Genomic DNA, 55,749 nt, shown 5'->3' on the forward strand with positions numbered 1-55,749 from the left:
ACCCAGCCAGACCCGATCGGACTTGCGGGCGGGATCAACCCGTATCAGTACGCGCCTAATGCGCTGAGCTGGATTGATCCGTTGGGGTTATTTGGTTGTGACCCAAAAGCACAAAAACATATTCTTCATGGCGACGGCCCCGGTAGTGGTGGTCATATGTGGCCAGGCCAACCAGGTAAAACAACGTTCCCCCAGTCTTGGAATTCCAAAAAAATCATTTCCGAGGTTGATGATATTGTAAATTCACCATCAACTAAGTGGTATGCTCAACAAGGAACGGGAGGCGCATTAACCAGATCAGGAAAAGCTGCTACTTGGGTAGCATGGGAAGTTAAGGATGGGGTGCAAATTAGGGTTGTTTATCAGCCAGCAAAAGGAAGAATAGTAACTGCATTCCCTAATAGCGGCCCTGTTCCACATTTACCGGGAGAAAAATGATGGCTACATCTACTGGTTCTAAGTTGAAGATTTTCGTAAAGGAATTTAACGATAGGATTTCCGAAGGCAAGTTGAATTACGCGTTGAGTTATATCGACTTTGGGGAGGAACCATTAGCATTTGAGACGTTATACGATTATATCTGTGAAGATGATATTGTCATAACCAGGAGTGAATATGAGCAGATTTGTATATTTAATTCATTATTTAACCACACTTTAGAGAAAGGTGATTTTATTTACCTGAAAACTCTAATTAAATAATTTTAACAATCCGGGGGAGAAATTGAATATTCCCGGTTTTTTTACTATTTCTCTCTCGTTTGATACTGTGCAGAAAGGGATAGTCACTGCGAGGCAGTAGTGTGCGGGCCAAAGGTGTACGTCGGGTCATCGGGTAAAATCCGGGCCGCAACCGGCAGGTATGACGTCAGAAAGTCACTTTACATCAGTATGTTAAATAGCCTAAAAAGTATGGCCGCACCGTAGTCGTCCCGATGACCCGATCGGCCTTGCGGGCAGGATCAACCCCTACCAGTACGCGCCTAATGCGCTGGGGTGGATCGATCCGCTGGGGTTAAAGTGCAGTGGCCCTGCTGTAAAGTTAAACAGAAAATTAAGTGCGTTGGAAAAAGCTCAAAAGAGCGCGGTGAGTACCCGAGTTTTACCAGACGGTCGCATCCGATATTACAATCAAGAAGCTCTAGCTCGTACGCCAGGACCAACACGGGGACGTTCTCATGTAACAGAATGGAATCCCACAAACGGAGATGTGAGAATTTGGGAAGAGACCTATAATCACTCTGGGCAGGTCAACAGAGTGCATCCCAAAATGAAAAATGGTGAGTTATTAGATTTGCCACACTATCCACCAACAAAAGCAGATATTGATGCAGGCATAGCTACTCCGTCAGGACGAGCAATCTCGTTTAATTTATGAGGTTCATTATGAATGAAATGACTCTAGAGTTTATACGGAACATAAACTTCCTCCTTGAAAAGGAATATAATCCGCGAGATGTCGCAAGATACTCATTTTCATTCTCTTTGGATCATAAAATTGAAGACAGGAAGTTAGAATATGCTGTTGATTACATTGGTGGGATGGATGCCGGGCCAGAGTTTGAATTAACTAAAGAGGAGTTGATAGAGTTTATAAATACAAATCTTTTATAAAAACATCGGGTAAGAATTAAACCTTCCCGGTTTTTTATCATTTAACCTCGATTTAGTATACTAAACACCCCGAATAAATTCCCCATAACTATCGGGGTCAATAAAATACTGAAGAGAAATATCATATTGGTAGAAGGCGTGACTATGCAGAAAAAGATGTGCATACGCATCAAGTTGAATGGATTACTGATCCGATCTATTCCACTCAGGAACTGACTGCTACATCCTGTTCCGCTAGTACGAACTGCAGGTCGGTCGCTTCACGACGCAGGATTCGATAGGCCTGGCAGGCTAAATTACCCCAGAAAATACGCATCAGTGTCGATAATCGCTCCAGTAAAGCGAACTCGCCCTGGTGGCATAATCCCACCATCGGTAAACAAAATGTTAAATAACTTCCGCTCAGACATTGACGGTAAACACCTGGCAGTGCTTATACTCATTTTCTGCCCAGCGCTAACGCTATGATTTAGCGCTGATAATTTTCTATCACGCACGCTGTGAGGTGAGTATGAAAGTCGGAATCGTCGGATATGGTACAGGTGGGCAACATTTTCATGCCCCTTTTATTGTTGCCACCGAGGGGCTGGAGCTGGCTGGGATTGTCGCCCGGGCGCCTGAGACTGTGGCAAAAGCCAGGGCAGATTTCCCGCATGTGGCTATTTATCCCAGCCTGACGGCGATGCTCGCTGCGGGGGTAGATATCGTCACCATTACCACGCCGCCACACACCCGGCGTGAGCTGGTGCTGGAAGCGATTGAAGCCGGTGTTGCCGTTATTGCCGATAAGCCTTTCGCCCCCGATGCCGCTGGTGCACGTGAGCTAGAGGCGGCTGCGGCTGCCAAAGGCGTGCTGCTAGGGGCTTACCACAATCGCCGCTTTGATTCCGATCTCCAGACGCTGCGTCTGCTGCTGGAACAACAGCGCTTAGGCAAACTGTGGCGTTTGCATAACCGTATGGACTTTAACGATCCGAACACGCTGGAAGGCGGTGAATCCGGTGGTTTGCTGCGCGATTTGGGCAGTCACCTGGTGGATCAGGCTGTCTGGTTGCTGGGCCCGGTACAGGCGGTTCAGGCGCAACTGGATGAGATTGATCATCCTGCCGGTCCCACGAATGCCAGTTTTCTGCTCACCTTAACCCACTGCTCTGGGGTGACGAGCTATCTATCGGCCACCAAACTGAATGGCCTGCATCAGCGTGAACTGCGCGCCTACGGCGAGAAAGGCAGCTATGTTGCCAGCAGCTGTGATATTCAGGCACGGCAGATATTTGCGGGCAAACGCCCGGCGGACGATCTCACCGGTTGGGGCTATGAACCCGAGCAGCACTGGGGCACCTTTTACAGTCCGGGGCAGCAGGAAAAAATCCCGGCACAGCAGGGCAATTACCATGACTACTACGCGGCTTTTGCGCATGCGCTGCGCAATGGAACCGAGCCACCGGTAACGGCCCAACAGGCGGTGCACGTGTTGGAAATTTTAGACGCCGCGCGGGTGAGCGCGCAAACGGGAACCCGCGTAGCGATTGAGCCCTAAAGGGTTTAACGCAACCTTTACCTTCCGGGAAGCCGCACTGGCTGGTCAGTTGCATGGCCTGCGGTTAAAATAGCCGCAGTTCATTATGAGAATATGTTGTGATTCGTCTATTAAATATTACGTTACTGCTTGCGGCTGTGACGCTGGTCAGCGGGTGTGGCAGTATAATTAGCCGTACTGTGCCCGGCCAGGGGCACGGCAATCAATATTATCCTGGGGTACGTTGGGATGTTCGCGATGGTCCTTGGCGTGCACTGACAATTATCGATCTTCCGTTATCAGCGGTGATGGATACCCTGTTGTTGCCAGTCGATATCCATCACGGGCCTTATGATTAACGGTTAAAAGCGTTCGGATTCGCTGTTGTCGTCATCCCACTCTTCGGCAGCAGCTTCTCCCTCTTCCGTGTCCGTTGGCGGTTCTAGCTGGAATTCGCCCTCGTCCCACTCATGCAGGGTATTTTGCTCCTGCCACTCCTGACGTAGCTCTATCTCATCAAAGTCGCCGTCGAAAATCGCCTGAGCGGCTTCACCCACGCTGATGACCAGGCCTTCGCCTTCTTCTCGCTCGTCGGCAAAAAACTCAGCCTGCCACATGATATCGCCATCCTGCATTACATACTTTTGCAGGGAAAACTGGTTGATATCCGCATCGTCTTCATTGAGCTCTGGATTGTCAGCCAGGAACTCTTCGCGTGCGGCATCTATGGCTTCTTCCAGCGTACTGTATAAATCCATGGAGGTTCTCCATTGTGGTTGCGAAAGGGATGAGAGAAGAATAGCTGAAAATTTACGACGTGCTGACTCACTCAGACGGAGTGGAGTCACTCCGTCTGAGTAGGGGTTATTGGCGATTAACGCGGAAAGTGGCGCACCGGTTGGACGTTGGCTGACATCCTGGTGGCGGAGTAACGAATACAACATTTAATACAGGGCTTTACCTTTTTAAAATTCATTCTGGCGATAGTGAGCCCCTGATTTAACGTATAAAGGGTGCCAATAAACAGCGCATCCTTTTTATCTGGCATATGTTTACATCCTTGACGATGTAAAAAATGGTAGCCGTTATCATCTGCAGCGGTATCAACATAAAAATAGATGCCTTTAGTCATTTATTATTCCTGGCATAGTTTATTAGCGTGAAAATAGATGTGGGAAGAGTAGGTAATCCCGGAGTTGAAAGTAGTTAGAGTCCTAACGTTATGCAAATGACGAAAAGGAATGAAATTGCTGATTTGCGGTCACAAAAGTAATATCTAAGGACTTAACGACAGTAATGGCCTGTAAGTTAAGTTAATTTTTTTTCACACTTCAGTGGCGGTGTACTGTAAAGGGGTTTAAATAGGATATTTCCTGGTAGATGCTGGTATGCATTAATAAAATTAAATAATGCGTTTTGTTTTCAGAGGAATAATAAAGCAGGGTTGAAGAATGGCGGGATGCGTTTAACATCCCGTCAGACATTAATAGAGGGAAGGTTGCCCTTCCGGGCGGGTTTTAAAGCGGCGATGCAGCCACATATACTGCTCTGGTGCTAGCAGAATGCACTCTTCAACCACTTTATTCATGCGCGTGGCTGTAGCAAGCTCGCTGTCCAGTGGCATATCCGGTCCAACGTCTGGCAGCATCATAAGTTCGTATCCCTTACCATTAGGCAGACGGCGCGGGACAAATGGCACCACGGCCGGACGCGCTGTGCGAATTAATACATAACTTCCCGCCGTAGTGGCGGCATCTTGCACCGCAAACAGTGGAGCGAACACACTACTGCGTGGACCGTAGTCGTGATCGGGTGCATACCAGAGAATATCGTTGTTTTTAAGCGCACGGATCATGCCTTTGAGATCTTTACGATCCAGCATGCTTTTATTGGAACGCATTCTGCCCCAGGTTTGCAGCCAGTCGAGCAGGGCATTGTCGTTGGGACGATAAACGCCAATACCCGGGTTATAGATACCAAAAATACGTGCACCCAACTCCAGCGTCAGAAAGTGCAGGCCAACCAACAGCACGCCTTTTTTTTGTTCCAGTGCGTTGCTGATGTGTTCCAGTCCGCTGGTTTTTACCCACTTCTGCATGCGCCAGTCTGGCCAGAACCACGCCATACCGGTCTCAATAAAGCCCATACCCACGGATTCAAAATTGCGTTTAATCACTGCTTCGCGTTCGCTTTCTGGCATTTGTGGGAAGCAGAGTTCAAGGTTACGGCGCGCAATGTTGGCGCGACGGTTCATAAACCGTAATGCAGTACGGCCCAATGCACAGCCAATGGCGTATAAAACCGGGTAAGGCAGTAGCACCAGCGTATAGAGAAAGCCAATGCCAATCCAGGTGATCCAGTAGCGGGGGTGAAGTAACTGTCGTGAAAACTGAGGTAACTGAGTCATAAAAAGTCGCGCATCCAGGTGACAATATGTCATTGAAATTAGACCATTATGCCATTTTTTGCCTCTCGCCGGAATAAACAGGCGGCAATGAGACCCAGGAAGAGCAAAAAATGCAAAAAATGCTCTATAAAAGGTAATGATTTGATCTGAACCCCCTAGGCATTTCACGAGATTCGGGTATGATGTGCGCGCTAAAAATTTACCTCATTGCCACAGGAACGAACACCATGCCAGTGTTACATAACCTCGTAAACAATAATGAGCTGCGTGAACGTATGCTTGCTGAAACAGAGCCGCGTACCACCGTCTCTTTCTACAAATATTTTCAGATCGCCGATCCACAAGCTTTCCGTGATGCGCTGTACATTGCCCTGCGCGAACTGAAAGTGTTTGGCCGCATTTACGTCGCCAAAGAGGGCATTAATGCGCAGATCAGCGTTCCCGCCAGCAACTTTGAGGCGCTGAAAACCTTCCTGTATGGCTTTGATGCCGCGCTGAATAATCTGCGCCTCAACATTGCCCTGGATGATGACGGTAAATCTTTCTGGGTACTGCGCCTGAAAGTGCGTGACCGCATTGTGGCGGATGGGATTGAAGATGAGACCTTTGATGCCAGCGATGTCGGTAAGTATCTGAAAGCGGCGGAAGTGAACGCCATGCTGGACGATCCCGATGCGGTGTTTGTCGATATGCGCAACCATTATGAATACGAAGTAGGACGTTTCGATCAGGCGATGGAGATCCCGGCGGATACCTTCCGCGATCAGCTGCCGATGGCAGTGGATATGCTGCAAGAGCAGAAAGATAAAAAAATTGTCATGTACTGCACCGGCGGTATTCGCTGTGAGAAAGCCAGCGCATGGATGAAGCACAACGGCTTTGAAGATATCTACCATATTGAAGGTGGTATTATCGAATATACGCGTCGTGCTCGTGAGCAGGGTTTGCCGGTGCGTTTCAAAGGCAAAAACTTTGTTTTTGATGAGCGTATGGGTGAGCGTATTTCTGATGATGTGCTGTCCCAGTGTCACCAGTGTGGCGAACCTTGTGACACGCATGTGAACTGCGTCAATGACGGCTGCCATTTGCTGTTTATTCAGTGCTCAAGCTGTGCAGAGAAGTATGAGAAGTGCTGTAGCCCACTGTGTATGGAAGAGGCAAAACTCTCACCCGAAGAGCAGCGTACGCGCCGTGCGGGTCGTGAGAACGGCAATAAAATCTTTAATAAATCCCGTGGTCGTTTAAATATGACGCTGGCGATCCCGCTGCCGGATAGCGAGAAATAAATCCCGACCGTAGAGATAAAAAACCCATGCTGAGTCATGGGTTTTTTTATGGTGATGCGCTTAAGGTTTGAAGCGGTTGAGTGAAAATGCCGAGACATCCAGGGAGAACGGACGGTCTTGCGCAAATTCACTGCCCAGCTCCCCCAGCACGCTGGCAAACTTGAAGCCATGGCCGCTGAGACCGGTGATGATCATACGGTTAGCATCATCCGGCAGCGTGTCGATGATAAAGTCTTCATCGGGGGAGATGTCATAACTACAGGCTTCGCCGTGCAGGCACACGCCTACACCCGGCAAGAGCTGGCGCAGGAAGCTGAAGCAGTCACTGCCATCGGCGGCATAGCTGCCGAAAGGTTTACGGTCTGCGGCCGTCTGCATCACTTGGCCACCGTCATGGCGACCGACTTTCAGCGCATTATTATCCGCCGGGAAGCCGTAGAACTGGCTGCCGTCTGTCATTTCAACGGTAAAACCGGGGAATTTGTTATTTTCACTGTAACGGCCATCAGCCTGATACCACGCAAACACTTTGCGGGTTGGCGTTAAGGGCAGCCCAGGTACCAGGTCACCGACCCAGGTGCCTGCGGTGATCAGCAGTTTGCGTGCCTGATAGGTGCCATCAATAGTGGTGACCTGCTGGAGATCGCCAACGCGTTCAATAGCCGTAACCGGGCAATTAAATAACTGCGCGCACCCCGCTTCCTGGGCTAAGCGCACCCAGCTACGCACGGCGACTTCGGATTTTAAATAACCGGATTGCGGTTCGAAAACGCCAATATGACCATCCGGTACGTTAATTTGCGGCCAGCGCTGACGAACCTCTTCAGCGGTTAATATTTCAACATCCAGTTTGAAGTTCTGGGCGCTGTGAATGACGTTCTGAATAAATTCGGAGTTTTGCGGGGCGAGGTTGATGATGCCGCTGCGATGCATAACGCGTTCACCGCAGAGGGTTTCCAGCTCATCCCACAGTTGCTGTGCGCGTAATACCATGCGGACGTAATGTTCACCTTCGCCGTAGGCGTGGCGGATCAGTCGTGTTTCGCCGTGATGTGCGCCCTGGCTGTGTGGAGGGTGGTTGCTGTCAGTCATCAACACCGAGAGTCCAGCCTGGGTGGCATAGTAGCCCGCTGCTGCGCCCACTGAGCCGCTACCGACAATAATCAGATCATAAATCATTACGTCACCATGAGTGATAAATCAGAACTATCAGTAGCATATCAGATGGGACAGAGATGAAAAAGGCACCCGGTGGGGTGCCTCGTTGGCGGAAGGATTTAATGTTTTGACTGGTTTCTTTCGTAAATCTCTGCCGACTCTATTTTGGCAATCCCCGCTTCGAGAATGGAGATAAATTGCCGCGCAACATCGGTGGTGATCCAGTAAGTAGGTCCGACATCCGCTTCTTCTTCTTTCTGTTCCTGCGACGATATCGAGTGCAGGCGGAGCATCATGGCATCATAGCTGTCAACGGTACTGATATCCCAGCCCACCAGGGGATGGGTATGAATAACATTTTTGTTTCTATCCATTATAACCTCCTTATTACTCGTTAAACGAAGTGCTCGGTGAGGTTCAATGCAGCTTATTATCCACTAGCGAAATAATTATAACAGGAATCCAGCTTTAGATTACTAAAAATGTGCGCTGGTTATTTTATCAACAGTGTAAGTTTGCTCGTGGTCGCATTTAATCACCACGAGCAGGGTAACTTTTTATAACGTGGGTACATCCGGGGCTGGGTGATGACGTTTTTCCAGCTCTGTTACCAACAGGGCGAACTGGTGCTGGAGTGCGGCATCATGTTTTTGGCTGGTGGATTCCAACGTCAGTTGGTGGATGAGCAGTTGGCTGGCGCGTTCATCAAGGCACCAGGCCAGACTAGAGAAGGCCGTTTCCATGACGGTTATTCTTCTTTGCTGATCGCTGATTAATGCCAGCAGCTCGCCAAAGGTCATTACTTCTTCTGCTTTTTCTGTTGTCATGATCGTCTCCTGTGCAACATGACCTGAGCGCGCAATCGTGCATGTTAAGCGTAGAAGGAGTTAGCTGCTCTGGCGAGCCGTTTAGAATAAAAAACCGGGCGGCGACGCCCGGAAAAACACGCAGTGGCGGTTAATCGGGGGCGAACCAGTCATCAGCACTTTCCCAGGTTTCCTGGAGCAGGTCGCTGACGTGTTCACGATCTTCTTTGCTGGCACCAAGGACGCTAAGTTGGTTGCTGCTGGCGTAACGGACAGAGACGCGATGGTCGCTTTCAGGGAACTGACGCAGCAAACGGCGTTCGAGTTCCTGGCTGAGTGCTTCCAGGGCTCCGGGGGGAAGAGGTTGGGTTTTGGCAACAGTAATTTCAACACGCATGTGGACTGCCTCCGTAAATGATGCTGTATATATTTACAGTATAAGATTTACGGAGGCAAGAGGGATTACGCTTTAATCTGCCAGTTCATGGTTTCACCGGCGAGGAATGGCACCACGGTTTCGTTACCGACGATAATGCTTTCCTGTACGATCCATGGCTCACGCACCAGGGTGATGGTGCCTTCATTGAGCGGCAGTCCGTAGAAGCGCGGGCCGTTTTCAGAGCAGAACGCTTCAAAATGCTGGAGTGCATTCAGCTCTTCAAATACCGTGGCATACGCCGGCAGTGAGTTGAGTGCGCTGAATACCCCCGCACAGCCGCAGCCAGACTCTTTGGCGTGACGCAGGTGTGGCGCGGTATCGGTACCGAGGAAGAAGCGTGGATTGCCGCTGGCAACCACATCACGCAGGGCTTCCTGATGGACATTGCGTTTGAGGATTGGCAGGCAGTAGAGGTGTGGACGAATGCCACCGACCAGCATGTGGTTGCGGTTGAACATCAGGTGCTGTGGTGTGATGGTCGCACCGAGTTTTTCATTCCCTTCCGCAACGTACTGGGCCGCTTCTTTGGTGGTGATGTGTTCCATCACAACTTTCAGCTGTGGGAACTGGCGACGCAGCGGTTCCATGACCGTTTCAATGAAGCGGGCTTCACGGTCAAAGATGTCGATGTGTGCATCGGTGACTTCGCCATGCGTCAGTAATGGCATGCCAATTTGCTGCATCCGGTCCAGGACTTTGGCAATCGAGGCGATGTTGGTGACGCCGTGGCTGGAGTTGGTGGTGGCGTGAGCAGGGTAGAGTTTCGCCGCAGTAAATACGCCTTCTTTGAAGCCGCGTTCAATTTCGTCCGGGTCCAGTGAGTCTGTCAGGTAGCAGGTCATCAGTGGGGTGAAGCTGTGGCCTGCAGGCAGTGCGGCAAGGATGCGATCGCGGTAGGCGATAGCGGCTGCAACACTGGAGACAGGAGGCACGAGGTTGGGCATAACGATAGCACGACCGTTTACCGCGCTGGTGTAAGGCAGAACAGCTTGCAGCATTTCACCATCACGCAGGTGAATGTGCCAGTCGTCAGGGCGGCGAATTGTGAGTTTTTGGGGTTGTGCTGTCATTGCAGAGTGCTCCGGCATTAAGGTAAACGTAAGGGGCGTTTTGGCCGGGTACAAAGAATAAGGAATCAGGCAACCGTTTGCACCTGGTTTTTGCGTTTATGCAGCGAATGATGGGAATTTAGGCGCTGAGATGGTAAGCCGCTGTGGACTCGGGTGGCAGGTCAGACAATGGGGGGTATGACTGCAAAGGAATCCGTATCCCTACGATCCGCTGGCACATCCATGTGCCAGAGGCATTTGCTGTCATACCCCCCATCATCTTCCCAGAAGCAGCAGTGCGGCTGTTAGCAGCCCCAGCCCTTGGTGAGTTTCAGTGCTTAACTTCCAAACGGCCTATGTTCAGGCAACAGAGTCGTATGGATTTCGGAGGGCAGGGTGATCGGAGCGAGCCACGTCGCAGCCCGATTCCCCTGACAGGCCGAGGTATCTCGATTTCACAGACGATTGTCCAGACCTTGACCTTGACCTTGACCTTGACCTTGACCTTGATCTTGACATACGCCTACACCACAACCCCGCTTAATCCGTCAGCGGAATAATCAGCTCGCCAGGCTTCACTTCCAGACCCTTCACCAGCTTCTTCGCCAGGGCTTCTTTCACGCCGCGATCGGCGCTTAACACATAAGCCGGCTTCTTATTGAAGTAATCTTTTAACGACTTCTCCAGGTACGGCGTCAGCGCCTGTAATGCACCCGACATCTTCTCTGGCTGCACCTGAGCGTCAACAATCGTCATATCATGCAGGAAAATGGCACTCTGCTGCTGATCAAACACCGGCTGCGCTTTCAGCTTCAACTGCATGACGGCCTGCTGTGGGCCGAACAGGGAGGTCAGATTAATGGTCGCTTTGCCGGACACTGTCACGCGGTCAGGCTCTTCGCGGCCAATCTGGCTGGTCAAATCGGTCAGCACAATATGGGCATTCACCAGGCCAGAGACACCGATATCCTTCTCCCAGTTATTGTGCTTTTGCAGCGCTTTATTCACATCCTGCTCAGTAATGGTGTACTGCGTCAGCTGATTACAGCCACTCAACAACAGGGCAAAACTCAGGGCCAGCAAACTGGCAACAACCTTTTTCATGCACTCTCATCCTGAAGGAAAAGGCATAGCCTGCCTGAATGACCTGCTGGTGTCACCAGGATAGTTGAGAAACGCAGCGGGCATTTTTCAGCAAAATATTACTGTGCCACCGAGCTAAGCAGGTTTACCTGCGACTGCTTCGCCATATTATCGCGATAATCCAGGACGCGGCTTGGCCAGTTAATCCCTGCCACCAGCGTCAACGCCCGCAACAGCGGGAACAGATGAATATCATCTTCTGAAAGCTCACCGTTCACCGCGTTGGACTTCACGATCAGCTTATCAAGCTGCAACAGATCGTTACTGATATTCTTAATCAGACCGGCAGAGTGCTGCCGCAGCGCGGCGAAATCACCGTAATTAGCCTGTTTTTTGCGGATAAAATAATCGCGTGCGGCAGGGGTGGCAAATTCAGCAAACGGCGCGGCTGCAATGCGTGGCAACAACAGCTTATTACTGTAACTGTGAACGTGGCGCAGCCAATCCTCAATGGCGGGATTACGCTTCCCGGTCAACAACGGCTCACCATCGAGTTGATCGATAAACCGCACGATATCAAGACTCTCCGGCATTGCACTGCCATCCGCTTTTTGCAGAATCGGTGCCATCTTCTGTCCAATCAGCTGATGCGGTGTCTCCTCATCGTCATTCAACAGCACCACCAACTCAACCGGTACATCCTTCAGGCCAAAAATCATGCGTGCTTTCACGCAATAAGGACAATGATCGTAAATGTAGAGCTTCACTGGATATCTCCTTGAAATGGCGGGACAGCATCAACAGCCATCCGGGAAAAACCTGATAAAAGTATGGAAGAGAAGCAGAAACAGGGCAAACTGTGCGAACTGTGCGAACTGTTTTACCGCAACAACGGCTACGGTTATAGTGAGTTACATGAACTATTCCGTTTATGGAATTCAGGAGTCTCCATGTTTGGCTACCGAACTGCCTCGCCCAAAGTGCGCCTCATCACCGACCGTCTGGTGGTGCGTCTGGTCCATGAACGAGACGCATGGCGACTGGCAGACTACTATGCGGAAAATCGGGCATTTCTGAAACCCTGGGAACCGATCCGCGATGAAAGCCACTGCTACCCCTCTGGCTGGCAGGCTCGCCTCGGGCTGATCAACGACCTGCACAAACAGGGATCGGCCTACTACTTTGCCTTACTGGACCCGAACGAAAATGAAATACGCGGCGTGGCGAACTTCAGCAACGTCCTGCGGGGATCCTTCCATGCCTGCTACCTCGGCTACTCGCTGGCAGAAAAATGGCAGGGGCAAGGGCTGATGTTCGAAGCGCTGCAAATTGCTATTCGCTACATGCAGCGCCAGCAACACATGCACCGGATTATGGCGAACTACATGCCGCACAATCAGCGCAGCGGTGACTTACTGGCACGTCTCGGCTTTGAAAAAGAGGGCTATGCCAAAGATTACCTGCTGATTGATGGCAAATGGCAGGACCACGTTCTCACCGCACTGACCAACCCGGACTGGACACCGGATCGCCGGGGATAAACCCAAAGGAAGCTCATAACAATGAAAATGGCACTCTCTGCGCAGGCGCTGCGCGTCATTGGCTGCCTGCTGGAAAAGCAGATCACCACACCAGAGCAGTATCCTCTCTCCCTCAATGCCGTCACCACGGCCTGTAACCAAAAATCCAACCGCGAACCGGTCATGAACCTCAGTGACAGCGAAACGCAGGACCAACTGGACGCGCTGGTGAAAAAGCATCTGGTCACCGCTAACAATGGCTTTGGCCAGCGCGTGGCAAAATATGAACAGCGTTTTTGTAATTCTGCCTTTGGCAATTTACAGCTCAACAGCGCTGAAGTGGCGATTCTCACCTTGCTGTTCCTGCGCGGCGCACAAACGCCTGGTGAATTGCGCAGTCGCAGTGGACGCCTGCATGACTTCAGTGATGTGACCGAAGTTGAACAGGCGCTGGAAAGCTTAATCACACGCGACGATGGCCCGATGCTGGTGCGTCTGGCGCGTGAGCCAGGTAAGCGTGAAAGTCGCTACATGCACCTGTTTGGTGGCGAGGTGGTGGAAACGCCGGTGGAAGCAGCGGAAGAATCTGATTTATCGGCACGCGTCACCGCACTGGAACAGCAGGTTGCCGCCTTACAGCAGCAGTTGGCAAAACTTTTACCCGCCCAGAGTGATTAATGCTCTGTAACACTCAACGTTGGTGATTTCCCGCCAGGACAGTAGACTATCGCCGGGCATCAAGAGGTGCCCGCGTAAGTACCGCATTTTGCCGACTATTTTCAGGAAGCGCCGCTAACTATGAATCTATTGAAATCGCTGGCAGCGGTCAGTTCGATGACCCTGTTTTCGCGCGTGTTGGGCTTTGCCCGTGATGCCATTGTGGCGCGGGTATTTGGGGCCGGAATGGCCACCGATGCCTTCTTTGTGGCATTCAAACTGCCTAATCTGCTGCGCCGAATCTTTGCCGAAGGCGCATTCTCTCAGGCATTTGTACCGATTCTGGCCGAGTACAAAAGCAAACAAGGCGAAGAAGCCACGCGCATCTTTGTCTCCTACGTCTCGGGCCTACTCACGCTGGTGCTGGCCCTGGTGACGTTCGCCGGGATGCTGGCTGCGCCTTGGGTTATCTACGTGACTGCGCCGGGCTTTGCCGACACGGCGGACAAATTCGCCCTGACCACGGCGCTGCTGCGGGTGACGTTCCCCTACATCTTGTTGATCTCGCTGGCCTCACTGGCCGGGGCGATCCTCAACACCTGGAACCGCTTCTCCGTACCGGCCTTTGCTCCAACGCTGCTTAACATCAGCATGCTGGGCTTTGCGCTGTTTGCCGCACCTCATTTCCATCCACCGATCATGGCGCTGGCCTGGGCTGTTGTGGTGGGGGGCGTGCTGCAACTGGGCTACCAGCTGCCGCATTTGAAAAAAATCGGCATGCTGGTGCTGCCGCGCATCAATTTGAAAGATGCTGGCGTGTGGCGCGTGATGCGCCAGATGGGACCGGCGATTCTCGGGGTTTCGGTAAGCCAGATTTCACTGATCATCAACACCATCTTTGCCTCATTCCTCGTGTCGGGATCGGTCTCCTGGATGTACTACGCCGACCGTCTGATGGAGTTTCCCTCTGGGGTACTGGGCGTGGCACTGGGCACGATTTTGCTGCCTTCGCTGGCAAAAAGCTTCTCCAGCGGAAACCATGATGAATACTCCCGCTTGATGGACTGGGGATTACGCCTCTGCTTCCTGCTGGCGTTGCCCTGTTCGGTTGCGCTTGGCATTCTCTCCGGCCCGCTCACCAGCGCCCTGTTCCAGTACGGCAAATTCACCGCTTTTGATGCCGCAATGACGCAGCGCGCGCTGATTGCCTACTCGGTTGGGTTGATGGGCCTGATTGTGGTCAAAGTGCTGGCACCGGGCTTCTATTCGCGTCAGGACATCAAAACGCCGGTGAAAATTGCCATCATTACGCTGGTAATGACGCAGTTAATGAATCTCGCGTTTATTGGGCCACTTAAGCACGCCGGTTTGTCGCTATCGATTGGTCTGGCGGCTTGCCTGAATGCGGCGTTGCTGTTCTGGCAACTGCGCAAACAGCGCATCTTCCTGCCACAGCCGGGCTGGTACAGTTTCCTGTTCCGACTGGTGGTTGCGGTAGCCATTATGGCTGCGGCACTGCTGGGTATTCTGCACGTGATGCCGTCCTGGGGAGAGGGAGAGATGTACGCGCGTCTGCTGCGTTTGGCGGCCGTGTGTGTGGTGGGTGGCGGTAGCTACTTCGTCATGCTGGCGCTGTTAGGTTTCCGCCTGCGTGACTTTGCCCGCAGTACAGCGGCCTGATCGTACAATACGCTCAGGCCTTGTGGCTCAGGGTGGTGCGGCCAGTGCCGAGGCCATCCGGGCCATAAAAAGCCTGGCTGAAATGCGGTTTCAACACGGATACGGCTGCATCGGTAAAGCGAATTTGCTGTTGCAGCAGTAGCCCGTTATGCACATTGGCATCGCGTAGCTGACGGGTAGCCTGCTGTAGCCGCTGCCACTGTTCTGCCATCATGCGGTCCGCCGGATAGGGCGCGGTCATATTATGGCTACGTTCGCAGGTCAGGCGCATCTGATCGAGATAGTTCAGGGTCGCCAGCAGCGAGCGCTTATCTTCCGTGATCCGCTGTAACAGGTTGCTGTTCACCTTGCCCGCCGCCAACGCGTTCTGCTCTTCGGCCAGCAGGTCGGTCAGGGTGCTCAACACTTCCTGCATTTTCTCCAGCGTACTCTGCAATTGACTCATGGGATTACTGGTCCTCTAACCAGGCTTTGGTATCGGCAATCAGCGCATCGGCAATCTTACCGGTGTCCATCTTCAACTCGCCGTTGCGGATGGCGGTTTTCATCTGCTCAACGCGCGCGGTATTAATATCCTGGCTGCCGGGTTGCATCAGCTGTGCCTGAGCGCTGCTCAGACTGACCTGCGCACCGCTTTGTGGCGCGGCAGTGGTGGCGCTGCTCTGGCGCACTTTATTGCTGTTGTCGCTGCTGTCACGCGTTTGTACCGTACTGACGGGCTTTGACGGTTGGGTTCTTTCAATGCTCATGATATTCGCTCCAGTGCTCTCAGCGGCTGCTGTCGGGAGAATCAGCACAGCCTAACGGGTTTCTTGTTTCTTGTATCGGCAGAACAGACGCACTCTTTAGCACTTTACAGGGTAATAAGAATATTCCCACGTTCATCAACGCGCCCGTTAACCACCTGACCGTTATCCATCCGCACCCGCACCCAGTCAGAAGCTGCACCATTACTCATCGCTTTGCCTGCCGCAGTGGCGCTGAAACCGTTGCCGCTCGCCACCACCGTTACCGATTCACCGGCTTTCACCCGCCAGGGCTGGCGCAGCATGGTCTGCGTCACAGGCTGGCCGGGTTCAATATCGCGCAGGACCACCGCATCGGCAACCTTGTCCACGCTGAACAGCGTGCGCGGTGGCAGGGTATCTAATCGCCCCTGTTGCAGGCGGAAATCACGAGCCGAAACCTGCACGCCGCGCCGCAGCTGATGCTGCGCCACCAGATATCCACCGCTCACCTGAACCTGCACCTGCAAGAAGCGGCGATTCTCACCGCAACTGGCGGCCACGCTCATATTTCCCCACAGACGGCTGTTGCCCGGCAGCATCAGCTGCGGTGTGGCACAGGTGGGCCACTGCTCGTCTGGCGTACGTACCTGCACCACCATGCCCGCAGCATGTTGTGGGTCGCGAGCCTTAAAAAACTGAGTGAGTTGAGCGGGGAGATCGGCCGCCTGAGCGGACAAAATCGTGCCGACCAGTAAACCGCTCAGCAGGGAAAGATGAAATCGCATGAAGAAAGTCCTCTTTGACTGATGGGCAGCAGTCTACGCCTCGGCAAAAAAACTCAAGAGCAGGAATAGCCACAATTTCTGTTGCTATTCAGACGATAGCCCTTGCTTTTAGCGAATTAAGCTTTCCGCTCGAAATTCTCATTCGCGGAGTAACCATGCTCGACAAACTGGATGCGGCATTACAGTTCAGCAGTGAAGCACTCAATCTGCGTGCTCAGCGTCAGGAGATCCTGGCGTCCAACATTGCTAATGCCGATACCCCGGGCTACCAGGCGCGCGATATCGACTTTTCCAGTGAGCTGAGTCGGGTGATGGAGCAGGGACGCAGCGCCGGCAGCAGCATGGCGTTAAAAGTCACTTCACCACGCCACATTGAAGCGCAGACCAACAGTCAACCCTCAATGGACCTGATGTACCGCATTCCCGATCAACCGGCAGCGGACGGCAACACCGTGGATATGGATCGTGAACGCACCCAGTTCGCGGACAACAGCCTGAAATACCAAACCGACCTCACGCTTATCAGTAGCCAAATCAAAGGCATGATGAGCGTATTACAGGGGCAATAACCGTGGCCTTAATGAACATTTTTGACATTGCCGGTTCGGCAATGGCGGCGCAGTCGCAGCGGCTTAACGTCAGCGCCAGTAACCTCGCGAACGCCGATAGCGTTACCGGGCCAGACGGCCAACCGTACGTGGCTAAACAGGTGATTTTCCAGACGGATGCCGCCCCTGGAGCCGCGACCGGCGGCGTGCGCGTAGCGGGCGTGGTGAACGATCCTACCCCCGCCAAACTGGTCTATGACCCGGGCAATCCGCTGGCGGATGGCAAAGGCTACGTCAAGATGCCGAACGTGGATGTGGTAGCAGAAACCGTCAACACCATGTCGGCTTCACGTAGCTATCAGGCCAACGTGGAAGTCCTGAATACCGTCAAGTCGATGATGATGAAAACCCTGACGATGGGTCAGTAACGGAGAACAACAATGGGTATCGCGGTAGGCGTTAATGAGACGCTGGATCAGACGGTCCTCTCTTCCAGCAGCGACAGCACCAGCAGCAGCGCAGCGGATCTGCAAAACGAATTCCTGACCATGCTGGTCACGCAGTTAAAAAATCAGGATCCCACCAATCCGATGGATAACAGCCAGTTGACGACTCAGTTGGCGCAGATCAACACCCTGAGTGGCGTGGAAAAACTCAACACCACGTTGGGGTCGATCTCCGGGCAGATCACCACCAGCCAGTCATTGCAGAGTTCCACCCTGATCGGCCATGGCGTGATGATCGACGGTTCTCAGGTGTTAGTCGGCAGCGGCACTACCACGCCGTTTGGCGTTGAGCTGGGGACGGCTTCAACCTCGACCACCGCTACCATCAGTGATTCCAGCGGCAACGTGGTGAAAACCATTGATCTGGGTGGATTGAGTGCGGGCGTCCATACCTTCTCATGGGATGGCACCCTCACCGATGGTTCCACCGCGCCGGATGGCAAATACACCGTCGCTATCGCCGCCAGCAGCGGCAGCACGCAGCTGGTCGCCCAGCCATTGGCTTATGCCTATGTCAGCGGCGTCAACACCAGCACCGACAGCACCACACTTGATCTTGGCACCTCCGGCACTGCCACCCTTGATGAAGTCAAACAGATCATCTGAATAATTACTCAGGAGTTATAACATGTCATTTTCTCAGGCGGTAAGTGGCCTTAGCGCAGCATCCAGCAACCTGGACGTCATCGGCAACAACATCGCGAACTCCGCCACTGCGGGTTTTAAATCCAGTACCATTGCTTTTGCCGATCTGTTTGCCGGTTCAGATGTGGGGATGGGAACCAAAGTCGCTGCGGTGATCCAGAACTTTAACGATGGCACCACCACCACCACCAGCCGTGGGCTGGATGTCGCTTTGAGCGGCAACGGTTTCTTCCGCATGACGGACAGCAGCGGCGCGGTGTCTTACTCGCGTAACGGTCAGTTCACCCTTGATGAGAACCGCAACCTGGTTAACACCCAGGGCCTGAACGTCACGGGCTACCCGGCCAGCGGCACCCCGCCGACGGTACAAACCGGTGCTAACCCGGTCGCATTGAGCATTCCAACCACCCAGATGCAGGCCAGCGCGACCACCACCGCCAGCCAGGTGGCGAACCTCAACTCCAGCGACAGCACGCCAACCGTCACCACCTTTGATTCAACCAACACCAGCAGCTACAACGCCAAAAGCAGTATGACGGTGTACGACACCCAGGGTAACGAACACCAACTCGACATGTACTACGTCAAAACCGCCGACAACAAGTGGACGGTGCACGCCATTGACAGCTCGGACAGCAGCGCAACCGATCAGCAATACAACCTGACGTTTGACAGCAGCGGCAGCCTGACCAGCATCACCAACGCGGCGGGCACCGAGTCATCACCGAACCTCAGCCTCAGCATCAACGGCATTAACGGCGCAACGGGCACCACTATTCAGCTCAGCATGCAGGGCAGCTTGCAGCAGAACACCGGCACCACCAGCTTCGGCAACCCGACGCAGAACGGCTATGCACCAGGCGACCTCACCAGCTACAGCATCGCGGATGACGGTACCATCACCGGCACTTACTCCAACCAGAAAACCCAGACGCTGGGGCAGATCGTGCTGGCGAGCTTCTCTAACCCAGAAGGGCTGGAGTCCAAGGGGGATAACGTCTGGAGCGCCACTGACTCTTCCGGCCAGGCCGCACTGGGCGTGGCGAATACCGGGACCTTTGGCTCTCTGACAGCCGGCGCGCTGGAGTCTTCCAACGTCGACCTGAGTAAAGAGCTGGTGAATATGATTGTTGCTCAGCGTAACTATCAGTCCAACGCGCAGACCATCAAAACGCAGGATCAGATCCTCAACACCCTGGTCAACTTACGTTAATCCACTAACGGGATTGTTTTATGGATCACGCGATATATACCGCCATGGGGGCGGCCAGTCAGACGCTGGATCAGCAGGCGGTCACCGCCAGCAATCTTGCCAACGCCTCAACGCCAGGCTTTCGCGCGCAGCTCAATGCGTTGCGCGCCGTGCCGGTGAACGGTTATTCGTTGCCGACCCGCACGCTGGTCGCGGCCTCAACGCCAGGAGCGGATATGAGCCCCGGCGCGATGGACTACACCGAACGTCCGCTGGACGTTGCGGTGCAGCAGGATGGCTGGCTGGCGGTGCAAACGGCGGACGGAACGGAAGCCTACACCCGCAACGGCAATATGCAGATTAGCCCCAGCGGTATTCTCACCATTCAGGGCAATCCCGTGATGGGGGATGGCGGTCCAATCGCGGTTCCTGAAGGCGCGCAAATCACTATCGCTGCGGATGGCACCATCACTTCGCTTAACGCGGGTGATGCGCCTAACGCCACGGTACAGATTGGGCGACTCAAACACGTGCGCGCCACCGGCAAGGAGTTGCAGCGTGGTGATGACGGCATGTTCCGCCCGACCGCCGCGACTCAGGCCACGCGTGGAGCCACATTGGCAGATGATCCCACCGTACAGGTAATGCCGGGCGTGCTGGAAGGCAGCAACGTTAAACCGGTGGAAACCATGGTGGATATGATCGCCAACGCCCGCCGCTTCGAGATGCAGATGAAAGTGATCTCCAGCGTTGATGAAAACGAACAGAAAGCCAATTCACTGCTCAATATGAGCAGCTAAGGCAGAGGAACAGACGATGATTCGTTCTTTATGGATCGCCAAAACCGGCCTTGATGCCGAACAGACCAACATGGACGTGATTGCCAACAACCTGGCAAACGTCAGTACCAATGGCTTTAAACGTTCGCGCGCCGTATTCGAAGACCTGATGTATCAAACCCTGCGTCAGCCGGGCACCCAGTCTTCAGAGCAGACCACGCTGCCTTCGGGTTTGCAGATCGGTACCGGTGTACGTCCTGTGACCACCGAGCGCCTGCACACGCAGGGTAACCTGTCGCAGACCAGCAACTCCAAAGACGTGGCGATCAACGGCCAGGGCTACTTTAAAGTGCAGCTGCCGGATGGCACCGATGCGTATACCCGCGATGGTTCATTCCAGGTGGATCAGAACGGGCAGTTGGTCACCAACGCAGGCGATCCGGTCCAGCCGGGGATCACCATCCCGGCGAACGCCACCAGCATCACCATCTCCCGTGATGGTGTGGTCAGCGTGACGCAACAGGGGCAAACCAACCCGACGCAGGTGGGGCAGCTGACCGTCAGTACGTTTATGAATGATGCCGGTCTCGACAGCATGGGTGAAAACCTCTACACCGAAACCCAGGCTTCCGGTACGCCAACGGACAGCACGCCGGGTCAGAACGGTGCAGGCATGCTCTATCAAGGCTATGTCGAAACCTCCAACGTTAACGTAGCGGAAGAGCTGGTCACCATGATCCAGACGCAGCGCGCCTACGAAATCAACAGCAAGGCGATCAGCACCTCTGACGAGATGCTACAGAAATTAACTCAGGTGTAATTCCGCGCCGCTGGGTCAGCGACTGCTGGCTCAGAGGCGGACGTTTAAAAGGTTGCTTTCAATGGCGAAGCCCGTGATTTTCAGGCCAGCACCGGGTGTGCTGGCGCTGCTGCTGCTCACCCTTAATGGCTGTGCGCTGGTGCCACGTAAACCGCTGGTCGAGGGCGCGACCACGGCTCAGCCGCTGCCTTCGCCGCCGCCGGTGGTGAATGGATCGATTTTCCAGGGCGTAGCGCCGCTCAACTATGGCTATCAACCCCTGTTTGAGGATCGTCGTCCGCGTAACATCGGCGACACCCTGACCATTACCCTGCAAGAGAACGTCAGCGCCAGCAAAACCTCCAGTGCTAACGCCAGCCGTGATGGCAGCAACAGCCTGGCCTTCACGGCCGTGCCGACCGGAGCCGCAGGCCTGTTGGGGGCCAGTGGTGAAAAGGCCAATCTCGCCGGGGAAGGCAAAAACGACTTTGCCGGTAAGGGCGGCGCGACCGCAGCCAATACCTTCACCGGCACCATTACCGTTACGGTGAATCAGGTGCTCTCTAACGGCAACCTGCACGTGGTGGGTGAGAAACAGATTGAGATCAACCAGGGAACCGAGTTTATCCGCTTCTCTGGCGTGGTTAACCCGCGCACCATCAGCGCCAGCAACGCCGTGCTCTCAACCGCCGTGGCGGATGCGCGCATCGAGTACGTGGGGAATGGTTATATCAACGAAGCGCAGACCATGGGCTGGCTGCAACGCTTCTTCCTGAATATTTCACCGATGTAAGGGGTGACGATGAAACTGTTAACGCTACTGCGTTTGACCGTGGGACTGATGCTCGGCGTAAGCCTGGTGGCCCATGCAGACCGTATTCGTGACCTCACGACGGTACAAGGCGTGCGAGATAACCAGCTGATCGGTTATGGCCTGGTGGTGGGGCTGGACGGTACTGGCGACCAGACCACGCAAACGCCATTTACCACCCAGACGGTCAACAACATGTTGTCACAGCTGGGGATCACCGTGCCAACCGGCACCAATATGCAGCTGAAAAACGTGGCAGCGGTAATGGTGACGGCCTCACTGCCGTCCTTTGCCCGTCAGGGACAAACGCTGGATGTGGTGGTGTCTTCACTGGGTAATGCGAAAAGCCTGCGCGGCGGCACGCTGTTAATGACGCCGTTAAAAGGGGTGGATAATCAGATCTATGCGCTGGCTCAAGGCAACATTTTGGTGGGCGGCGCGGGCGCTTCTGCCGGTGGCAGCAGTGTGCAGGTCAACCAGTTGAATGGTGGCCGCATCACGTCCGGTGCCACGGTGGAACGTGAACTGCAAAGTAACTTTGGCAGCCAGAACACGCTGAATTTGCAGCTTAACAACGAAGACTTCAGCATGGCACAGCGCATTGCTGACGCCATCAATGCACGTATGGGCTACAACAGCGCACAGGCTCTGGACGCACGCACGGTGCAAATTCGCACCAGCGCCAACAACAGTTCTCAGGTGCGATTGCTGGCGGATGTGCAAGACATTGACGTTTCGGTTCCGCTGGAAGACGCCAAAGTGATCATCAACTCGCGTACCGGCACCGTGGTGATGAACCGCGAAGTGTCACTCAGCACCTGTGCAGTTGCGCAAGGCAACCTGTCGGTCACGGTGAATCAGAGCCAAAACGTCAGCCAGCCAAACACGCCATTTGGCGGCGGGCAGACCGTGGTCACGCCACAGACGCAAATTGATATGCGCCAGAGCGGCGGTTCATTGCAGCACGTTAACGCCAGCGCCAATCTGAACAGTGTGGTGCGCGCCCTGAATGCGTTGGGGGCTTCGCCGATTGAGCTGATGTCGATTCTGCAATCCATGCAAACCGCAGGCTGTTTGCGCGCCAAACTGGAAATTATCTGATGAGCGATATGCAGGCGATGGCGGGTGCAGCGTGGGACAGTCACGCGCTGGATCAGCTTAAACGTGAAGTCAGCAGCGATCCAAAAGGCAAAGCGCTTCAGGTGGCGAAGCAGGTGGAGGGCATGTTCGTGCAGATGATGATGAAAAGTATGCGCGAAGCCCTGCCAAAGGGCGGCATGCTGGATAACGACCAGACGCGCCTCTATAGCTCAATGTGGGATCAGCAAATCGCCCAGCAGATCGGCAATCGCGGGCTGGGCCTGGCGGACACCATCGTTAAACAGATGATGCCCGCTGAGGCACCGTCAGAAACCGCGGGCACCGTGCCGATGAAACTGGATGGCGATTACATCGTTAGCCACAACATGGCTTCGATGGAGCTGGAACAGATGGTGCGCAAGGCCGTGCCGCGTCTGCCTGCGGGCGGCTCGGCATTGCCGGTGGACAGCCAGGCCTTTATTGCCCAGCTTACCCAACCGGCGCAGCAGGCCAGTGCGCAAAGTGGCATTCCTCACCACCTGATTCTGGCGCAGGCGGCGCTGGAATCCGGCTGGGGCCAGCGCCAGATCATGACCCACGACGGCAAGCCAAGCTACAACCTGTTTGGCGTGAAGGCCAGTGCGGACTGGCAAGGGGCCACCACCTATGTCACCACCACCGAGTATGAACATGGTATCGCGAAGAAAGTGCGTGCCACTTTCCGCGTGTACGGCTCGTATCTCGAAGCGCTGAGCGACTACGTCAAACTGCTGGGGAATAACCCGCGCTATGCCGCTGTCACTAACGCTCGCAGCGCGGAGCAGGGCGCTCAGGCACTTCAGGCAGCGGGCTACGCTACCGATCCCAACTATGCGCAAAAGCTGGTGGGCATGATTCAGCAGTTCAAAAACATGGGTGACAAAGCGGTGAAAGCCTACAGTCACGATCTCAGCAATTTGTTCTGACCCATCCCCCTCAAGTTTCACTGACACACGTCGATAATTACATCAGAGCCAGACCGTTGAGCGTGCCAATCGTACGCTCAACGGGAAAGAGAGGAATTCACTACTATGTCCAGCTTAATTAATACCGCCATGAGCGGGTTAAGTGCCGCTCAGGCGGCGCTCAGCACCACCAGTAATAATATTACCAACTATGCGGTAACGGGATATTCCCGCCAGACCACGATCCTGGAACAGGGCAACAGCACGCTCTCAGGCAACAGCTATTATGGCAATGGGGTAAACGTGGGGACCGTACAGCGCGAATACGACGCCTTTATTACCAATCAGCTCCGCAGCGCCAGCGCCAGCTACAGCGCGTCCAATACCGAATACAGCCAGATCTCCAATATTGACGACATGCTCTCCTCGACATCCACCAGTTTGTCGACCCAGATCCAGACCTTCTTTACTAATATTCAGAACGTGGTCAGCAATGCCGATGATCCCTCATCGCGTCAGGCCATGTTGAGTAATGCGCAGGGGCTGGTGAGTCAGTTCCAGACCAATGCACAATACCTGAACAATATGCAGGGCAGCGTCAACAGCAGCGTCAGTTCCAGTGTTGATCAAATCAACACCTACGCCTCACAAATTGCTGACCTGAACACGCAGATTGGCAAACTCACCACCGGTGATGGCGCAGCCCCTAATGACCTGCTGGATAAACGCGACCAACTGGTCAGCGACCTGAACAATGTTGCGGGCGTATCGGTCACGCAGCAGGGCAGCAGCTATACCGTCAGCATGAGCGGCATTACGCTGGTGAACGGCAGCCGTACCACGTCGTTGGTGGCGATGCCCGCTTCCAGCGATCCCAGCCGTACCACGGTCGGTTATGTGGATCAGCAGGCCGGAAATGTTGAGATCCCGGAAAGCAGCCTGACCACCGGCAGCCTTGGCGGCGTCCTGACGTTCCGTAGCCAGGATCTCGATCTGGCGCAGAACCAGCTCGGCCAGTTGGCGGCGGCTTTCACCACCAGTTTTAACAGCGTGCACGCGCAGGGTTATGACAGCAACGGAGACACCGGCAAAAACTTCTTTAATGTTGGCAGCCCGGACGTCATCAGTAACACCAAAAACACCGGTACGGCGTCGGTTAGCGCCAGTTGGACCGATACCTCAGCGGTGAAAGCCTCCAACTACAGCGTCAGTTATGACGGCAGTAACTGGAGTGTGACGCGCCTTGCGGACAATGTGCAGGTCACCCCCACCACCAGCACCGACAGCAGTGGTAATCAAACCCTGAGCTTTGATGGATTACAACTCACCGTCGATGGGACACCTGCGGCCAAAGACAGCTTCCTGGTCAAGCCGGTGCAGAACGTCATTAACGGTATGTCAGTCGCGATTACCGATGAATCCCAGATTGCTGCGGCAAGCGCAGCCGGTGGCGAGAGCGATAACCGCAACGCGCAGAAACTGCTGGATTTACAGGACAGCAATCTGGTGAACGGTAACGCTACCCTGACGCAAGCTTATGCCAGCCTGGTGAGCAGCGTGGGTAACAAAACCAGCTCACTGGAGACCAGCAGCACCACTCAGGAGAGCGTGGTTAATCAGCTCAGCGATCGTCAGCAGTCAGTTTCCGGCGTTAACCTCGATGAAGAGTATGCCAACCTGACGAAATATCAGCAGTACTACATGGCGAACGCCCAGGTCTTGCAGACCGCAGGGACTATTTTTGACGCGCTGATTCAGGCCACCAGCTAACGGAGACTAAGTAATGCGTTTAAGTACCAGTATGATCTTTGACCAGCAGGTGCGCGGGATCAGTGATTCACAATCCTCGTGGCTGAAAGTCGGCGAGCAGCTCTCCAGTGGCAAAAAAGTGACAAATCCATCCGACGATCCGATTGCCGCCGCGCAATCGGTAGTGGTGGCACAGAGCCAGTCACAGAGTAGCCAATACAAGCTGGCGCGCACGTTCGCCAACCAGAGTTTGTCGATGGAAGAGAACGCGCTTTCCAGTGCGACCAGCACCATTCAGGATGCGCAAACCTTGATCGTGTACGGCTCTACCGGCACCCTGAGCGACGATGACCGCGCTTCCATCGCGACCCAGTTGGAAGGGCTGCGTAACCAACTGTTGGGCCAGGCGAACAGCCAGGACAGCAGCGGGCGCTATATTTTTGCGGGTTACAACACCTCAACCGCACCGTTTGTTGATAATGGCAACGGCGTAGAGTACGTGGGTGGTTCTGACGCTATCACGCAAAAAGTGGATGACAGCCGCACCATGACGGTGGGAAACACCGGTAGCGATGTGTTCATGAGCATCAGCAGCAACGCCAAGACCGAACCCGATGGCAGCGCGAGCGAAACCAACGTGTTTGATATGCTGGACAGCGCCATTGCTGCCCTTAAGGTGCCACAGGCGGATGCCGATGCAACCACGCAGCAAACCTTCCAGGATGCGATGGATAAAACCAACCGTGGCCTGAGCAACTCTTTAAATAACGTACTGCGTGTGCGTTCGGATGTGGGGACACAACTTTCCGAGCTGGATACGCTGGATTCTCAGGGCGATGACCGCGATACCATTCTCAGCACCGAAATGAGTAACCTGGTGGATGTGGATTACACCTCGGCGATCTCCAGCTACACCATGCAGCAGACTGCATTGCAGGCAGCGTATAAAACCTTTACTGATATGTCGCAGATGTCACTGTTTAAACTGAATTCCTGATTCAGTTACGCTTTAGCGTACTTAACCGGCTACGCTGCTTTTTCCCGCCATTCCCTCCAGGGCTGGCGGGATTTTTTTATTTGCGAGAAATAACGAGGCCAAAATTTGACGTTTAAGGCAAGTCCGCTTTAACGGCCAATACTGTTAACCGCAAAGTCAGCGGTGCTGGGAACGATATGTGGCACCAGGCTGAGTTATAGAGCACGCAGTTAAGCGCGTTATTGGGAAATACCGCAGGGGAAGGGCAGATATAAAAAAACGGCTCCCCCCAAAATGGGAGAAGCCGTATTCATTACTCAGACGCTGAGGGTTTAGACACTCTCAGGGCGAGTCGCTGGTGCAGTCGCGTGGTGGGTAGCACTGTGGCCACCTGCCGCGCCTTTGCCTTCAAAGCCAAAGTCTGGACGTACCCAGTCACTGTGGCGTGCAGGCTCTGGCTGCCAGGCTGGAGCAGGCGCTTTGGTCATCGGTGCTGAAGCATAGTGCTTCCACAAGGTTTCCGATGACGGTTTAGCCGCTTCCTGCGGGGCAACATCGCGCGCTGCAACCGGTGCGTGCGGTTCTGAGGCTTCGGTGACAACCGGAGCATTCAGCACTTCAGCGACCTGCTGCTGCGTTTCTGGCGCAACATCGGTGGCTACAGAAGGTTCTGTTGTTTCAACCGGTGCAGGTTCTGCTGCCACTGGCGCAGATTCTACGACCGCTGCTGGCGCTTCCACTGCCACTGGAGCCGGTTCTGCAACCGCTGCTGGCGCTTCCACTTCCTCTGGAGCAGGTGCTTCAACCGGTGCTGGTGCTTCCACTGCCACTGGAGCAGGTGCTGGCTCTGCGGTTTCCGACACGGTCGGCGCAGGAGCAACTTCTGCCGCTGGCGCAGGTTCTACCACTGGCGCAGTCACGGCTTCAGCACCTGGACGGGTTGCTGGCGCGCTGGCAACTTCAGCCGCAGGGCGAGCAGCCGGTGCGGTGTAAGCTTCTACTGCCACCTGCGGTTTTGCTGCTTCAGGTGCTGATGCGGCTACCGGCGCTGCCGACTCAACTGCTGCCGGGCGGGTTGCCGGTGCACTTGACACGACCGGTGCCGGGCGTGCTGCTGGTGCAGCATACGCTTCCGTTGCCTGACGCGGTGTCGCAGCTTCTGCTACAGGACGAGCTGCTGGTGCCGTATAGGCTTCTGCTGCCGGACGCGTCGCAGGGGCAGAAGCATATTCTGCCGCAGGGCGTGTTGCTGGCGCGTTGGCTACCGGTGCTGCACTTTCAGCCTGAGCGGCAATGCTTGCCGCCTGAGCTTCTTGCGCGGCTGGGATCACCGAAGGCGCTTCGCTAACCGGAACATCAATGGCACTGCTGTCTTCAACGCTGACAACCGGGACTGGCGTTGCGGCCAGAGGTTCAGCCTGATGCACAGGCTGTGCTTCAACCGGTGCTGCAACTTCCTGCACGGCTTCCACTACTGGCTGAGCTACGGCAGCGGCAGTTTGCTGCTGGTTGTAGTCCGGTGTCTGAACTTCCTGTACCGCAGCTTCGTGAGTGCTGGCGACCGGATAACGGATCCACACTTTACCGGAAGCCATTTCTGGCGAGGCTGAAGCGGCTGCCAACGGCATCGCTGACTCGGTTGGGTAACGCTCATCACGGTAGCGACGACGACGCTGACCGCTAACACGCAGATGACGCGGTGAACGGCGTGAACGACGTGGCATATTGCCGTTATCGCGGCTGTCTGCTTCATCCTGACTTTCAGCTACCGCACTGTTTTCTGACTGGCGTTCAACCTTTGGTTGTTCAGCGGCGATCGGCGCAGCAACAGGGGTTTCTGCTGCGGCTGACTCGGCGTTCGCGTTGCCATCTTCAATACGGACACGTTGTGACAGTTTACGCGGTTGACGACGTGGCAGAGTCTGCACGCGTTCATCATCTTGCGCGTTCTCGTCAACGTTTTCAGTGCGTTGAGCAACCGGCTCGGCAACCTGCGTTTCCTGCTGAGCGCGTTTCTCTTCTTCACGACGACGCTGACGTTCAGCACGCTGCTCGCGGCGCTGTTGCTGCTGCTCTTCGCGCTGCTGACGTGCTTCTTCGCTCAATGGTGCATTACGATCTTCGCGTGGCTCACCAGACTGGCGCTTGTTACGGCGGTTCTCGTTACCTTCACGTGGTTCGCGGTTATCGCGGGTTTCACGATTATCACGATTGTCACGCGTTTCACGATTATCGCGGTTGTCGCGCGCTTCACGGTTATCGCGGTTATCACGTGCTTCACGGTTGTCACGATTATCGCGACCTTCGCGCTGCGCGTTATCGCCGTTACGCGGAGTACGTTCACGACGGTTGTTATTGTTGCGGCGGTTGTTGTTACGACGCTCGCCACGCTGCTCGTTGTTTTGCTCTGTTGCCTGTGGTTTTGCCGCTTCTTCCGCCTTCACTTCAGGCGCAGGCGTGGCTTCACCAGCAAACATTTTCTTCAGACCACCGAACAGACGACCAAAGAAGCCCGGTTTCGCTGCTTCTGCCGCAGCTACCGGTGCGGCCGGTTTGCTGTCGCTTTTCGCCACGGTTTTCAACGGCTCAGGTGCCACTTCTACTGGTGCAGGAGGAGCATCCGGCATCACGAAGGCGGCCAGGGCTGGCTGCTCTGGGCGACGACGCTCGGCGTGCTCTTCTTCAGAAGGCAGCGCCATGTCCGCTTCGTGCAGCTTCGGCAGGTGGTAGCTCAGGGTTGCCGTCTCTTCGCCTTTGCGCACGCGCAGTACGGAGTAGTGTGGGGTTTCCATGCGATCGTCTGGGACGATAATCGCACGTACGCCGCCCTGGCGTTTTTCAATTGCGTTGACCGCTTCACGTTTTTCGTTCAGCAGGTAAGAGGCCACCGGTACAGGAACAATCGCGTGAACTTCTTTGGTGTTCTCTTTCAGCGCTTCTTCTTCAATCAGACGCAGAATGGAGAGTGACAGTGATTCGTTATCACGAATGGTGCCAGTACCGCTACAGCGTGGGCAAACGTGATGGCTTGACTCACCCAGAGAAGGGCTCAGACGCTGACGTGACATCTCCAACAGGCCAAAGCGTGAAATATGGCTGATCTGGATACGAGCACGATCCTGACGTACTGCATCACGCAGGCGATTTTCAACCGCACGCTGGTGACGAACAGGGGTCATATCGATGAAGTCGATAACAATCAGGCCACCAAGGTCTCGCAGGCGCAGCTGACGAGCAATTTCATCCGCCGCTTCGAGGTTGGTGTTGAAGGCCGTCTCTTCGATATCGCCGCCACGGGTTGCGCGTGCGGAGTTGATATCAATGGCCGTCAGTGCTTCGGTGCTGTCGATAACAATCGAACCGCCTGACGGCAGGCGCACTTCGCGCTGGAAGGCGGACTCGATTTGTGACTCGATCTGATAGTGGCTGAACAGCGGGATCTCACCGGTGTACAGTTTGATTTTGCTGCTGAAATCAGGGCGACCCAGCGCCGCGATGTGCTGACGTGCCAGCTCCAGCACTTTCGGGTTATCAATCAGAATCTCGCCGATGTCCTGACGCAGATAGTCGCGGAAGGCACGCACAATCACATTACTTTCCTGGTGGATCAGGAAAGGTGCAGGGCGGCTGTCAGCGGCTTTTTTGATGGCATCCCAGTGTTTGATGCGGAAGCCGAGATCCCACTGCAGCGCTTCGGCAGATTTACCGACACCCGCAGTACGTACGATCAGGCCCATGCCATCTGGCAGTTCCAGCGAAGAGAGTGCCTCTTTCAGTTCGGTGCGATCGTCCCCTTCGATGCGGCGAGAAATACCACCAGCACGCGGGTTGTTCGGCATCAGAACCAGATAGCTCCCTGCCAGAGAAATAAAGGTCGTCAGCGCGGCACCTTTGTTACCACGTTCTTCTTTATCAATCTGAACAATAACTTCCTGACCTTCACGCAGCACTTCTTTGATATTGGGGCGACCCTGTGCGTTGTAATGAGCGGGGAAGTATTCGCGGGAAATTTCTTTGAGGGGGAGGAAACCGTGACGCTCAGCACCGTAATCAACAAATGCGGCTTCAAGGCTTGGCTCAATACGGGTGATCTTACCTTTGTAAATATTAGCTTTTTTCTGTTCGTGTCCTGGGCTTTCGATATCCAGGTCGTACAGGCGCTGTCCATCCACTAGGGCTACGCGCAACTCCTCCTGCTGAGTTGCGTTGATTAACATTCTTTTCATCGTGACTTACTCGTTATTCTCACATGAGTGACAAAGCTGCGGGCATAGTAACCCTGGACGAGTATCAGCCGATGGCCCCGTGACTTAAGTGCAATAACGTCAACCTCCCGGTTGTCGAACGCTTGAGGGGCGCAAGTAGCGTCGGTGGCCTGTTTTTCCCAGGAAAATACAGCGCCAGATTGGGGAAATGCCTGAGAGAAGTCTATGAACCCGTGCATCCCATCCTGTCGTCCAGGCTGCAACCCGCAGCCCGCTAAGTGCCTGATTTAACATTACGTCTTACGCCATTGCTGCGTCTCTGTACAATCCGGCAAAATAAGGTGTTAGCTCTTTTTTCCACTCTGAATGAATTCAGGGCAGAACCCCAGCATTATTCCATTGCTTACCTTCATATAGCAAGGTGACTTTCGTCACTGAATGAAGATTATTGTCATTTGCCTGAACAGATGTTGGGCAAATAGACGCATTGGTGAAAAAAGCCTCCGTTAGCACTTTTTTCTCTGCTGTAGGCAGTGAGTTAAGCACAGAAAAAGAGGTGGCGCTATCTGAGTACACTATTTAGAATCGCGCCCATGAAAACAGAGAATCCTGGCGTACAGTTTGTCGCCATCACGGCTGAGAATGCCGGACAACGAATCGATAACTTTTTGCGCACCCAGTTAAAAGGTGTGCCGAAAAGTATGATTTATCGCATCCTGCGCAAAGGTGAAGTGCGGGTAAACAAAAAACGCGTTAAGCCGGAATACAAACTGGAAGAGGGCGATGAAATTCGCGTTCCACCGGTGCGTGTTGCGGAGCGTGAAGAGCAGAGCGTCTCGCCGAAGCTGGATAAAGTCGCGGCCCTGGAGTCCTGCATCTTGTATGAGGACGATCACCTGCTGGTGATGAATAAGCCTTCGGGCACGGCGGTACACGGCGGCAGCGGCCTGAGCTTTGGCGTGATTGAAGGTTTACGTGCGCTGCGACCTGAAGCCCGTTTTCTGGAATTAGTCCACCGTTTAGACCGCGATACCTCGGGCGTGCTGCTGGTTGCCAAGAAACGCTCGGCACTGCGTTCGTTGCATGAGCAACTGCGCGATAAAGGCATGCAGAAAGATTACCTGGCGCTGGTGCGCGGCAACTGGTCTTCCCACGTAAAAGTGGTGCAGGCACCGTTGTTGAAAAACATCCTGCAAAGCGGTGAGCGCGTGGTGCGCGTCAGTGCAGAAGGCAAGCCCTCTGAAACGCGTTTTAAAGTTGAAGAGCGTTTCAGCTTTGCCACACTGGTGAAAGCCAGCCCAGTCACCGGGCGTACGCACCAGATTCGCGTACATACCCTGCATGCAGATCACCCGATTGCGTTTGATGACCGCTACGGCGATCGTGCTTTTGATAGCCAATTGGCGGGCAGCGGCCTGAACCGTCTGTTCCTGCACGCCGCCGCATTAACCTTTACCCACCCAGCCAGTGGCGAAACCCTGCGTATGGAAGCCCCACTGGATGAGAAGCTCAAGCGCTGTCTGACCTGGCTGCGTCAGCAAAAAGCCTGAGTTACCAAGGGTATCAATCGGTCAGGGGATTGATACCCGCCTCTCTGAACATCTCCAGCAGCGCGATCAGCGGTAAGCCAATCAATGTATTGGGGTCGCGCCCTTCCAACCGCTCAAACAGCGCAATCCCCAGACCTTCACTTTTGAAACTCCCGGCGCACTGCAACGGCTGCTCTTGTGCTACATAGCCAGTAATCTCAGCCTCGTTCAGGCTACGAAAGTGAACATGAAAGGGCTCACAGCACTGCATTAGCTGCTGCGTGCGCGGCTGATACAACGCCAGCCCGGTATAAAAGGTGATGCACTTCCCGCTGGCATCGCGTAGCTGCTGGCACGCTTTCTCCTCAGTATGTGGCTTGCCGGTGATGACGCCGTCGAGGACGCAAACCTGATCGGAACCAATAATCCAGTGATCGGGCCACTGCTGTGCCAGCGCTTGCGCTTTAGCGATGGCCAGCCTTGTGACCAGTGCCTCGGCGCTTTCATGGGCATAGGGGGTTTCGTCCACTTCCGGTGCAGCACAGCTAAAAGGCAGCTGTAGCTTTTCTAAAATCGCACGGCGAAAGGGTGAGGTTGAAGCTAAAAGAATCGGTAGTGGCATTTTTTCATAATAGTGATAGCGAATTGGGTAGAGTCATTTTAAACTGTGCGCCGCACTGGATGCGAATAGTGGGTGAAAGATGCTGCTTCACGGCCTTTTTCTTTGACTCTCAGACGTTACAAAGTTAATATGCGCGCCCTATGCAAAAGGTAAAATTACCCCTAACGCTGGACCCCGTCCGCACAGCTCAAAAACGCCTCGATTATGAAGGTATTTATACCCGTGAACAGGCGGAGCGTGTAGCGGCTTCAGTCGTTAGTGTGGACAGTGAAATTGAGTGTAAGCTGATGTTCGCAGTGGACAGCCAGCGCCTTGCAATGTTTGAAGGCTCGGCTGAAGTGCAGGTTACCCTGCGCTGCCAACGCTGCAACCAGGTTTTCCCTCATCACGTCCACGTAAACTACTGTTTCAGTCCTGTGTCAAATGAGGCGCAGGCGGAAGCACTGCCGGAAGCGTACGAGCCGATCGATGTCAACGAATATGGTGAAATCGATCTGCTGGCGGTGATTGAGGATGAAATCATTCTTGCACTGCCTGTCGTTCCGGTTCATGAATCTGAACACTGTGAAGTGTCCGACGCGGACATGGTGTTTGGCAAACTGCCTGAAGAGGCGGAGAAACCAAACCCATTTGCCGTATTAGCCAGTTTAAAGCGTAAGTAATAGGAGTAAGGTCCATGGCCGTACAACAGAATAAACCAACCCGTTCTAAGCGTGGTATGCGTCGTTCACACGATGCTCTGACCACTGCAACTCTGTCTGTAGATAAAGTTTCTGGTGAAACTCATCTGCGTCACCATATCACTGCGGATGGTTACTACCGCGGTCGCAAGGTTATCACCAAGTAATACTTTGCGGTGACGCAAGGCGATACCTTGAAACGTTTGACCCTGGCAGTTGATGCCATGGGCGGGGACTTCGGTCCCTGCGTGACAGTGCCTGCATCCTTGCAGGCACTGGCCTCTCATTCGCATCTGGTTCTTCTTCTGGTCGGCGATCCCGACATCCTCTCGCCATTTCTTGCCAAAGCGGACTCCTCTCTCGTGGGGCGTGTGCAGGTGATCCCTGCCGAGTCAGTTATTGCAAGTGATGCCAGGCCATCCATCGCGATTCGTCAGAGTCGTGGCAGTTCAATGCGCATTGCGCTGGAACTGGTCCAGGAGGGGCGTGCAGAGGCGTGTATCAGTGCCGGAAACACCGGTGCGTTGATGGGGCTGGCAAAATTGTTGTTAAAACCGCTGGATGGGATTACCCGTCCGGCGTTAATGTCTGTATTGCCTCATCAGCATCGAGGCAAAACGGTGGTGCTGGATCTCGGTGCCAACGTGAATGCCAGCAGCGAAATGCTGGTTGAGTTCTCCGTTATGGGTGCGGTCCTGGCGGAAGAAGTGCTTGAAATCTCGCAGCCCCGTGTCGCCCTCCTGAACATTGGTCAGGAAGAGACAAAAGGGCTGGAGACGATCCGTGAAGCCGCCGCAATATTGCGGGCGACGCCACAGATCAACTATATCGGTTACCTGGAGGGCAATGACCTCCTGACGGGCAAAACGGACGTGCTGGTCTGTGATGGCTTCACAGGTAACGTCACACTGAAGACCATGGAAGGCGTGGTAAGAGTGTTTCTCTCCCTGCTGAAGTCAGGCGATGAGACAAAACGGTCATGGTGGCTTAGGTGGCTTAGGTTGCTGGGGCGCTGGATTCAGAAACGCCTGTCGAGGCGCTTTGGCCATCTCAACCCCGACCAGTACAATGGCGCTTGTCTGTTAGGATTGCGCGGAACAGTAATCAAAAGCCACGGGTCTGCCAATCAACAGGCCTTTGCGGTGGCGATTAGACAGGCAGAGCAGGCGGTGCGACGGCAGGTTCCTCAACGAATCGCTGCGCGCCTTAACACTGTATTAGCCAGGAGTGACAAAGCCTAAGATGTTTACCAAAATTATCGGTACGGGCAGTTATTTGCCCAGCCAGGTTCGCACCAATGCGGATCTGGAAAAAATGGTGGAGACTACGGACGAGTGGATTGTTACCCGTACCGGCATCCGTGAGCGTCGTATTGCCGCAGCGAACGAAAACGTTGCGACCATGGGCGCAGCAGCAGCACAACGTGCACTGGAGATGGCGGATGTCGCCCCCAGCGATGTTGGGCTGATCATTGTCGCCACCACTTCCTCCAGCCACGCATTCCCAAGTTCAGCCTGCATGATCCAACAGCAGTTGGGCATTAAAGACTGCGCCGCTTTCGATCTTGCTGCCGCTTGTGCAGGTTTCACCTATGCCCTGAGCGTTGCTGATCAGTACATCAAAAACGGTGCAGTGAAACACGCGTTGGTCATCGGCTCAGACGTTTTATCCCGTACGCTGGATCCAGAAGATCGCGGCACTATCATCCTGTTTGGTGATGGTGCAGGTGCGGTATTGTTGGGTCAAAGCGAAGAGCCGGGTATCATCTCGACGCATCTGCACGCGGATGGCAGCTACGGCCATCTGCTGGTGCTGGAAAACCAGGAGCGTAATCCACAAGCAAACCCAGCTTACCTTGGCATGAGCGGCAATGAAGTGTTCAAAGTCGCAGTGACTGAGCTAGCCCATATTGTGGAAGAGACGTTGCAGGCTAACCATATTGAGCGCGAAGCGCTGGACTGGCTGGTGCCTCACCAGGCCAACCTGCGTATCATCAGCGCAACAGCCAAAAAACTCGGTATGGGTATGGACAAAGTGGTTGTCACACTCGATCGTCACGGCAATACCTCGGCGGCATCGGTCCCGACGGCGCTGGATGAAGCGGTGCGTGATGGCCGTATCAAACCCGGACAGCTCATTCTGCTGGAGGCCTTTGGTGGTGGTTTCACCTGGGGTTCAGCACTGGTTCGCTTTTGATTGACAGGAACAGAACATGACGCAATTTGCGATGGTTTTTCCGGGACAAGGTTCCCAGACTGTGGGCATGCTGGCCGATTTGGCTGCTGAGTACCCACTGATTGAAGCAACATTTGCTGAAGCTTCCGAAGCCCTGGGTTATGACCTGTGGCAGCTGGTGCAACAAGGCCCGGCGGAAGAACTGAACAAAACCTGGCAGACACAGCCTGCGCTGCTGACCGCGTCAGTTGCTATCTTCCGTTTGTGGCAGCAGCAGGGCGGCGCACAGCCAACCTTGCTGGCGGGCCACAGTCTGGGTGAATACTCTGCTTTGGTGTGTGCTGGCGTAATCAATTTCGCTGATGCCGTTAAACTGGTAGAGTTGCGCGGCAAACTGATGCAGGAAGCGGTACCGGAAGGTACGGGTGCCATGCAGGCGATTATCGGCCTGGATGATGAATCCATTCGCAAAGCCTGTGAAGAGAGTGCTCAGGGTCAGGTTGTAGCGCCGGTGAACTTTAACTCACCGGGACAGGTCGTGATTGCTGGTAACAAAGAAGCGGTAGAACGTGCAGGTGCGGCCTGTAAAGCAGCAGGCGCGAAACGTGCGCTGCCGTTGCCGGTCAGCGTGCCTTCACACTGTGCACTGATGAAGCCAGCAGCAGAGAAACTGGCGGTAGCGCTGGAGCAGATCACCTTTAACGCTCCTGTGGTACCGGTAGTGAATAACGTAGATGTGAAAACTGAAAGCGATGCTGCAGCGATCCGCTCTGCGTTGATCCGCCAACTCTACAGCCCGGTGCGGTGGACTGAGAGTGTTGAATTTATGGCGGCGCAGGGTGTGACTCATCTGCTGGAGATCGGTGCGGGCAAAGTCCTGACCGGTCTGACAAAACGTATCGTTGATAGCCTGACGGCGGCAGCAGTGAACGATCCTGCTTCACTGCAAGCTGCTCTTGCACAGGAATAAGAGGACAATCATGAGCTTTGAAGGCAAAGTAGCGCTGGTGACCGGTGCGAGCCGTGGTATCGGCCGTGCGATCGCAGAAACGCTGGCAGCACGTGGTGCTAAAGTTATTGGCACTGCAACCAGCGACAGCGGCGCAGAAGCGATCAGTGCTTATCTGGGCAATAAAGGCAAAGGCCTGAAGCTGAACGTTACTGACAGCGCGTCCATTGACGCCGTGTTGGATACCGTTCGTGCTGAGTTTGGCGAAGTCGACATTTTAGTCAATAATGCCGGCATCACCCGTGACAATCTGTTGATGCGCATGAAAGATGATGAGTGGGCGGATATCCTTGATACCAACCTCACTTCTGTTTTCCGTCTGTCCAAGGCGGTAATGCGTGCCATGATGAAAAAACGTGTGGGACGCATTATTACCATCGGTTCTGTAGTTGGAACCATGGGGAACGCGGGCCAGGCAAACTACGCGGCAGCAAAAGCGGGTTTGATTGGCTTTAGCAAATCACTGGCGCGCGAAGTTGCGTCACGTGGTATTACAGTTAACGTCGTTGCACCGGGCTTTATTGCTACGGACATGACGCAAGCACTGAATGAGGAGCAACGCTCGGGCATTCTGGCTGAAGTTCCTGCGGGCCGTTTAGGCGATCCACAGGAAATTGCCAATGCGGTTGCATTCCTGGCTTCTGATGAAGCTGCGTACATTACGGGCGAGACACTGCACGTAAATGGCGGGATGTACATGGTCTAAGCACCACGAAATAATTTGCATTATACGCGGTAACCACCGCACAATAGTGCAGAATCGTGGTTCGACCAGCCGGGATTTAGTTGCATCTTTTTCAACATTTTATACACTACGAAAACCGTCGCGAAAGCGAGTTTTGATAGGAAATTAAATAGTATGAGCGATATCGAACTGCGCGTTAAGAAAATCGTTGCTGAGCAGCTGGGTGTTAAAGAAGACGAAGTCGTTAACTCTGCTTCTTTCGTTGAAGACCTGGGTGCCGATTCTCTTGACACCGTTGAGCTGGTAATGGCTCTGGAAGAAGAGTTTGATACTGAGATTCCAGACGAAGAAGCTGAAAAAATCACTACCGTTCAGGCAGCGATCGATTATATCAATAGCCACAACGGCTAATGAATATCATCAGGCGGTCATTTGACCGCCTGAGTTTTATTATTTCCACAGTTCATATTCCCCCTTTCCTGGAGGACGAACGTGTCAAAGCGTCGTGTAGTAGTGACTGGTCTTGGCATGTTGTCTCCTGTCGGCAATACCGTAGAGTCTACCTGGAGTGCTCTCCTTGCCGGTCAGAGCGGCATCGCTAATATTGACCATTTTGATACCAGTGCTTACGCAACACGTTTTGCGGGTACGGTTAAAGATTTTAACTGTGATGAAATCATTTCGCGTAAAGAACAGCGCAAAATGGATTTGTTCATCCAATATGGCATTGTGGCTGGTGCCCAGGCGATGCAGGATTCGGGTCTGGTTGTGACCGAAGAGAATGCTTCGCGTATTGGTGCGGCTATCGGTTCCGGTATCGGCGGACTGGGTTTGATTGAAGAAAACCACAGCTCTCTGGTTAACGGCGGCCCACGTAAAATCAGTCCATTCTTTGTACCTTCTACCATTGTTAACATGGTAGCCGGTCATTTGACGATCATGTACGGCCTGAAAGGTCCAAGCATTTCTATTGCCACCGCCTGTACTTCTGGCGTGCATAACATCGGCCATGCAGCTCGTATCATTGCTTATAATGATGCCGATGTGATGATCGCTGGTGGCGCAGAAAAAGCCAGCACCCCTCTGGGTGTAGGCGGCTTTGGTGCTGCACGTGCGCTTTCAACCTACAATGAAAATCCACAGGCGGCGAGCCGTCCGTGGGATAAAGACCGCGACGGCTTCGTGCTGGGTGACGGTGCTGGCATGGTAGTTCTGGAAGAGTACGAACACGCGAAAAAACGTGGCGCGAAAATCTATGCTGAAGTGGTTGGTTTTGGTATGAGCAGCGATGCCTACCACATGACCTCACCACCAGAAGATGGCGCGGGTGCAGCGTTAGCCATGGTTAACGCGCTGCGTGATGCGCAGCTCTCCGCTGAACAGATCGGCTACGTCAACGCACACGGTACTTCAACCCCGGCGGGCGATAAAGCAGAAGCCCAGGCGGTTAAATCTGTGTTTGGCGCTGCGGCGAACAAAGTCATGGTCAGTTCAACCAAATCCATGACCGGTCACCTGTTGGGTGCGGCGGGTGCGGTAGAAGCTATCTACTCCGTGCTTGCGCTGCGCGACCAGGCGATTCCACCGACCATTAACCTGGATAACCCAGACGAAGGCTGTGATCTGGACTTTGTTCCGCACACCGCGCGTCAGGTTTCTGGCCTTGAGTACACCCTGTGTAACTCATTTGGTTTTGGCGGCACCAACGGCTCATTGATTTTCCGTAAAATCTAACCTGTAAGACAGCATCTTCGCTGTGATGACGGGTCAACTGCCCCACCTTTCGCCTGGTGGGGCAGTTTCTTAACTTTCAAAAAATCCCTTTCAAAACTTTCCGTTGTCATTCTGTGCCATCTCACAAATTCCTGATAAGAAGCCAGGGCTGGATAAAGTTTCGCCCGCTCTATGCTAGTTTTTGCGGTTTTACTTGTGGAGCCTTAAAAAGATGTCGAGAATTATTATTCTGGCCCTGTTGCTAACGGGGTGCGCAACGTATAACGAGAGGGGGGAGATTGTTGAACCTGGTCTTTCTATCTACACAGATAACAACCAAAACAAACAAAACGCGCGTTCCAGGCATTTGTAAGCTCAGGATACGAGCCTCATTCTCTCCCAACCCACCACCTGTGACAGGAAAGTAATGAGGCTATATGTGGATTAACGGTCTGCCAGCAGACACAATCAATGCCAGCGATCGCGCTATTCAGTTTGGTGACGGATGCTTTACTACTGCTGCCATAACGGGCGGAAAAATTCAGCTGCTTGAGGCGCATTTACAGCGCCTCAAGCAGGGGTGTCTGTGCCTGAAATTAGCAGAACCTGACTGGATGCAGCTGGAGTCTGAGATGCGACAGGCGGCACGCGGCCAGCAAAAGGCGGTGCTAAAGGTGATCTTAACTGCCGGTAGCGGTGGACGTGGTTACAGTCGTCAGGGGTGTGGCCCCACGACCCGGATAATCTCTGTGGCTGCCTGGCCGCAACATTATCAGCAACTCGCCGTGGATGGCGTGCAGCTCTCCATTAGCCCAATTCCCCTTGCGCGTTCCCCACTCTTCGCAGGCATTAAGCACCTTAATCGACTGGAACAGGTCTTGATTCGTAGCCATCTGGATGAAGAATCCGCAGATGACACCCTCGTACTTGACACTGAAGGGCAGGTGGTGGAATGCTGTGCGGCCAATTTATTCTGGCGTGAAGGGCAACAGATCTTCACGCCGGATGTCGAACAGGCAGGCGTAAACGGCGTGATGCGGCGCTTTATTATGGCGCAGCTGGCATCCGCTGGTGACGTGTGTCACATCGTGCGTTGTGGGCCAGAACGCCTGCTAATGGCCGATGAAATTGTCATCTGTAATGCGCTGATGCCGGTGCTTCCAGTGCGGCAACTGCAACATGTGCACTATCATGATCGCAGTCTGTTTCACCGGTTGCTGGGTGTCTGCGAACAACTGGAAGCCGAATGAGCCGAAGTAAAAAAATAATCACCGGTGCACTGTTGGCACTGGTTGCTGCCGGAGCCACCAGCTACTGGCAAATTAAACGTCTGGCGGATACGCCATTGACGATTACCCAGGAAACGCTTTATACCCTGCCAGCTGGCACCGGTCGTGTGGCGCTGGAAGAACAACTGGAAGGTCAACACCTTATCCCGCAGAGCCTGTGGTTTGGCACCTTACTCAAGCTGGAACCGGAACTCGCACGCTTCAAAGCGGGCACTTATCGTCTGGAACCTAACATGACGGTGCGCGGACTGTTGCAGCTGCTGGCCAGTGGCAAAGAGGCACAGTTCCCACTGCGTTTTGTCGAAGGTTCGCGCCTGAGCGAATGGCTCAGCCAACTGCGTTCAGCCCCTTATCTGCGCCATACCCTGAAAGACGATCAGTTCGCGACCCTGGCGGCGGCGTTGAAGCTGCCGGAAGGTGATCTGGAAGGGGGGTTCTATCCTGATACTTATCTGTACACGGCCAACACCAGCGATGTTGCAGTGCTGGAGCGTGCGCACGCGCGTATGAACAGCGTGGTCGATCTGGTGTGGCAGGGGCGTCAGGACAACCTGCCGTATAAAACCCCGCGCGATCTGGTCACCATGGCCTCAATGATTGAAAAAGAGACCGGTGTCGCCGGTGAGCGTGCGGAAGTTGCGTCCGTCTTTATTAATCGTTTACGCATTGGTATGCGTTTACAGACCGATCCTACGGTGATTTACGGCATGGGTGACAGCTATCACGGCACCTTAACGCGCAAAGATCTGGAAACTGCCACGCCGTATAACACCTATACTATCAGCGGGATGCCGCCAGGGCCGATTGCCATGCCAGGCAAGCCTTCGCTGGATGCTGCGGCACACCCGGAAAAAACCAATTATCTCTACTTTGTGGCGAATGGCAGCGGTGGACATACCTTTACCACTAACCTCAGCAGCCACAACGTGGCCGTTCAGGCGTATCGACTGACAATGAAGGAAAAAAATGAAAAGTAAGTTTATTGTCATTGAGGGGCTTGAAGGTGCAGGAAAAACCACCGCGCGTGAGGTGATTGTCGCCACGCTGCATGAACAGGGCATTGACGATGTGGTCTTTACGCGGGAGCCAGGCGGGACGCCGTTAGCAGAACAGCTACGTCAACTGGTTAAGCAGGGCATCGAAGGTGAGCAGGTCACCGACCAGGCGGAACTGCTGATGCTGTATGCCGCCCGTGTGCAACTGGTTGAAACAGTGATCAAACCGGCGCTGGCTCGCGGTGCCTGGGTGGTGGGCGATCGTCACGATCTCTCTTCACAGGCTTACCAGGGGGGCGGACGTGGATTAGATGCTCAGCTGATGCAAACGCTGCGTAACGCGGTATTAGGCAATTTCCGCCCGGATTTAACCCTCTATCTGGACGTGACGCCAGAGATTGGTTTGTCACGAGCCCGTGCTCGCGGCGAACTGGATCGCATTGAGCAAGAATCACTGGATTTCTTCGCCCGTACGCGTGCGCGTTATCAGACGCTGGCGGCCGCTGATGCGTCAATTCGTACCATCGATGCGACCCAAACGGTGAGCGCCGTGGCGGAAGACATTAAACACACCTTGTTGCAGTGGCTACAGGAACAGCACGCGTGAGTTGGTATCCGTGGCTGAACCAGCCCTACCGGCAGCTTATCTCCCAGCATCAAAGCGGGCGTGGTCATCATGCGCTGCTGATCCAGGCCATTGAAGGCATGGGGGATGCGGAACTGGTGTGGGGACTGAGCCGCTGGCTGATGTGCCAGCAGCCCGATGACATGAAAAGCTGTGGTCATTGCCACAGCTGCCAGCTGATGCAGGCAGGAACCCATCCTGACTGGTATCGCCTTGAGCCGGAAAAAGGCAAAAGCACCTTAGGTATCGATGCGATCCGTATTGTCACCGAAAAACTCTATCATTTTGCCCAACAGGGCGGGGCGAAAGTGGTTTGGCTACCGGATGCGGGTTCGCTGACGGAAGCGGCGGCAAATGCACTGTTAAAAACGCTGGAAGAGCCGCCGAGTAACTGCTGGTTTTTCCTCAGCAGTCGCGATAGCGCCCGTTTGTTACCCACGTTGCGCAGCCGCTGCATGACGCTGCAACTGGCACCCCCCGATGAAGCCCTCAGCGTGCAGTGGCTGGCCCGGCAGATCAGCCAGCCACAAACAGCATTACAGACCGCCTTACGGCTCAGTGGTGGCGCTCCTGCTGCGGCAGCCCAACTGCTCCAACCCGAAGCCTGGCAGCGCCGTCAGCAGCTGTGTGACAGCCTGAATCAGCATGCAGGGCAACAGCTGTTAGACTTACTGCCAGTGCTAAACAGCGACGATGCTCCCCAGCGAATTGGCTGGCTACTGTCGTTATTAGTTGATGCCTTAAAATGGCGGCAAAATGCGGTGCAGTGGTTAAGCAACTGTGACCAACAGCCCCTGGTGCAGAAACTGGCGCAGTTGTTTACGCCACTCGCGCTGGATCAGGGGATTCGGGACTGGTTGCAGTGCCGGGAACAACTGCTGCATGTGGCAGCGGTAAATCGCGAATTATTACTGACTGACCAACTGCTACGTTGGCAGATGCAGCACCATACCTGATGTATTAAGCGAGTAAAGTTATGTTTATTGTCGATTCTCATTGCCATCTCGATGGCCTGGATTATGAAAAGAACCATCGTGACCTCGATGATGTGATTGCGAAAGCCGCCGCGCGAGATGTGAAATTCATGCTGGCGATTGCAACGTCACTGGAAGGCTACCACGGGCTCAAAACCCTGGTGGGCGATCGGCAAAATATTGCGTTGGCGGTGGGCATTCATCCTCTGAATCATGAAACCCCGTATGACGTCGACGAATTCCATCGTCTCGCTGCTGAAGATTGCGTAATTGCACTGGGTGAAACCGGTCTTGATTACTACTATCAACAGGAGACGAAAGCGGCGCAACAGGCCGGTTTCCGCGACCATATTCAGACCGGTATTCGTCTCAACAAGCCGATCATCGTGCATACGCGTGAAGCGCGCGCCGATACGTTAGCGATCCTCAAAGAAGAGCAAGTTGAGAAGTGCGGTGGCGTGCTGCACTGTTTCACCGAAGACCGAGAGACAGCGGCGAAGCTACTGGACATGGGCTTCTATATCTCCTTCTCAGGGATTGTGACTTTCCGTAATGCTGAAGCGTTGCGTGAAGCCGCCCGCTATGTACCGCTGGATCGCATGCTCATCGAAACCGATTCACCGTATCTGGCTCCGGTCCCTTACCGGGGGAAAGAAAATCAGCCTGCGTACACCCGTGATGTGGCCGATTACATGGCGGTAGTCAAAGGTGTTGATGTGGAAACGTTGGCCGCTGCGACCACGGAAAACTTCTCTCGTCTGTTCCGGGTGCCGCTCAGTCGCCTGACCGATCCGGCCTGAAACCCTCAGACGCGTAAGATTTACTGACAAAAGCACAAGGAAAAGCACCATGGCAGAAGAAACGATTTTTAGTAAGATTATTCGTCGTGAAATCCCGGCAGATGTGATTTATCAGGATGAGCTGGTAACGGCGTTTCGTGATATTTCACCTCGTGCACCCACGCACGTTCTGATCGTGCCTAACGTACTCATTCCAACCGCGAATGATGTTAAAGCCGAGCATGAGCAGGCACTGGGACGACTGTTCACCGTGGCGGCAAAAATTGCCCGCGATGAAGGTATTGCTGAAGATGGCTATCGTCTGATCATGAACTGCAATTCTCATGGCGGACAAGAGGTCTATCACATTCATATGCATCTTCTGGGCGGTAAACCGCTTGGGCCACTGCTGTCAGTATGACGCCATCAGGAGAGAAACGATGGGACGTTGGTTAATTGCAGCTCAGCTGTTATGCCTGTTGGCAGGATGCAGCAGTAAAGATCCTGCCATTGATACATCGCAGTCGCTGGTGATGGAGTCTGCGGTGCTGTCGGCTGGCATCATCACCGATGAGCCAACCATCAGCGGTGATGAAGGGCAGTTGCGTGCCGCCAGTACGCTTTACAACCAGCGTTCCACGCCGGTAACGGTTCACTATCGTTTCTTCTGGTATGACGATAAAGGACTGGAAATCACCCCGCGCGAGCCAGCCCAGACCATCACGGTTGCAGGCCATGGCAGTGTGTTAGCGGCATCGCAGTTGGGAAATTTGACCGCCAGTAAGGTGCGTTTGTGGATCTATCTCTGAGGAGTATCACGTGATTCGTAGTGTAAACCGTATAAGCGCACTGGGCGTGGCGCTGCTGCTCACCGGTTGTGTGTTGAAACAGCAACAACCGGTCCCGGTTGAACAGGCTCCGCAGCCTCAACCTCAGCCACAGCAGCCTGTGCAACCGCAGCCTGTTCCGCAGCCGGTGCCTGTACCCAGCGAAGGTGTGCCAACGCCACCGAAGCTGAGAACCCTGAACTGGGACGCGACCGTACAGCCGCTGGTGGCTCAGATGCTGGGTGCCGCTAACGCGAACCCAGGCAGTGTGTTGCTGGTTGACCGGGTGAAAAACAGCACCAACGGCGCACTGCAAAGTGAAAAAGCCACCGGCTCAATTCAGAATGCGTTAAACAACAACGGTAAGTTTACCCTCGTGACCGATGCGCAGGTGAATCAGGCGAAGCAGAGTCTCGGCCTGTCGCCAGAAGACAGCCTGAATTCACGCAGTAAAGCGATTGGTCTGGCGCGTATTCTGAATGCGCAGTACGTGCTGTATAGCACTGCGCAGGGTGATGTGAAGTCGCCTACGCTGCAAATGCAACTGATGCTGGTGCAGACCGGAGAAATTATCTGGTCGGGCCGTGGTGTTGCACAAAACTGATCCCGCACTGCAAGAATTGCTGCACCGGGTTCTGCCTCAGGCCCGGTTACACGAGATGCAAGCGGTGACCGGGTTGTCAGGGCAGAGTTGGCGGCTGGAAACCTCGGCGGGGACGTTGCTGGCGCGACGTACCCCCACGCCCGCTATGCCACAGGTGAACCGCCAGCGCGAGTTTCGCCAGCTATTGCGCCTGCGTGGCAGCGGTCTGGCGCAGCAGCCGTTGGCGGCAAGCCGCGACTGGCTGTTGTTGCGTTGGCAGCCAGGCGAGGTGGTGGCACCGGAAGCCCTGGCGAGCCACTTGCCCCAGTTACTTGCGTTGCTCGGCTGTTTACACCGCCAGCCACTGTGTGGCTACCGTTTATCCCTGTTACCGTTGTTACAGCGTTACTGGCAGCAGTGCCAGCAGCGTCATCCGTCATGGCTGCGCGCGCTACGCCATCTGCAACAGCAGGGGGAGCCTAAACCGCTGCGTCTGGCTTTTTTGCATATGGATGTCCATGCGGGCAACCTTATCTGCCAACAGGGCAAACTGAGTTTAATCGACTGGGAGTATGCGGGCGATGGCGACATCGCGCTGGAGCTGGCGACCCTGTGTGCCACGCTGCCGCAACATACCGCGCAATTGATAGCGGATTTCGCTCAACGCTATCGGCTTTCACCCGACGTATTGCAGCAGCAGATCCACCGTTGGCAGCCCTGGCTGCGTTTACTCATGGCGAGCTGGTATCAACTGCGTGCCGAACAGACCCAAAGTGCTGCCATGCGGCATTTAGCCCGCCAACACTGGCAACAACTCCATTCTCCTTTCTGAAGGTTTTTTCATGAGAACACCTATTCCCGGCCCATTAATGCTTGATGTCGCAGGCTTCGAACTGGACAACGAAGAGCGTGAAATTCTGCGCCATCCGTTGGTGGGTGGTTTGATTCTGTTCAGTCGTAACTACCATGATCCGGCACAGTTGGCAGAACTGGTGCGTCAGATCCGTGCGGCGTCGCACGCGCGTTTAGTGATTGCGGTTGATCAGGAAGGAGGACGCGTACAGCGTTTCCGCGAGGGCTTCACCACGTTGCCCGCCATGCAGTCATTTGCGGCACTGCATGATATGACCACCGCAGGCCAGTTTGCGCGTGAAGCGGGCTGGCAAATGGCGGTCGAGATGATCGCCATGGACATCGATATCAGCTTTGCGCCGGTGCTGGATATTGGCCATATCAGCGCGGCGATCGGCGATCGGGCATTCCATGCCGATCCTGAAATCGCATTACAAATTGCCCGGCAGTTTATCAGCGGTATGCATCAGGCGGGTATGAAAACCACCGGTAAGCACTTCCCCGGCCACGGTGCGGTGAGCGCGGACTCCCATAAAGAAACGCCGCGTGACGATCGACCAGAAGCGGAGATTCGTGCCCATGATATGGCGATTTTCCAGCGTCTGATCGATGAGAAATTGCTGGATGCGATCATGCCCGCCCATGTGATTTACAGCGAAAGCGACGATCTCCCCGCCAGTGGATCACCGTACTGGCTGCAACAGGTGCTGCGTAAACAGCTCGGTTTTGGCGGCATTATCTTCTCTGACGATCTTTCCATGGAGGGGGCTGCGGTGATGGGGAGCTATGCCGAGCGCGCACAGCAATCGCTGTCCGCAGGCTGTGACATGATTCTGGTGTGCAATGAGCGAGCAGGGGCAGTTAGCGTGCTGGACAATCTGCCGGTGCAGAGTGCTGAACGTGTCAGTGCGCTCTACCACAGCGGCAATTTTAGCCGCGATCAGCTGTTTAACAGCGATCGCTGGAAAAACAATGTGCAGAGCCTGAGCCAGTTGCAGATGCGCTGGCTGGAATATAAATCTACTGCGCAAAATACTCGCTAGTTGTTAACGATTTCCTTCCGGCATTACTCTTCTTTAGCCGCGTCGACCAAAATGGCAGCGACGCGGCTAAATGTCTGCAAATTAGGCGCCTGGTTCTATTTCTTACCTGTTTTAATGCCGGTTTATTCTACTATGATAGAATAAATATCATTTGAAAATCATAGAGTTAAATTTTCAGATATTCGGTGACTCACTGTTTTTACAGCGTATTTTCCACCTTCTATACTTCAAAGATTGATGTGCATCAATTTTCTCATGAACTCGCTTTACCAGCATGTTATCCTGATTTTAATCGCGATTTAGTTTCGCCAACCCTATGTTTAATAAGGTTTTAGATAACCATTAGTTAACTGTTGGTTTACAACTTTAAGAGGGTCTTTTTGACGACATCTATGGAAAAAATAGTCATCGTTGGTGGTGGTGCGGGTGGACTGGAGTTAGCCACTCAGTTGGGGCATAAGCTCGGCCGTAAAAAAAAGGCGGAGATTATCCTGGTCGATCGTAACCACAGTCACCTGTGGAAGCCACTGCTGCACGAAGTCGCCACAGGCGCAATGGACGAAGGTATTGATGCACTGAGCTATCTGGCGCACGCTCGCCAGCACGGTTTCCAGTTCCAGCTGGGTTCACTGACCGGTATCGATCGCGAGAAGAAGCAGATTCAACTGGCTGAACTGCGCGATGCACAAGGCGCACTGCTGATGCCTCAGCGCGACGTAAGCTACGACACGCTGGTGATGGCGCTGGGCAGTACCTCGAATGATTTCGGTACGCCGGGTGTGAAAGAAAACTGCATCTTCCTCGACAACCCGCATCAGGCGCGCCGTTTCCACAATGAAATGCTCAATCTGTTCCTGAAGTACTCATCCAATGACGAGTTACAGGATCAGGTGAATATCGCCATTGTAGGCGGTGGCGCCACTGGCGTTGAACTCTCTGCTGAGCTGTACAATGCGGTAAAACAGCTGCAAAGCTATGGCCTGAAACGCCTTGGCAGTGAAGCGCTGAACGTAACGCTGGTGGAAGCGGGTGAGCGTATTCTGCCTGCGTTACCGCCGCGTATTTCTACCGCGGCACAAAACGAACTGACCAAACTGGGCGTGAAAGTACTGACCCAAACCATGGTCACCAGCGCTGATGAGAACGGCCTGAATACCAAAGGCGGTGAGTTCATCAATGCGGACTTGATGGTCTGGGCGGCGGGCATTAAAGCCCCGGACTTCATGAAAGGGATCGGGGGTCTTGAGACTAACCGTATCAACCAGTTGGTGGTTAAAGAGACATTACAGACCACCGAAGATGACAGCATCTATGCGATTGGCGATTGCGCCTCTTGCGCACTGCCATCCGGCGGGTTTGTGCCTCCGCGCGCGCAGTCCGCACACCAGATGGCCTCACGCGTGCTGGGCAACATCCTGGCGCAGCGTAATGGCAAACCGTTGAAAGCCTACGTCTATAAAGATCACGGCTCACTGGTGTCACTGTCACGCTTCAGTACCGTGGGTAGCCTGATGGGCAACCTGATGAAAGGCTCAATGATGGTAGAAGGTCGCATCGCGCGTGCGGTGTATATTTCACTCTACCGTATGCACCAGATCGCGCTGCACGGCTATTTCAAAACCGGCCTGATGATGTTGGTCGGCAGTATTAACCGCGTGTTGCGTCCGCGCCTGAAGCTGCACTAAGTGCGTTAGCGGTGAAACCTCCGGCGGGGTTTCACCGCGTGAGTTCGGTCAGAACTTTCTTAAAACCCTCTTTTTATCCCACACTGCACTGCTTTCTTCCATTTATCTGATGTCGCGGTTTCTTCCCCTCTGTAACACTTACCTCCACAAACCCTGTGGTACGCGCACACGGGTCTGAATTTTCGCTATGCGGTGCGTTAGCGGCAGGAATGCGCGGTTACAGTTCAGGAGGTCTTCCTGTGAACAAATCAATGTTAGCCGGTATCGGTATTGGTGTGGCAGCGGCTTTGGGCGTGGCTGCCGTCGCCAGCATGAATGTCTTTGATACGACTCCGCAGTATGCGCAGGTGTTGTCTGCCAGCCCGATCAAAGAGACGCTGTCACAGCCGCGTCAGGAGTGTCGCAACGTGACCCTGACGCATCGTCGTCCGGTACAGGATGAAAACCGCATCGCGGGTTCAGTATTAGGCGCAGTGGCGGGTGGCGTGTTGGGCCATCAGTTTGGTGGCGGTCGTGGTCGCAGCGTTGCCACTGTGGCGGGCGCGCTGGCTGGCGGCTATGCCGGAAACCAGGTACAGGGTGGGATGCAAGACAGGGATACCTACACCACCACTGAGCAGCGTTGTAAAACCGTCTATGACAAGCAGCAGAAGATGCTGGGCTATGACGTGACCTACAAAATTGGCGATCAGCAGGGAAAAATCCGCATGGAGAAAGATCCCGGTGCCCGCATCCCGCTGGATCGTAATGGTCAGTTGATCCTCAACAACCAGACCTGATAGCGCACAGTATTGCCTTTGTTGAACATAACGCCGGTCATGACCGGCGTTGTTGTTTTACACGCCTAAGCGATCGCGCAACGCATACCAGGCGGCACCCAGTGCGGTAAGCGGCACCTGAAATCTGCGTCCACCGGGGAAGGGGAGATGAGGTAAACCGGCAAAGGCATCGAAGCGCTCGGCGTCCCCGCGTAAGGCTTCGGCGATGAGTTTGCCTGACAGGTGCGTGCTGGTGACGCCGTGACCGCTGTCCCCCTGCATGTAATACACATTATTTTCCAGTCGGCCAAACTGCGGCATGCGCGACAGCGTTAACAGGAAATTACCGCTCCAGCTAAAACTCAGTGCCACGTTGCGTAACTGCGGGAAGGTCCGGAGCAGTTTCGGGCGGATCAGGGCGGCGATGTCGGCAGGATCGCGCGCGCCATACACCACCCCGCCCCCGTAGAGCAGGCGGTTGTCGGCCGTCAGACGGAAGTAATCGAGCAGATAATTACAATCTTCAACACAGTAATTATTCGGTAGCAGCGTTAAGGCTAAATCACGGCTCAGGGGTTCTGTGGTGACAATCTGCGAGCCGCACGGCATGCTTTTATGACTTAACCGTGGTTCTAGTGTGCCCGGAAGATAGGCATTTCCGGCAAACAGCACAAAGGTCGCACTGACTTCACCGGCTGGCGTCCGCACCCGATGAGGCGTACCGTAATTGACTGCTACGGCGGGTGAGTGTTCATAAATGCGCCCTCCATGACGCCGAATCGCTTCGGCTTCTCCAAGCGCGAGATTGAGCGGATGAAGATGCCCGCCGCGCCGGTCCAGCAAACCGCCAACATAACGTTCGGTCGCGATTTGCTCGCGAATACCGCGTTCATCCAGCAGCGTTAAATCAGTATTTCCATACTGCTGCCAGCGGCGCTGCTGCTCGCTGAGATGCTGCAACTGGCGGCCATTCAGTGCAGCAAAGATACCGCCAGGGCGGTAGTCGCAGGAGATAGCGTAGCGATCGATACGATCACGAATGATCTCTGCACCTTCAAACATCATACTGCCCAGCAGCCGGGCAATCTCTTTGCCATAGCGCTGCTCAATCACATCGACATCCCGGCTGTAGGAGTTCACCACCTGACCGCCGTTGCGCCCGCTGGCACCGAAACCGACGCGCGCCGCCTCCAGCACCACCACATCGTAACCCGCTTCGGTCAGAAACAGCGCCGAGGATAAACCGGTAAAGCCCGCGCCAATAATGCACACATCACACTGAATGCTCTCCTGCAATGTCGGCCAGGGCTGATGCGCATTTGTTGTGGCAGCGTAATAACTGGCTGTATGTTCCATTACCACCTCCCTGGAAAAGCATCATTAAAAGTTGGCCGGGGTATGCGCGCTGACAATGCGACACACCTGTTCCGCACGGTTGGTAAAACTGTGGGGCAATCCGGTGTCGATCACATAGCTCTCTCCAGCGACCAGATGAAAAGATTGTCCGTTGATTTGTAAGATGATTTCACCTTCCAGCAGCGTGCCGATCTCCTCACCAGGATGGCGCAGCTTCTCGCCAGTACTGGCACCGGGTTGATAGCTCTCCAGTAACATGCCCAGGGCTCGCGGGCGTTGGCCGTTATCCACTAAACGTAGTGAAACGCCAAGGCTGCCAATTTCAACCAGTGACTCAGGTTTCACCACCACCTGGGGCGACTGCGACTGGGGATCGGAAAAAAATTCGGACAGCGACAAACCATACACTTTCAACAGCTTCTGCAACGTGCTCACCGCAGGGCTGACTTTGTCTTGCTCAATGGTACTGATGGCGCTGTGGGTCAATCCGGCCAGTTCCGCCACGCGCCGTTGAGAGAGTCCCAGGCTCTGCCGAATCTCCGACAGCCGACGTCCGGGCGCTAGCGTGGTATCGCTCATGACAATTTACTCTGGTGATAACCTGCTGCGGCGGCAATAAAACCGTTGAACAGACGTTGTGAAAGGGGGGAGTGTTGCAGTTGCCACTCGGGATGCCACTGAACCGCCAGGGCAAAAGGGTGGTGAATGAGGCTAACTGCTTCGATCAACCCATCAGGGGCACGGGCTTCCACGCGTAATTGTGGAGCTGATTGCTGAACGCCTTGATTATGCAGAGAGTTCACTGCAATTGTCTCGGTGCTGCCCAGTAGCTCGGCCAGTAATCCACCGGCTTCGGGGGTGACATCATGGCGTGTCGCGTACTGCTGTTCCAGCGGCAGGTGCTTGTCCTCCTGATGCGGTAACAACTGCGGTTGCTGGCTCAAATCGCGCCACAGGGCGCCGCCGTTTGCCACCACCAGCTCTTGCATACCGCGACAAACGCCGAACAGCGGCATCTTTTTGCCAATGGCTAATCCCAGTAACGCAAAGACCAGACGATCGCGACCGGGATCGGCATGGGGCTCACTGCCTTCGGCCCCATATTGCCAGGGTTCGATGTTACTTGGGCTGCCGGTAAGGAAAATGCCGTCGAGTACGGCTATAGCATTTTCTAATAGATGAGGCACATCCATCAGGCTGTGGGGCAGGGCAAAAGGCAGGCCACCGCAGGCGACAATCGCATCAACATATTTATTATGCACGGACTGAACGGCATGACCGGCGCAACTATTCTGACACATCACTACGCCAATCAAGGGTTTGTCAAAAATAATGCCCATACTGCTCCTCGCACCGTTGTTCAATATATTCACCGAAAAGGCATTGCTGAGGCATAACTGTGCAATATATTTTCAATCTAGCAATCGACTGGCGATAATTCAAACAACAAAGTTACATTTGCACGCTTTTTGTACCAGAGCTATGGTTGATAGACGGCTGTTATTTTGAGCAGCGCGTTAATCAATAAACCGGTCACAGGCGGGTGGATTATGACGAACCTGGTAGAAGTAGAAGACTTCACGCGACACAGTGAAGAGAGACGAACCAGCGCGTTCCAGCATGAGGTTAAATCCTGGCTGGAACGCCATCCTGAAACGCAGTATGTCGATATTCTCCTTAACGATCTCAACGGTGTTTTTCGCGGCAAACGGATTCCTCTCTCAGCCCTTACCCGGTTGGAAAAAGGCTGCTATTTCCCCGCTTCCGTGTTTGCGATGGACATCCTCGGCAACACGGTCGAAGAGGCTGGCCTGGGTCAGTCGCTGGGCGAACCCGACAACATCTGCATTCCTGTTCCCGGCACGTTAAGCCCCTCCGCCGCAGATCCACAACGTATCGCCCAACTGCTGCTGACCATGCGCAACCAAGATGGCACTCCCTTTGACGTTGAACCCCGAAATGTCCTTGAGCGGCTATGGCAACAGCTATGCCAGCGCGGCCTGTTTCCGGTGGTAGCGGTAGAGCTGGAGTTCTATCTGGTTGATAAACAACGTGATGCCGAAGGCTACATACAGCCTCCCTGTGCGCCCGGCAGTGATGAGCGCAACATGCAGAGCCAGGTTTACTCGCTGGATAATCTCGATCACTTTGCCGATGTGCTGAATGAAATCGATGCGCTGGCACGCCAGCAGGGCATTCCTGCCGCGGGCGCACTTGCGGAAGCCTCGCCGGGCCAGTTTGAAATTAACCTGCATCACACCCGTGATGTGCTGATGGCCTGTGACCATGCGGTATTACTGAAAAGGCTGGTGCGCCAGGTGGCCGAGAAACACGGCATGACCGCCACGTTTATGGCTAAACCCTATGAAGAGTATGCGGGCAGCGGCATGCATGTGCACGTCAGCGTGGTGGATGGGGCAGGTTATAACGCCTTTGTCGCCGAAGAGGGCAACGACTCGGCCCTGATGAAACGGATGGTGGCGGGCATGTTAGATTTGCTGCCTGCTTCCATGGCGTTGCTGGCCCCTAATGTGAATGCTTATCGCCGCTTTGTGCCGGAAGCCTATGTGCCGTTGCAGGCCAGTTGGGGCCATAACAACCGGACCGTAGCGCTGCGCGTTCCCTGTGGCGATGAGGAGAGTCGACGGATCGAATACCGGGTGGCGGGTGCAGATGCCAACCCCTACCTGGTGGTGGCGACGGTGCTGGCGGGAATGCTGCATGGCCTCGATGTTCAGCTTCCTTTACCTAATCCGGTGACGGGCAATGGTCATGAAGCCGAAGGGATCCCCTTGCCAGTGCGTCAAAGCGATGCGCTGTATGAGTTTGAGAACAGCTATCCGCTACAGTTGCTGTTAGGGGAACGCTTTAGCGCCGTCTGGTATGCCTGTAAAAGCCATGAGTTACAGCAATTTGAGCGCTTGATCACAGCCACAGAAATTGACTGGATGCTGAAAAACGCCTGACATAAATTGAGGCTTGCCCTCAGCGAAACACCAGGGCAAAATACCCGGCCTGTAAAAAGAGACATAACCGACGCTAATGACGTCGGTTATTTTTTTGCATGTATTTTGTCCGAATTGAATGAGGCCGGTACTTAAACCGGGTAGATAATCACCACAACCACGCTCAGGGCGTGCATTGAGGATTTTAAAGATGGGAATGCATTCGCATATGCTTACTTACGTAAGCAGTCGCTTTCGTGATGACTACGGCGCCCTGCAGGGAGGTCTGATCCATGTCGCATAACACCACCCCAGCACCACAGCGTGCACAACTGAAGAAGACTTTGACGCTTCTGCCCGTCGTAATGATTGGTCTGGCTTACATGCAGCCGATGACCCTGTTTGATACCTTCGGTATCGTAACAAATCTTACTGCCGGTCACGTCGCAACGGCCTATGCCTTTGCCTTGATTGCTATCCTGTTTACTGCCGTGAGTTACGGTCAGCTGGTACGCCGCTTCCCATCTGCGGGCTCCGCTTACACCTATGCTCAAAAGGCCATCAGTCCGCATCTTGGCTTTATGGTAGGTTGGTCATCACTGCTGGACTATCTGTTCATGCCGATGATCAACATCCTGCTGGCTAAAAGTTACTTTGAAACGCTTATCCCCGGTGTCCCATCGTGGATATTCGTGGTGCTGCTGGTTGGTTTTATGACCCTGTCGAACCTGAAAGGGATCAAAACCGTAGCGAACTTCAACAGTGTGATTGTATGGCTGCAGGTTGTGGTCATGGCAGGGATCACCGGTATGGTGATTTATGGCGTTGCCCACGGTGTTGGCGACGGCACGCTGTTGAGTTCAAAACCGTTCTGGTCTGATGATGCGCATGTGGTGCCGATGATTACCGGTGCGACTATCCTGTGCTTCTCCTTCCTTGGTTTTGACGGTATCAGTTCGCTGTCAGAAGAGACCAAAGACGCCGAGCGTACCATTCCACGCGCCATTTTCCTGACCGCGTTGATTGGTGGGGTGATCTTTATTGCCGTGTCTTACTTCCTGCAACTCTATTTCCCGGACGTGGCGCGTTTCCATGACCCGGACTCTTCACAGCCTGAAATCATGCTGTTTGTTGCCGGTCGTGCGTTGCAGTTTGGCATTCTGATCTTCTCTGTGGTGACAGTTCTGGCCTCAGGTATGGCGGCACACGCTGGCGTTTCACGCCTGATGTACGTCATGGGCCGTGACGGCGTATTCCCGGAGCGTTTCTTCGGTTATATCAGCCCGAAATGGCACACGCCTTCCCTGAACGTGCTGCTGGTGGGTGCGATTGCGCTGTTAGCGATCAACTTCGACCTGGTCACTGCCACGGCGCTGTGTAACTTCGGTGCGCTGGTCGCGTTTACCTTTGTAAACGTCTCCGTATTTGCGCAGTTCTGGGTGCGTGAAAAACGTCGTAACACCCTGAAGGATCACATCAACTTCCTGCTGTTGCCACTGTGTGGCGTAATCACAGTGGGTGCGTTGTGGGTTAACCTCGAAGAGAGCGCGATGGTGCTGGGCCTGATCTGGGCAGCCGTCGGCATCGTGTACCTGGCAATGGTAACCAAAGTGTTCCGCGAACCGGTTCCGCAGTACAGCGAAGAGATCTGATTCTCTTTT

General features: G+C 54.3%; 61 protein-coding genes. 43 read left to right on the forward strand and 18 right to left on the reverse strand.

The window, feature by feature from the left end:
• From B880_RS25055 to B880_RS0113900, 5 genes are all read left to right on the forward strand, one after another.
• Positions 1-438: EndoU domain-containing protein (locus tag B880_RS25055; protein WP_017348031.1), on the forward strand; the 438-nt coding region annotated here is incomplete at its 5' end.
• Positions 438-701, forward strand: a complete 264-nt coding sequence (locus B880_RS0113880; RefSeq protein ID WP_157060560.1) for a MafI family immunity protein — start codon at positions 438-440, stop codon at positions 699-701. The genes B880_RS25055 and B880_RS0113880, both read left to right, overlap by 1 nt.
• Positions 702-1,385: 684 nt before the next feature.
• Positions 1,386-1,613, forward strand: a complete 228-nt coding sequence (locus B880_RS0113885) for a hypothetical protein (RefSeq protein ID WP_157060557.1) — start codon at positions 1,386-1,388, stop codon at positions 1,611-1,613.
• Positions 1,614-2,124: 511 nt separating this feature from the next.
• Complete coding sequence (locus tag B880_RS0113895; protein ID WP_017348035.1) at positions 2,125-3,153, forward strand: Gfo/Idh/MocA family protein; 1,029 nt, start codon at positions 2,125-2,127, stop codon at positions 3,151-3,153.
• A 116-nt stretch (positions 3,154-3,269) separates the two neighbouring features.
• On the forward strand, positions 3,270-3,491 hold the full coding sequence (locus B880_RS0113900) for a YceK/YidQ family lipoprotein (protein ID WP_026042646.1): 222 nt from the start codon (positions 3,270-3,272) through the stop codon (positions 3,489-3,491).
• Between the two features lie 3 nt (positions 3,492-3,494).
• On the opposite strand, the gene B880_RS0113905 is transcribed toward B880_RS0113900, so the two are convergent.
• From B880_RS0113905 to B880_RS0113915, 3 genes are all read right to left on the reverse strand, one after another.
• The gene (locus B880_RS0113905; RefSeq protein ID WP_017348037.1) at positions 3,495-3,890 is read right to left on the reverse strand and encodes a MysB family protein; all 396 of its coding nucleotides are present in this window, start codon (positions 3,888-3,890) and stop codon (positions 3,495-3,497) included.
• A 116-nt stretch (positions 3,891-4,006) separates the two neighbouring features.
• Positions 4,007-4,264, reverse strand: coding sequence for a hypothetical protein (locus tag B880_RS0113910; protein ID WP_017348038.1), 258 nt, complete (start codon positions 4,262-4,264; stop codon positions 4,007-4,009).
• A 351-nt stretch (positions 4,265-4,615) separates the two neighbouring features.
• Positions 4,616-5,539: a Kdo(2)-lipid IV(A) acyltransferase gene (locus B880_RS0113915; protein ID WP_017348039.1), complete on the reverse strand. Its 924-nt coding sequence runs from the start codon at positions 5,537-5,539 to the stop codon at positions 4,616-4,618.
• A 227-nt stretch (positions 5,540-5,766) separates the two neighbouring features.
• Between B880_RS0113915 and trhO the strand changes: the two genes are divergently transcribed.
• A complete protein-coding gene (gene trhO / locus B880_RS0113920) occupies positions 5,767-6,825 on the forward strand; it encodes an oxygen-dependent tRNA uridine(34) hydroxylase TrhO (protein ID WP_017348040.1) in 1,059 nt (352 codons plus the stop codon).
• Positions 6,826-6,885: 60 nt separating this feature from the next.
• Here trhO and solA read toward each other — a convergent pair whose 3' ends face one another.
• From solA to grxB, 7 genes are all read right to left on the reverse strand, one after another.
• Positions 6,886-8,004: an N-methyl-L-tryptophan oxidase gene (gene solA, locus B880_RS0113925; protein WP_017348041.1), complete on the reverse strand. Its 1,119-nt coding sequence runs from the start codon at positions 8,002-8,004 to the stop codon at positions 6,886-6,888.
• Between the two features lie 98 nt (positions 8,005-8,102).
• On the reverse strand, positions 8,103-8,357 hold the full coding sequence (bssS, locus tag B880_RS0113930) for a biofilm formation regulator BssS (RefSeq protein WP_017348042.1): 255 nt from the start codon (positions 8,355-8,357) through the stop codon (positions 8,103-8,105).
• Between the two features lie 183 nt (positions 8,358-8,540).
• Positions 8,541-8,810, reverse strand: coding sequence for a hypothetical protein (locus tag B880_RS0113935; RefSeq protein WP_017348043.1), 270 nt, complete (start codon positions 8,808-8,810; stop codon positions 8,541-8,543).
• Positions 8,811-8,940: 130 nt separating this feature from the next.
• Positions 8,941-9,186 (reverse strand): DNA damage-inducible protein I, encoded by a 246-nt coding sequence (gene dinI / locus B880_RS0113940; RefSeq protein ID WP_017348044.1) that lies wholly within the window; start codon positions 9,184-9,186, stop codon positions 8,941-8,943.
• Between the two features lie 65 nt (positions 9,187-9,251).
• The gene (gene pyrC / locus B880_RS0113945) at positions 9,252-10,298 is read right to left on the reverse strand and encodes a dihydroorotase (protein WP_017348045.1); all 1,047 of its coding nucleotides are present in this window, start codon (positions 10,296-10,298) and stop codon (positions 9,252-9,254) included.
• Between the two features lie 519 nt (positions 10,299-10,817).
• Complete coding sequence (locus tag B880_RS0113950; RefSeq protein WP_017348046.1) at positions 10,818-11,381, reverse strand: lipoprotein; 564 nt, start codon at positions 11,379-11,381, stop codon at positions 10,818-10,820.
• A 98-nt stretch (positions 11,382-11,479) separates the two neighbouring features.
• The gene (gene grxB / locus B880_RS0113955; RefSeq protein WP_017348047.1) at positions 11,480-12,127 is read right to left on the reverse strand and encodes a glutaredoxin 2; all 648 of its coding nucleotides are present in this window, start codon (positions 12,125-12,127) and stop codon (positions 11,480-11,482) included.
• A gap of 183 nt (positions 12,128-12,310) precedes the next feature.
• Between grxB and rimJ the strand changes: the two genes are divergently transcribed.
• From rimJ to murJ, 3 genes are all read left to right on the forward strand, one after another.
• Positions 12,311-12,901, forward strand: coding sequence for a ribosomal protein S5-alanine N-acetyltransferase (rimJ, locus tag B880_RS0113960; RefSeq protein WP_026042647.1), 591 nt, complete (start codon positions 12,311-12,313; stop codon positions 12,899-12,901).
• Between the two features lie 21 nt (positions 12,902-12,922).
• Entirely contained in the window at positions 12,923-13,558 is a 636-nt protein-coding gene (locus tag B880_RS0113965) for a DUF480 domain-containing protein (protein ID WP_017348049.1), read from the forward strand.
• Between the two features lie 120 nt (positions 13,559-13,678).
• Positions 13,679-15,217: a murein biosynthesis integral membrane protein MurJ gene (gene murJ, locus B880_RS0113970; RefSeq protein WP_017348050.1), complete on the forward strand. Its 1,539-nt coding sequence runs from the start codon at positions 13,679-13,681 to the stop codon at positions 15,215-15,217.
• Between the two features lie 13 nt (positions 15,218-15,230).
• Here the strand turns inward: murJ and B880_RS0113975 are convergent, their stop codons facing one another.
• From B880_RS0113975 to flgA, 3 genes are all read right to left on the reverse strand, one after another.
• On the reverse strand, positions 15,231-15,662 hold the full coding sequence (locus B880_RS0113975; RefSeq protein ID WP_017348051.1) for a flagella synthesis protein FlgN: 432 nt from the start codon (positions 15,660-15,662) through the stop codon (positions 15,231-15,233).
• Between the two features lie 4 nt (positions 15,663-15,666).
• Positions 15,667-15,966: a flagellar biosynthesis anti-sigma factor FlgM gene (gene flgM / locus B880_RS0113980; RefSeq protein ID WP_017348052.1), complete on the reverse strand. Its 300-nt coding sequence runs from the start codon at positions 15,964-15,966 to the stop codon at positions 15,667-15,669.
• Between the two features lie 104 nt (positions 15,967-16,070).
• Complete coding sequence (gene flgA, locus B880_RS0113985; RefSeq protein ID WP_017348053.1) at positions 16,071-16,730, reverse strand: flagellar basal body P-ring formation chaperone FlgA; 660 nt, start codon at positions 16,728-16,730, stop codon at positions 16,071-16,073.
• Positions 16,731-16,885: 155 nt separating this feature from the next.
• On the opposite strand from flgA, the gene flgB reads away from it, so the two are divergent.
• The 11 genes from flgB (at position 16,886) to flgL (ending at position 26,780) form a co-directional block, all read left to right on the forward strand.
• The gene (flgB, locus tag B880_RS0113990) at positions 16,886-17,299 is read left to right on the forward strand and encodes a flagellar basal body rod protein FlgB (protein WP_017348054.1); all 414 of its coding nucleotides are present in this window, start codon (positions 16,886-16,888) and stop codon (positions 17,297-17,299) included.
• Between the two features lie 2 nt (positions 17,300-17,301).
• The gene (gene flgC, locus B880_RS0113995) at positions 17,302-17,706 is read left to right on the forward strand and encodes a flagellar basal body rod protein FlgC (protein WP_026042648.1); all 405 of its coding nucleotides are present in this window, start codon (positions 17,302-17,304) and stop codon (positions 17,704-17,706) included.
• A gap of 12 nt (positions 17,707-17,718) precedes the next feature.
• A complete protein-coding gene (gene flgD, locus B880_RS0114000; protein WP_017348056.1) occupies positions 17,719-18,390 on the forward strand; it encodes a flagellar hook assembly protein FlgD in 672 nt (223 codons plus the stop codon).
• Positions 18,391-18,412: 22 nt separating this feature from the next.
• Entirely contained in the window at positions 18,413-19,642 is a 1,230-nt protein-coding gene (gene flgE, locus B880_RS0114005) for a flagellar hook protein FlgE (RefSeq protein ID WP_017348057.1), read from the forward strand.
• A 20-nt stretch (positions 19,643-19,662) separates the two neighbouring features.
• Positions 19,663-20,421 (forward strand): flagellar basal body rod protein FlgF, encoded by a 759-nt coding sequence (locus B880_RS0114010; RefSeq protein ID WP_017348058.1) that lies wholly within the window; start codon positions 19,663-19,665, stop codon positions 20,419-20,421.
• 16 nt (positions 20,422-20,437) lie between these two features.
• Entirely contained in the window at positions 20,438-21,220 is a 783-nt protein-coding gene (flgG, locus tag B880_RS0114015; RefSeq protein ID WP_017348059.1) for a flagellar basal-body rod protein FlgG, read from the forward strand.
• Between the two features lie 61 nt (positions 21,221-21,281).
• Positions 21,282-21,992, forward strand: coding sequence for a flagellar basal body L-ring protein FlgH (locus B880_RS0114020; RefSeq protein WP_017348060.1), 711 nt, complete (start codon positions 21,282-21,284; stop codon positions 21,990-21,992).
• 9 nt (positions 21,993-22,001) lie between these two features.
• Positions 22,002-23,111 carry a flagellar basal body P-ring protein FlgI gene (locus B880_RS0114025; RefSeq protein WP_017348061.1) on the forward strand — a complete coding sequence of 370 codons (1,110 nt, stop codon included), beginning with the start codon at positions 22,002-22,004 and terminating at the stop codon, positions 23,109-23,111.
• On the forward strand, positions 23,111-24,055 hold the full coding sequence (gene flgJ / locus B880_RS0114030) for a flagellar assembly peptidoglycan hydrolase FlgJ (RefSeq protein WP_017348062.1): 945 nt from the start codon (positions 23,111-23,113) through the stop codon (positions 24,053-24,055). Before B880_RS0114025 ends, flgJ begins: the two co-directional genes overlap by 1 nt.
• A gap of 105 nt (positions 24,056-24,160) precedes the next feature.
• On the forward strand, positions 24,161-25,804 hold the full coding sequence (flgK, locus tag B880_RS0114035) for a flagellar hook-associated protein FlgK (RefSeq protein ID WP_017348063.1): 1,644 nt from the start codon (positions 24,161-24,163) through the stop codon (positions 25,802-25,804).
• 13 nt (positions 25,805-25,817) lie between these two features.
• Positions 25,818-26,780 carry a flagellar hook-associated protein FlgL gene (gene flgL, locus B880_RS0114040; protein WP_017348064.1) on the forward strand — a complete coding sequence of 321 codons (963 nt, stop codon included), beginning with the start codon at positions 25,818-25,820 and terminating at the stop codon, positions 26,778-26,780.
• A gap of 311 nt (positions 26,781-27,091) precedes the next feature.
• Here flgL and rne read toward each other — a convergent pair whose 3' ends face one another.
• Complete coding sequence (gene rne, locus B880_RS0114045) at positions 27,092-30,985, reverse strand: ribonuclease E (RefSeq protein ID WP_071524406.1); 3,894 nt, start codon at positions 30,983-30,985, stop codon at positions 27,092-27,094.
• Positions 30,986-31,557: 572 nt separating this feature from the next.
• On the opposite strand from rne, the gene rluC reads away from it, so the two are divergent.
• Positions 31,558-32,514 (forward strand): 23S rRNA pseudouridine(955/2504/2580) synthase RluC, encoded by a 957-nt coding sequence (gene rluC, locus B880_RS0114055; RefSeq protein ID WP_017348067.1) that lies wholly within the window; start codon positions 31,558-31,560, stop codon positions 32,512-32,514.
• 13 nt (positions 32,515-32,527) lie between these two features.
• Here the strand turns inward: rluC and B880_RS0114060 are convergent, their stop codons facing one another.
• Positions 32,528-33,115, reverse strand: a complete 588-nt coding sequence (locus tag B880_RS0114060; protein WP_017348068.1) for a Maf family protein — start codon at positions 33,113-33,115, stop codon at positions 32,528-32,530.
• A 140-nt stretch (positions 33,116-33,255) separates the two neighbouring features.
• Here B880_RS0114060 and yceD point away from each other — a divergent pair, with 140 nt between their 5' ends.
• From yceD to B880_RS0114160, 20 genes are all read left to right on the forward strand, one after another.
• Positions 33,256-33,777: a 23S rRNA accumulation protein YceD gene (gene yceD, locus B880_RS0114065; RefSeq protein WP_017348069.1), complete on the forward strand. Its 522-nt coding sequence runs from the start codon at positions 33,256-33,258 to the stop codon at positions 33,775-33,777.
• A 14-nt stretch (positions 33,778-33,791) separates the two neighbouring features.
• Positions 33,792-33,962, forward strand: a complete 171-nt coding sequence (gene rpmF / locus B880_RS0114070; protein ID WP_017348070.1) for a 50S ribosomal protein L32 — start codon at positions 33,792-33,794, stop codon at positions 33,960-33,962.
• 27 nt (positions 33,963-33,989) lie between these two features.
• Positions 33,990-35,036: a phosphate acyltransferase PlsX gene (gene plsX / locus B880_RS0114075; protein ID WP_026042649.1), complete on the forward strand. Its 1,047-nt coding sequence runs from the start codon at positions 33,990-33,992 to the stop codon at positions 35,034-35,036.
• A gap of 1 nt (position 35,037) precedes the next feature.
• A complete protein-coding gene (locus tag B880_RS0114080; RefSeq protein ID WP_017348072.1) occupies positions 35,038-35,991 on the forward strand; it encodes a beta-ketoacyl-ACP synthase III in 954 nt (317 codons plus the stop codon).
• A 16-nt stretch (positions 35,992-36,007) separates the two neighbouring features.
• Positions 36,008-36,940, forward strand: a complete 933-nt coding sequence (gene fabD, locus B880_RS0114085; protein WP_017348073.1) for an ACP S-malonyltransferase — start codon at positions 36,008-36,010, stop codon at positions 36,938-36,940.
• Between the two features lie 10 nt (positions 36,941-36,950).
• The gene (gene fabG / locus B880_RS0114090) at positions 36,951-37,685 is read left to right on the forward strand and encodes a 3-oxoacyl-ACP reductase FabG (protein ID WP_017348074.1); all 735 of its coding nucleotides are present in this window, start codon (positions 36,951-36,953) and stop codon (positions 37,683-37,685) included.
• Positions 37,686-37,838: 153 nt separating this feature from the next.
• Entirely contained in the window at positions 37,839-38,075 is a 237-nt protein-coding gene (gene acpP / locus B880_RS0114095) for an acyl carrier protein (protein ID WP_017348075.1), read from the forward strand.
• A gap of 81 nt (positions 38,076-38,156) precedes the next feature.
• Positions 38,157-39,398 carry a beta-ketoacyl-ACP synthase II gene (gene fabF, locus B880_RS0114100; RefSeq protein ID WP_026042650.1) on the forward strand — a complete coding sequence of 414 codons (1,242 nt, stop codon included), beginning with the start codon at positions 38,157-38,159 and terminating at the stop codon, positions 39,396-39,398.
• 416 nt (positions 39,399-39,814) lie between these two features.
• Positions 39,815-40,627 (forward strand): aminodeoxychorismate lyase, encoded by an 813-nt coding sequence (gene pabC / locus B880_RS0114105; protein ID WP_017348077.1) that lies wholly within the window; start codon positions 39,815-39,817, stop codon positions 40,625-40,627.
• Positions 40,624-41,643 (forward strand): endolytic transglycosylase MltG, encoded by a 1,020-nt coding sequence (gene mltG, locus B880_RS0114110; protein WP_017348078.1) that lies wholly within the window; start codon positions 40,624-40,626, stop codon positions 41,641-41,643. The genes pabC and mltG overlap by 4 nt, the downstream gene beginning before the upstream one ends.
• A complete protein-coding gene (gene tmk / locus B880_RS0114115; RefSeq protein WP_017348079.1) occupies positions 41,633-42,268 on the forward strand; it encodes a dTMP kinase in 636 nt (211 codons plus the stop codon). Before mltG ends, tmk begins: the two co-directional genes overlap by 11 nt.
• Positions 42,265-43,242 (forward strand): DNA polymerase III subunit delta', encoded by a 978-nt coding sequence (holB, locus tag B880_RS0114120; protein WP_017348080.1) that lies wholly within the window; start codon positions 42,265-42,267, stop codon positions 43,240-43,242. Before tmk ends, holB begins: the two co-directional genes overlap by 4 nt.
• Before the next feature lie 20 nt (positions 43,243-43,262).
• Positions 43,263-44,060: a metal-dependent hydrolase gene (locus B880_RS0114125; protein ID WP_017348081.1), complete on the forward strand. Its 798-nt coding sequence runs from the start codon at positions 43,263-43,265 to the stop codon at positions 44,058-44,060.
• A gap of 49 nt (positions 44,061-44,109) precedes the next feature.
• Complete coding sequence (gene hinT, locus B880_RS0114130; protein ID WP_017348082.1) at positions 44,110-44,460, forward strand: purine nucleoside phosphoramidase; 351 nt, start codon at positions 44,110-44,112, stop codon at positions 44,458-44,460.
• A 19-nt stretch (positions 44,461-44,479) separates the two neighbouring features.
• On the forward strand, positions 44,480-44,848 hold the full coding sequence (locus tag B880_RS0114135; protein WP_017348083.1) for a YcfL family protein: 369 nt from the start codon (positions 44,480-44,482) through the stop codon (positions 44,846-44,848).
• Between the two features lie 10 nt (positions 44,849-44,858).
• Positions 44,859-45,470: a penicillin-binding protein activator LpoB gene (gene lpoB / locus B880_RS0114140; protein ID WP_017348084.1), complete on the forward strand. Its 612-nt coding sequence runs from the start codon at positions 44,859-44,861 to the stop codon at positions 45,468-45,470.
• Positions 45,451-46,281 carry a thiamine kinase gene (gene thiK, locus B880_RS0114145; RefSeq protein ID WP_017348085.1) on the forward strand — a complete coding sequence of 277 codons (831 nt, stop codon included), beginning with the start codon at positions 45,451-45,453 and terminating at the stop codon, positions 46,279-46,281. Before lpoB ends, thiK begins: the two co-directional genes overlap by 20 nt.
• 10 nt (positions 46,282-46,291) lie before the next feature.
• Positions 46,292-47,344 carry a beta-N-acetylhexosaminidase gene (gene nagZ, locus B880_RS0114150; protein WP_026042651.1) on the forward strand — a complete coding sequence of 351 codons (1,053 nt, stop codon included), beginning with the start codon at positions 46,292-46,294 and terminating at the stop codon, positions 47,342-47,344.
• A 380-nt stretch (positions 47,345-47,724) separates the two neighbouring features.
• On the forward strand, positions 47,725-49,029 hold the full coding sequence (locus tag B880_RS0114155; protein WP_157060558.1) for an NAD(P)/FAD-dependent oxidoreductase: 1,305 nt from the start codon (positions 47,725-47,727) through the stop codon (positions 49,027-49,029).
• Between the two features lie 239 nt (positions 49,030-49,268).
• Positions 49,269-49,808 carry a glycine zipper 2TM domain-containing protein gene (locus B880_RS0114160; protein ID WP_026042653.1) on the forward strand — a complete coding sequence of 180 codons (540 nt, stop codon included), beginning with the start codon at positions 49,269-49,271 and terminating at the stop codon, positions 49,806-49,808.
• A gap of 57 nt (positions 49,809-49,865) precedes the next feature.
• On the opposite strand, the gene B880_RS0114165 is transcribed toward B880_RS0114160, so the two are convergent.
• From B880_RS0114165 to puuD, 3 genes are read right to left on the reverse strand one after another with little or no spacing between them, the layout of a single operon-like run.
• A complete protein-coding gene (locus tag B880_RS0114165; RefSeq protein ID WP_017348089.1) occupies positions 49,866-51,143 on the reverse strand; it encodes an NAD(P)/FAD-dependent oxidoreductase in 1,278 nt (425 codons plus the stop codon).
• Positions 51,144-51,167: 24 nt separating this feature from the next.
• Entirely contained in the window at positions 51,168-51,722 is a 555-nt protein-coding gene (gene puuR, locus B880_RS0114170; RefSeq protein WP_017348090.1) for an HTH-type transcriptional regulator PuuR, read from the reverse strand.
• A complete protein-coding gene (gene puuD / locus B880_RS0114175) occupies positions 51,719-52,483 on the reverse strand; it encodes a gamma-glutamyl-gamma-aminobutyrate hydrolase (protein ID WP_017348091.1) in 765 nt (254 codons plus the stop codon). Before puuD ends, puuR begins: the two co-directional genes overlap by 4 nt.
• Positions 52,484-52,693: 210 nt before the next feature.
• Between puuD and B880_RS0114180 the strand changes: the two genes are divergently transcribed.
• Entirely contained in the window at positions 52,694-54,109 is a 1,416-nt protein-coding gene (locus B880_RS0114180; protein WP_017348092.1) for a glutamine synthetase family protein, read from the forward strand.
• Positions 54,110-54,381: 272 nt separating this feature from the next.
• Entirely contained in the window at positions 54,382-55,740 is a 1,359-nt protein-coding gene (locus B880_RS0114185) for an APC family permease (RefSeq protein ID WP_017348093.1), read from the forward strand.
• The last annotated feature ends 9 nt before the right edge of the window (positions 55,741-55,749 follow it).

The sequence above is a fragment of the Pantoea sp. A4 genome, assembly GCF_000295955.2.
Classification (GTDB): Bacteria; Pseudomonadota; Gammaproteobacteria; order Enterobacterales; family Enterobacteriaceae; genus Pantoea; species Pantoea multigeneris.

What these genes read in the sequence shown, in the direction of transcription:
- flgK (WP_017348063.1), top strand. Translation starts at nt 24,161, where the DNA reads ATGTCCAGCTTAATTAATACCGCCATGAGCGGGTTAAGTGCCGCTCAG.
- B880_RS0114020 (WP_017348060.1), top strand. Translation starts at nt 21,282, where the DNA reads ATGGCGAAGCCCGTGATTTTCAGGCCAGCACCGGGTGTGCTGGCGCTG.
- B880_RS0113935 (WP_017348043.1), bottom strand. Translation starts at nt 8,810, where the DNA reads ATGACAACAGAAAAAGCAGAAGAAGTAATGACCTTTGGCGAGCTGCTG.
- B880_RS0114165 (WP_017348089.1), bottom strand. Translation starts at nt 51,143, where the DNA reads ATGGAACATACAGCCAGTTATTACGCTGCCACAACAAATGCGCATCAG.
- mltG (WP_017348078.1), top strand. Translation starts at nt 40,624, where the DNA reads ATGAGCCGAAGTAAAAAAATAATCACCGGTGCACTGTTGGCACTGGTT.
- B880_RS0114010 (WP_017348058.1), top strand. Translation starts at nt 19,663, where the DNA reads ATGGATCACGCGATATATACCGCCATGGGGGCGGCCAGTCAGACGCTG.
- murJ (WP_017348050.1), top strand. Translation starts at nt 13,679, where the DNA reads ATGAATCTATTGAAATCGCTGGCAGCGGTCAGTTCGATGACCCTGTTT.
- tmk (WP_017348079.1), top strand. Translation starts at nt 41,633, where the DNA reads ATGAAAAGTAAGTTTATTGTCATTGAGGGGCTTGAAGGTGCAGGAAAA.
- trhO (WP_017348040.1), top strand. Translation starts at nt 5,767, where the DNA reads ATGCCAGTGTTACATAACCTCGTAAACAATAATGAGCTGCGTGAACGT.
- rimJ (WP_026042647.1), top strand. Translation starts at nt 12,311, where the DNA reads ATGTTTGGCTACCGAACTGCCTCGCCCAAAGTGCGCCTCATCACCGAC.
- flgM (WP_017348052.1), bottom strand. Translation starts at nt 15,966, where the DNA reads ATGAGCATTGAAAGAACCCAACCGTCAAAGCCCGTCAGTACGGTACAA.
- flgE (WP_017348057.1), top strand. Translation starts at nt 18,413, where the DNA reads ATGTCATTTTCTCAGGCGGTAAGTGGCCTTAGCGCAGCATCCAGCAAC.
- flgA (WP_017348053.1), bottom strand. Translation starts at nt 16,730, where the DNA reads ATGCGATTTCATCTTTCCCTGCTGAGCGGTTTACTGGTCGGCACGATT.
- dinI (WP_017348044.1), bottom strand. Translation starts at nt 9,186, where the DNA reads ATGCGTGTTGAAATTACTGTTGCCAAAACCCAACCTCTTCCCCCCGGA.
- bssS (WP_017348042.1), bottom strand. Translation starts at nt 8,357, where the DNA reads ATGGATAGAAACAAAAATGTTATTCATACCCATCCCCTGGTGGGCTGG.
- rpmF (WP_017348070.1), top strand. Translation starts at nt 33,792, where the DNA reads ATGGCCGTACAACAGAATAAACCAACCCGTTCTAAGCGTGGTATGCGT.
- B880_RS0113905 (WP_017348037.1), bottom strand. Translation starts at nt 3,890, where the DNA reads ATGGATTTATACAGTACGCTGGAAGAAGCCATAGATGCCGCACGCGAA.
- fabG (WP_017348074.1), top strand. Translation starts at nt 36,951, where the DNA reads ATGAGCTTTGAAGGCAAAGTAGCGCTGGTGACCGGTGCGAGCCGTGGT.
- puuR (WP_017348090.1), bottom strand. Translation starts at nt 51,722, where the DNA reads ATGAGCGATACCACGCTAGCGCCCGGACGTCGGCTGTCGGAGATTCGG.
- flgB (WP_017348054.1), top strand. Translation starts at nt 16,886, where the DNA reads ATGCTCGACAAACTGGATGCGGCATTACAGTTCAGCAGTGAAGCACTC.
- B880_RS0113895 (WP_017348035.1), top strand. Translation starts at nt 2,125, where the DNA reads ATGAAAGTCGGAATCGTCGGATATGGTACAGGTGGGCAACATTTTCAT.
- hinT (WP_017348082.1), top strand. Translation starts at nt 44,110, where the DNA reads ATGGCAGAAGAAACGATTTTTAGTAAGATTATTCGTCGTGAAATCCCG.
- flgL (WP_017348064.1), top strand. Translation starts at nt 25,818, where the DNA reads ATGCGTTTAAGTACCAGTATGATCTTTGACCAGCAGGTGCGCGGGATC.
- B880_RS0114180 (WP_017348092.1), top strand. Translation starts at nt 52,694, where the DNA reads ATGACGAACCTGGTAGAAGTAGAAGACTTCACGCGACACAGTGAAGAG.
- B880_RS0113910 (WP_017348038.1), bottom strand. Translation starts at nt 4,264, where the DNA reads ATGACTAAAGGCATCTATTTTTATGTTGATACCGCTGCAGATGATAAC.
- acpP (WP_017348075.1), top strand. Translation starts at nt 37,839, where the DNA reads ATGAGCGATATCGAACTGCGCGTTAAGAAAATCGTTGCTGAGCAGCTG.
- solA (WP_017348041.1), bottom strand. Translation starts at nt 8,004, where the DNA reads ATGATTTATGATCTGATTATTGTCGGTAGCGGCTCAGTGGGCGCAGCA.
- flgD (WP_017348056.1), top strand. Translation starts at nt 17,719, where the DNA reads ATGGGTATCGCGGTAGGCGTTAATGAGACGCTGGATCAGACGGTCCTC.
- fabD (WP_017348073.1), top strand. Translation starts at nt 36,008, where the DNA reads ATGACGCAATTTGCGATGGTTTTTCCGGGACAAGGTTCCCAGACTGTG.
- flgG (WP_017348059.1), top strand. Translation starts at nt 20,438, where the DNA reads ATGATTCGTTCTTTATGGATCGCCAAAACCGGCCTTGATGCCGAACAG.
- B880_RS0114025 (WP_017348061.1), top strand. Translation starts at nt 22,002, where the DNA reads ATGAAACTGTTAACGCTACTGCGTTTGACCGTGGGACTGATGCTCGGC.
- B880_RS0113915 (WP_017348039.1), bottom strand. Translation starts at nt 5,539, where the DNA reads ATGACTCAGTTACCTCAGTTTTCACGACAGTTACTTCACCCCCGCTAC.
- B880_RS0113975 (WP_017348051.1), bottom strand. Translation starts at nt 15,662, where the DNA reads ATGAGTCAATTGCAGAGTACGCTGGAGAAAATGCAGGAAGTGTTGAGC.
- rne (WP_071524406.1), bottom strand. Translation starts at nt 30,985, where the DNA reads ATGAAAAGAATGTTAATCAACGCAACTCAGCAGGAGGAGTTGCGCGTA.
- B880_RS0114125 (WP_017348081.1), top strand. Translation starts at nt 43,263, where the DNA reads ATGTTTATTGTCGATTCTCATTGCCATCTCGATGGCCTGGATTATGAA.
- B880_RS0114185 (WP_017348093.1), top strand. Translation starts at nt 54,382, where the DNA reads ATGTCGCATAACACCACCCCAGCACCACAGCGTGCACAACTGAAGAAG.
- B880_RS0113885 (WP_157060557.1), top strand. Translation starts at nt 1,386, where the DNA reads ATGAATGAAATGACTCTAGAGTTTATACGGAACATAAACTTCCTCCTT.
- B880_RS0114135 (WP_017348083.1), top strand. Translation starts at nt 44,480, where the DNA reads ATGGGACGTTGGTTAATTGCAGCTCAGCTGTTATGCCTGTTGGCAGGA.
- pyrC (WP_017348045.1), bottom strand. Translation starts at nt 10,298, where the DNA reads ATGACAGCACAACCCCAAAAACTCACAATTCGCCGCCCTGACGACTGG.
- puuD (WP_017348091.1), bottom strand. Translation starts at nt 52,483, where the DNA reads ATGGGCATTATTTTTGACAAACCCTTGATTGGCGTAGTGATGTGTCAG.
- pabC (WP_017348077.1), top strand. Translation starts at nt 39,815, where the DNA reads ATGTGGATTAACGGTCTGCCAGCAGACACAATCAATGCCAGCGATCGC.
- B880_RS0114060 (WP_017348068.1), bottom strand. Translation starts at nt 33,115, where the DNA reads ATGCCACTACCGATTCTTTTAGCTTCAACCTCACCCTTTCGCCGTGCG.
- rluC (WP_017348067.1), top strand. Translation starts at nt 31,558, where the DNA reads ATGAAAACAGAGAATCCTGGCGTACAGTTTGTCGCCATCACGGCTGAG.
- B880_RS0113965 (WP_017348049.1), top strand. Translation starts at nt 12,923, where the DNA reads ATGAAAATGGCACTCTCTGCGCAGGCGCTGCGCGTCATTGGCTGCCTG.
- B880_RS0113950 (WP_017348046.1), bottom strand. Translation starts at nt 11,381, where the DNA reads ATGAAAAAGGTTGTTGCCAGTTTGCTGGCCCTGAGTTTTGCCCTGTTG.
- flgJ (WP_017348062.1), top strand. Translation starts at nt 23,111, where the DNA reads ATGAGCGATATGCAGGCGATGGCGGGTGCAGCGTGGGACAGTCACGCG.
- nagZ (WP_026042651.1), top strand. Translation starts at nt 46,292, where the DNA reads ATGAGAACACCTATTCCCGGCCCATTAATGCTTGATGTCGCAGGCTTC.
- yceD (WP_017348069.1), top strand. Translation starts at nt 33,256, where the DNA reads ATGCAAAAGGTAAAATTACCCCTAACGCTGGACCCCGTCCGCACAGCT.
- B880_RS0113880 (WP_157060560.1), top strand. Translation starts at nt 438, where the DNA reads ATGGCTACATCTACTGGTTCTAAGTTGAAGATTTTCGTAAAGGAATTT.
- B880_RS0114080 (WP_017348072.1), top strand. Translation starts at nt 35,038, where the DNA reads ATGTTTACCAAAATTATCGGTACGGGCAGTTATTTGCCCAGCCAGGTT.